Consider the following 57,671-nt stretch of genomic DNA (forward strand, 5'->3'; position numbering starts at 1 on the left):
CTAGTGGGCTAAGTAAAAACCGAGCAACAAAGAGTTTATCGCCCCTAGGCAGAACCCGAAGGGCAGCGCATGTTTGGCATTTATGCTGCGTTATCGCCTATTTATGGGGAGTAACCACACTTCATAGGCTCCGCCTTGCCTAAAAACCAAACATACTGCTGCAAATTCAACCATCAAAGATCAACACGCCCTAATTAAGTATTAAAAAAAGACCCATTCCTGCAAGGGTGGTGTAATAAATATTATGTGTTTTGTAAGCCACAATAACGGCCACAATAGCCGCGCTTAAATATGGGTTTTGCCAATTAAGGTTAATACCCTCTTCATTTAAAAATACAATAGGGACCCAAATAGCAGTCAGTACGGCTGGGGCACTAAAGCTTAAAAATTGCTGCATCTTGGGGCCCACCTTAAATGGTAAGGCGCGGTGCAAAAATAAGTAACGCGTAAAAAAAGTAATACACGCCATAAGTAATATTGTGATCATCATTAGTGCGCGTCCTTCTTTGTGGTTATTCTTGATGTGAAGTAGCCTGCGCACATAGCAAGTAAAGCCGAGCATACTAACCACAGCTCAAACCCTGTGCTTTTTAATAGAGTTGCGCTTGTACCCGCGACTATAACTGTGACTAAGGTGGCTAAGTTTTTAACCCCCGGAATAACTAACGCTATAAACGTAGCTGCAATTGCAAAGTCTAGCCCTAGATTGGTTAAGTCAGGCAGCATAGAGCCCGCCACAATACCAATGAGTGTCCACAAGTTCCAAGCTATATAAAAGCTAAACCCGGCACTAAGTGCGTATATTAATCTTATTTTTGTTCTATATGCTTTGCAATGATGCGAAAAAGCAAATAGCTCATCGGTTAATACAAAGCTGACCGGTAAGCGCCAGCGCATGGGTTTATCAATGACTTTATGACGAACAGCGAGGCCATACAAAAAATGACGAGAGCTGATAATAAACGTAGTAAATAAAATAGTGAGCAGCGGGGTATTACCCGCCATAAGCTCTATAGCGACTAATTGCGCAGAGCCTGCAAAAACTAAAAGTGACATAGCTTGGGTTTCTAAAGCGCTAAAGCCATTTTGAATAGCTAAAGAACCACACAAAATACCCCACGGAATAACCGCCAAACAAAGCGGCAGCATATCTAAAAAGCCCTTTAAAATAGCTTTTTTAGTTCCTTGCATGGTTTTTACTCATATGACTTGTAGAATGACTCATAAGGATACCTTAATATGATGATGTTAAAGTAGATAACATATTAAATAGTACTGTTTTATTTAGGGTGGGCGCAATGTCAAAAGTACAGGTTTGGGATAGCTTTATTAGAAGCTTTCATTGGTTATTAGTAATTAGTATTGCTGCGTTATATTTTAGTGCCGAAGAGGGCATGATCGAGCTGCATTTTGTAATGGGCTTTTTTACGCTTGCACTTATTGTTACGCGCTTTATTTGGGGAGTGTTTGGCAGTAAAACAGCTAAAATTAGTGCGCTAATACATTCACCAAAGTCGGTAATTAGCGCATTTAAAACACCTACAGATGCACCAGGGCACTCCGCGCAGGGCAGTTATATGGTCATTTTGTTTTTTATACTTATTAGTACTCAGCTTTTAACAGGGCTAATGAGCAGTGATGGCATTTTAACAGACGGTCCATTAGTTGAGTATGTATCGAGCGATACCGTAGATTTTGCTAATTGGCTACACCACCTTAATTTTGACATTTTATTATATGCTATCGGTTTGCATGTGCTGGCTCTTATTGTGTATAAATTTAAAGGCAAGCCACTTGTAAAAGCAATGATTACAGGCACAAAAGAGCTTAGTAATGAAAATGTACAAGCAAAGCTTACTAAATCATCTTGGCCTGCGTGGGTGATCTTTTTAGGACTATTAGCGGTGCTAGCATTTAGCTGGGCCAAAGAGCCGTTAAATTATTTATTTAGCTAATAAATACACTAAAACCAATCTTTAAGGGTTGGCTTTTCCCATCGGTTACATTCTTTTGTTTGATTGTTGTGCGGTTGCTAATTATAATCGCCGAATTGTTGGCAAACTAACCTAAAGGTTAGGACGCAAAGTTTCCGGTCTAAGGTTTTACTTGTTAAAACTACGATAGCGGGGCTGCTGCACTGTGTATTATCGTGCATCTCTTGCCCTCAATGTATTTATTGTGTATCCATATACCATGGATAAAATTTTGTGACTCTAAGGTGTTGCTGTGTTTATGCATATGTCGCTGGCCTGCGGAACATGGTCAGCAATAGGTTGCTTAAATCATCATACCCAATTATTTATTGGTGATGTGGTGAGTGTAACTTTTTATGACATGCAAGGAGTGCTCGTTGATTTATCGTTTGATTATAAAATTACCTCTCTTGAAGAAGGTGAACCCCATGCTTGGCCACGTTTAGTCGCCGAGTATATAAACGTGCATGTGCCTTTAGTAAGTGCAGGACGAATGACCGAACAAGGGTTGGTTGTGGCGTATCGGCATAATAAAATATTTGCTTTAGAAACAAGTGGTATTTGCAAAGCTGAAGTTAATTTTCATTGTATTGCTAAGTGCCATGAAAGCCCTGAAAAGTGCAGCCAGCAATACGATTATATATACCCAGAAAATATTAATAACTACAGCGCTGGTACAAAGGTACTACAACCTAAAACAGGGCATGTTTATCAATGCAAGCCATGGCCATTTAATGAGTTTTGCCGTGCAAGCGATGATGAAAAACCTATGTTTGAACCTGGTGTAGGCAAAAGCTGGGCTATGGCTTGGCAAAAAGTACCTAGTTAAGTAAGTGTATTAAAGAGACTATCTTCCCAAAGGTATAACGGTTTTAGTGATGAAGCGTGTACCGTTTTAGCTCACCTAAGTATTGGGTGGGCTTTTTTATTTTTATGATAAACTGACCACATTGTTATTTTTTATATTGGTTATTTTGTGCCTCGTCCTGATTATTCTTTAAGTTTATTGCCTGATTTCCCTGTTGCTAAAAAGCAAGCTTATACATTAACTACTCACAATAAAGCGCGAGTCGATAATTATTATTGGATGCGTGATGATGAGCGTCAAAACGAAGATGTATTAGCGCACCTAAAAGCAGAAAACACTTATTGCGGTGCACAACTGGCGCCAATGAAGCCACTGCAAGAGGCTATTTTTGAAGAGCTAAAAGGGCGCATTGTAAAAGATGACAATACGGTGCCTGTAAAAGATGGTACTTACTGGTATCACTCAGAAGTACGTGGCGATGATGAATACTCTCGCCATTACCGAAGTACTAGCATGAGCACAGACAATAAAAGTCTACTATTAGACGTAAATGAGCTTGCTACGGGTTATGAGTTTTTTGAATTAGGTGAAGTTGCCCTTAGCCCATGCGAGCAGCTGATGGCGTATTCTGAAGATACTGAAGGGCGTCGTATTTACACCGTACGTTTTAAGAGTCTTTTAACAGATGAAATGCTTGATGACGTACTTGAAAATACCGAAGGGCAAATTGTTTGGGCAAATGATAATAAAACTGTTTTTTATGTAAAAAAAGACCTGCAAACGCTATTAGGTTTTCAGGTGTTTAGACACGAACTGGGTACCAAGCAAAGTCAAGATGTGATGGTTTACGAAGAGCTCGACAGTAGCTTTTTTATAGGTCTTGGCAAAAGCCGCGATGAAAGCTTAATTATTATTGATTTAGCGAGTACAGAAACAAACGATACATGGGTACTTGATGCAGATAACCCAAAAGGTGAGTTTAAAGCATTAATGCCCCGCGAAGAGGGTCACGAGTTTGATGTAGACAAACTTGGCGATACTTTTTACATAGTGACTAACTGGCAAGCTCAAAACTTTAGATTAATGACTGCGACTAGCCAAACTATTGAAGATAAAGCGCTTTGGCAAGAACATACTGCGCATCGCGAAAATGTATTGTTAGAGGGCGTTGAATTATTTAACGACTTTTTAGTACTGAGCGAGCGAGAGCAGGGGCAGGCGCGTTTCGTAGTTGTGAATAAGCATAATGAGCGTATGACATTAGAGTTTGATGACCCTTGTTATTATGCCGCAGTAGCGATGAACCCAGAGCCTGAGTCTAAAAGCGCGCGTATTTATTATTCGAGCCTAACAACGCCAGGTTCTTTATATGATGTTGATTTAACAACTGGCGCTAAAACATTACTCAAACAGCAAAAAGTGCTAGGTAGCTTTAACGCCGATGACTATGAATCTGAACGATTAATGGTAACAGCACGCGACGGTATTAAAGTACCTGTATCAATAGTGTATAAAAAAGACAGCTTTAAAAAAGATGGAACAAATCCTTTGTTTCAATACGGCTATGGCGCGTATGGTTATACAATTGATCCAAGTTTTTCGAGTACATCACTAAGCTTGCTCGATCGTGGGTTTGTATACGTAATTACCCATGTTAGAGGCTCTGAAATGTTGGGGCGCCAATGGTATGAGCAAGGTAAAAAAGAGCACAAGCAAAATAGCTTCAATGACTTTATTGATGTAACTAAGGCATTAGTAGCGCAAGGTTATGGCGATAAAAATAAAATATTTGCATCGGGCGGTAGTGCTGGTGGCTTATTAATGGGAGCCGTTGTAAACCAAGCTCCAGAGCTATACTGCGGTATTGGTTGTCATGTTCCATTTTTAGATGTGCTTACCACAATGCTTGATGAGAGTATTCCACTTACCACCAACGAGTATGACGAGTGGGGTAACCCTAACGATCCTGCATTTTATAATGTAATTGAAGATTACTCACCGTACGATAATATTAGCGAGCAAAACTATCCGCATATGCTAATAACGACAGGCCTTCATGACTCACAAGTACAGTATTGGGAGCCAATGAAATGGGTAGCAAAAATGCGCGAGCTAAAAACTGATAGTAATATATTGGTGTTTAAAACTGACATGGATGCAGGGCATGGTGGTGCTTCAGGGCGATTTAAAAGCCTTGAAGAAAAAGCGCTTGAGATGGCCTTTTTTATTGCGCTTATAAATTAGCTGCAAAATTAAAAATTTGTATTAAGCTTTAATGAAGCACTGATATATAAAAGGTTATTTATGTTTGGAGCGCATGGAGAGTTTAATATTTGTACTCAGCTACCCACCATGTATTTAAAGCTGGTGGGAAGCTTTAATAATGAAGGAGTAACCTCATTAACTAATGGGGTTGTTCAGGAGTTAAGTACGCATCCTAAAGGGTCTATAAAGTTTGTTGTAGTTAACTTAGAAGAGTTTGAGCTACTAACAGTGGATAGCATGGATTCGTTAGAAACTTATTTTTCTAGCGTAAAAGAGCGCGGCTACCAGCGAGTTGATTATTTATATGCCAACATTATTGCTAAAAATATGTTTGAAAAGGTCTGGCATAACAGCGATGTAGAAGTAAACTTTTATAAAAATTCTGAAAGTTACCTACATCAACATCCAGATGATGAGTATATAAAAACATATTGGCTGTAATTTCACTATTATTAAGCCTCTAAACCATGGGGCTTATTATACTTTCTAAACAACCTTTATACCTTCTTGATAAATTCAAGTAAGTATCGTTTTTGAGTTTTACTTTGTAATCGCCACTATCAGTTGGCATTAGCTCTGTAATAGCGTGCCTTCTTACGAGCGTAGAGCGGTGTATGCGTATAAACCCTTCTGGCTCTAATTGTTGTTCAATGTTTTTCATAGTTTCGCGATGTAAAACTGGCGCACTCCCTTCAATAAAATGAAGCTCTACGTAATTTCCGGCACCATTAACCCAAACAATGTCTTTAATATCTATTAAGCGTACTTTACCTACATCTTTTACGACAATATGTGACGATGGTAATTTAGTATGTTCTTCATCAATATTTTGTTGGTATTTTTGCTCAGCAGCACTGGCGATTGGGCAAAGGTGAATAAGTTTTTCGAAGCACTTTTCTATTCTTGAGGTGGTTACATCGGTGGTTAAAAAGTCCACGGCTCCCACTTCAAAAGCAAAATTTGCAAAATGTCTTGACTGAGCAATAATCACTAACTTTAATTTTTTAGCAAGCTCAGTTAAATGAACTATTTGAGTCGGATCAGAGAGGTTAGTTAGCTCATAAAATAGCACATTATGTTGTAAAGTATCTATTTGATCTAAACGCTTATCAGGTATGTGAAGTTGAGAATTAAAATGCCTATGCGCTTGCACATGCTGAGTTAAAAATGTTGCAAATTTTGATGTGCTAATGTGAGTTAATGCGTGAAACGAAGCAATCATTATTGTATATCTCCTGCTGTCTATAATAATAAAGACCGTGTATTTGAGAAAATATGTGACCAAAAGTTATTTTTAATTAATAAAAATAAAACAATAAGTCTTTTACCCCACCAAACCTGCCCTTTACACCAAATAAAAAGCCGACTGAATAAACCTTATAGAGTCTTATATTTATTCCCCTTAATGTTGCAATTCTTGTAACCAACTAGTTACAAAAATAACAATTCAGGGGAATTAATATGAAAAAAATAAACAATACAGGTGCTCGGTCATTCAAAAAATCGTCACTAACCGTTGCTCTAAGTGGCGCAATACTGGCTGGCTTTTCGTTTCAAGGCTTTGCAGCGGAAGATGAAGAAATAGAAAAAATAGAGCGTGTACAAGTAACAGGCTCACGCATTCGCTCAGCAGAGGCTATGTCATCTGCACCTATTCAGGTTTTAAGCGGTGAGGCTATTGATGCCTCTGGTTCTTTAAATATTCAAGACTTACTATTGGAAAACCCTGCATTTGGTACTCCAGCTATAAGTCGAACTAACTCTAACTTTAATACTGCAAGCGCAGGGGTTGCAACGGTCGATTTACGTAACTTAGGCTCTAACCGTACACTTGTTTTGGTTAACGGTCGTCGTTATGTATCAGGTGTTCCTGGTAGCTCTGCGGTAGATTTAAACACCATCCCGAGTCAATTTATTGAACGTGTTGAAATTATGACGGGTGGTGCATCATCGGTTTACGGTTCTGATGCGGTGGCAGGTGTGGTTAACTTTGTACTTAAAGATGATTTTGAAGGGATAGAGTTCGAAGGGCAGTATGGCGAGTCGAGTGAAGGCGATGATGAATCTCGTCAATTCTCTTTTACCTCAGGCTTAACAAGTAGTGACGGCAAAGGCCAAGCTATGTTTCATTTAGGCTATTCTGATCAGGGAGCTGTGTTTTCACGTGACCGTGAGCGCTCTGCTGTAGACCAATTTTCAGGTATCTATTTTGAAGATGACCCAGTAGCAAATCCTGGTTCTATATTTGATGCAGTAAGCCCGTTTTTATCTTCATTCCCTCCTCAGGGTCGTTTTAGCGCTGGTGATGATACATTCACTTACGATGCTAATAATAACCTACAAGACAGCTTTAGCACCAATGGCGGTGATGGAGTAGACGCAAATGGCTTCAACCGTAGTGGTGTACGAACAATTGCAATACCTACCGAGCGCTACTTATTTGCATCAAATGGTAGCTATGAGTTAAACGACAAACATAGTTTTTTCTATGAAGGTACTTACGCGGCAACAACAACAGTGTCTGAGTTAGAGCCATTCCCATTCGCTTCTGATGATATTTATGCAAATGGTCAAGTACCTATTGAATTTAATGTAAACGGTGAAATACTGCGTAACGCCTTTGTACCAGATGATATTTATAACGCAGCAACTGACACCGATGGTGATGGTTTACGTGATATCTTTTTTGCAAAACGTTTGAGTGATATTGGTAACCGTGGCGCGCGAGCTGAGCGTGATACTTTTCGTTTAGCGCTTGGTTTCCAGGGGGAAATAGCGGACGGATGGTTTTACGATACTTACTACGTATACGGTAAAACAAAAGAGCAACAAGTTTCTGGTGGTCTAGTTAATGTACAAAGCTTCCGTCAAGGCTTAGAAGCCGTTATTGATAGCCAAGATTTAGATGGTGATGGTATTACTAATGAGGCTATTTGTATTGATGCAACAGCACGTGGATTTAATTGTGCGCCAGTAGATATTTATGGCTTTAATTCGTTATCACAAGGTGCGATTGATTTTGTAAGTGCGCCTAGCTCGCTTGCAACATCGGTCGAGCAAGAAATCATTGGTGGTAATATTTCTGGTGATTTATTTGAATTACCAGCTGGTGTAGTCGGTATTGCTGCTGGTTTTGAATACCGTGAAGAATTTTCTCGCAGCGAATTTGATGCGCTACAGCAAGCAGGTTTAAATGCGGGTAATGCGATTCCAGCAACTGAGGGTTCATTTGATGTAACTGAGTACTATGTTGAGGCAAATATTCCAGTACTTGATTCTGTAACGATGAATGCAGCCGTGCGTTTATCTGACTACTCAACCGTAGGTAACACAGAAAGTTGGAACGTAGGTGTTGATTGGAAAGTAATGGATAGTTTACGTGTACGAGCTACGCGAGCTCGTTCTACACGTGCCCCAAATATTGATGAGCTATTTTCTCCACCTTCGCAAACTTTCCCTAGTGGTTTAAATGATCCATGTTTAGGTGTTACCAATAGTGGCGGCGGTGCTTTAGGTGACGCCTGTCGTACAGATGTTGGCGTTGCAGCTAACATAGCAACAAATGGTGAATTTGCACTTAATCAATCCGACTTACAAGGCATTAGTGGCTTTAACCGTGGTAATCAAGACTTAAAAGAAGAAGTGGGTGACTCTGTTACTGTTGGTGTGGTATTTACACCAGAAGAGTTAATTTCAGGCCTTGATATAACACTTGATTACTTTGATATTGAAATTACAGATGCAATTGTATCAACACCTCGTCAATTTATACTTGATCAATGTTACGGTGGTGGCGATACAAGCTTTTGTGATTTTATAACTCGTCGTAGTGGTCCTTCAGGTAACAATAGCGCTGGTTCACTTGAGTTTATCGACAGCGGTGTATCTAATAGTGGTGGTTTAGGAACTGAAGGTGTTGATTTAACATTAACATACGCTACAGACATTGGTCCTGGCGCGTTTAGAACCCGCCTTGCATATACCTACTTAATAGATGGTTACAGCATTCCACTTCCGGGGGCAGACAAAGATGAATTTGCAGGTGAAATTGGTGCATCAGAGCACAAAGCTAACTGGAACTTTGGTTATAAACTTAATGATTTTGATTTTAACTGGAGCCTAACTTACATTGGTGCTGCTGACTTTGATGATCAATTTTTAAGTGGTTTTGGTATAGCTCCAGGTGGTATAGGAATAGGCTCAGTAACGTATCATGATGTACAAGCTAGCTATCATATAAACGATTCAATGGAGTTATACGCAGGCGCTAATAACTTATTTGATAAAGAGCCGCCGCGTATTTTATCTGGCGTAAGTGGCTCAAGCACTGGTACTGAAACCGATGCAGGCACATATGACCCAATTGGCCAGTCATTTTACATAGGCTTTAGAAGCAAGTTCTAACCAATAGAGCGACTTTAATAGCATTGTTTAATTAATTACGTTCGCAAAGCCCCAGCAACTACTGGGGCTTTTTTATTGCAAAAAACAAGTAAAGCAAATGCTTATATTTTGTTTGTCCCAAAATAAAGGGTTTTTGCCCACTTAAACCAAAAACAACGCCACTGGTAACAGTGGCGTTGTTTAGTACTGGGAGGTGGCTAATATAGTAACCGAATCGCTTAGTTATTTAACGATTTATCCCTATTTGTGCCCTCATTATTGAGGGCTTTTTTTTGCTTAAATCTAATCTAAGTAAGCCTTGAGCATCCATACAAGTTTTTCTTGCTCAGAAATATAGTCACTCATTAATGACGCAGTACCTTCATCGTCAGCATCACCAGCTTGGTTTAATACATCGCGCTGCATTTTTATTAGTGTGCTGTAACCCGCTAATAGGTTTTCTACCGCTGCAGTGCCATCACTAATGTTTTTGGCTTCTTTAATTTGACTTACTTCTAGATAGTCAGAAAATGCGTGTAGTGGTGCTCCATCTAGCGTTAAAATACGCTCTGCAATCTCATCTACTTTTTCTAGTAGTAAGTTATAAATTTCTTCAAACTTAATGTGTAATTCAAAAAAATTACGGCCCTTAATATTCCAGTGAAAGCCACGTGCATTCATGTACTGAATTTGGTAGCTGCTCAATAAAGTATTGAGAGATTTTATAATGTCTTCACTTTTTTCGCTGTTTAAACCAATGGCATTTACATGTGACATAACTTGCTCCTTGAATAACGGTTTGTTTGTTAACTAGTGATAAGTATTACGGAATTTAACTATGTAGTAAAATTGTTTAAATTTATTGAGTTGATAGTTTTAATCTATCAAAATTCTATGCCGTAATTAGGTTTACTCTACTATTAGATATGGGTCTGGTTAAGTTAAATACTACCTTTTGAAAGTAAATAAATATAAAATCTGCGTAAATTATGATCTAAAACAAACTTTATTCAAGGTAGTATCTCGCGCTTTTTATTTATTGATTTAGGTCAAAAATCACTCTCTTTATTGGCGCATAATTAGGTCGTTGAAACAATTAGGAGAGACAATATGGACGCAAAAACAGTAAAACAAAATAAGGCAGAGTTAATTGTGGTCGGTATCGCAGTGGTTGCATTTTTACTGGGGGTAATAGCGCATTTAGCAGGAGCAAGTTTGGCAAACTCAGCTACGTTTGGCTATATTGCAGCCCCAATACCGCTAATTTTAGGTATCGTATTTTTAATTAGTTATAAAATAGCAGCCAATGCAGAGGACTAATCATTCTCACTTAAACATTTTAAAATATAATCGAGCACTTGGCGTGAATAAATCATACTGGTATGGCTTAAATGAAACACTTTATGTTCAGCCATACCTTTTAGTTTAGTCTCATCGAGTAATACGGTGCCATCTGATTGGCTGCCTTTAACGATTAATGGCATTAGCCCAATAGGTAAGTCGCCGGCAATACTATAAAGTTTGGCTTTAAAGGGCCAATTACCATTTTTAGTTAATAAAAATTCCACGCTATTTTTTAAAAATGATTCAAATCCTTTTTGCTTCATTTTTTGCGCAATATGACTACCTTTGTGCGGGGTACCTAAGGTAATAACTTTAGATACATAGTGGCTAGCTGCTGAACTTGCTTCTAAATAAGCGCGTGCAATTAATCCACCCATAGAGTGACATACAAGCGCGGCAGGTTCGTTAGCTATACATTCATCAATTTGAGCAAAAATAGTATCGCGATTTGGGTCAAGCGTATTGTAGGTAATATTGAGTACAGTCATCCCTGATTCTTCAAGGCGCGAGCAAAGAGGGCGCATAACAAAACCAGACATATACAAACCATGCAAAACAATAACGTGTTTAACTTTCATAGGCCCTCTAATTTATTGTTATTACATTAACTGCTGCGGCTTAATTTCAATATTAGTTGTATCGGTGCTTACCCATACTTCACCATCTTGTACGGTAATAGTGAGTTTTATATTTCGATCAACTAAATCGGCTAATGCTTGAGTAGCTGCATAATCGAGGCTAAAAATACTTAAGTTTTTAAATTCATATAACTTAGGCTGATGCTTTTGCCACCAAATTGTTTGATTATTTTCGCCGTAAGTATAAAGCACCACTTTTTTAGATTTATTGCAGGCTTTTTTAAGGCGTTTTTCATCAGGTAGCCCCAACTCAATCCATAGCTCTATTTCTTCACTGTAGTTTACATGCCAAAGCTCTGGTTCATCATCAGCACTTAATCCCTTAGTAAATTCTAAACCATCGCAACTATTTAGCGCAAAAGCGAGTAAGCGAATCATCAAGCGTTGATCCGTTTCTGATGGGTGCTGCGCTAATGTTAAATTAAAATCTTGGTACACGTAACGATCCATATCGCTTAGCGATAACTGCGCTTTAATAATGGTAGATTTAAGAGCCATAATGTCTAATCTGAAAAAATTTGCGCCAGTATAGCGCAATTAAATGAATTGCCAGTTAAAATAGCGTCAAATTATACGTTAGGAGTTAAAAATGGCTATCCAGTGGTTCCCTGGGCACATGAATAAAGCCCGAAATGAAATTAAAGAAATAATGCCACAAATGGATGTGATCATTGAAGTGCTAGATGCACGCATTCCTTATAGTAGCGAAAATCCAATGGTGACAACTTTGCGCGAAGGCAAACCGGTCATCAAAATATTAAATAAGGCTGATTTAGCCGATCCAAAAATGACCCAAGCGTGGAAAGATTACTTTGAGCAAGAAAGTGGCGTCAAAGCCATTGCTTTTGGGCATGATAAGGCCGCTGAAGTACACCGTATTAACGAGCTTTGTAAAAAATTAGTGCCACATAAAGTAGGTGCCGATAAGCAAATTAAAGCCATGATAATGGGTATTCCAAACGTCGGTAAATCTACATTAATAAATGTATTAGCTGGGCGTATAGTGGCAAAAACAGGTAATGAGCCTGCAGTTACTAAAGCGCAGCAACGCATTAAGCTTGAAGATGGCATTATGCTTTACGACACACCAGGAATGCTTTGGCCTAAAGTAGAGAACGAAAACTCAGGTTATCGTTTAGGTGCAACTGGTGCAATACGTGACACCGCACTGGAATACGAAGAAGTAGCAAGTTACACCGCTGAGTATTTACTACGTGCATACCCAGAGCTTTTAAAAGCTCGCTATAAAATTGCCGAACTGCCAGAAAGTGACTGGGAATTTGTAGAAATGGCCGGTAAAAAGCGCGGCTGTATCCGAGGTGGTAATCAAATAGACACGTATAAAATGTCTGAAATACTAATAAACGAACTTCGTGACGGCATTATTGGTCGCATCACCATGGAAACCCCTGCCATGCGTGAAGAGGAAGAAATTATGGTCGCAGGATTGCGCGCTGCTGCAGAAGCTAAAAAGGCAGCCAAAGAAGAAGAGAAAAAACAGCGCCGTGCACGCGCCAGAAAAAACCGCCGTTAATGGATTAATTTATGTGAGTATGCGACTCGCTAAATTACAGACATAAAAAAAGCCCGAAAGGGCTTTTTTAGTTTCATATCTACCGTCACCGATATGAGCAATGTAGCAAGTAAAATAGTAGGGCGGTTACTTATCATCAACATCAAGGGGCGTTGCGGTTCATAACAAGTAACCATAGCTGTTTACGTGCGCCACACGTTGTTTCAGGGTCGAGAAACAAATCAGTTCATTCCTTAACAAGGGGTATGCATTCCGTCTTGTTGATATTGATTATCAGTTAGATCTAATAAACTGTCAACACCTAAATGCAAATAATTCTTATTATTAAGCTTTGAGTTTTGTATGTTATGATAAAAATGGTTTTATAACTATTACATGATGTGCCATTAAATAAGAAATGTTTATTACTATTAGCCACTTAAGTCATTTTACTTAATCGTATTTTTAAGTGGCATTATAGTTAATTACTTTAAATATTTATTAGAGGCGATATTTTAATTAATTACTTTTTTAGATGTTATGCGTAAATTAATTTGCTCCACAAGCACTTTATCTTGTTCATTTAGGCGCCCTACAATAAGCAAAAAATCGCTACCGTCAGTTTTTATTACTTTAATAGTTGTGTTATCAAGTTTAGTTTTACCGTATGAAGCTTCTATCTCTTTTATATCTTTAAAGTGACTCAGGTCTGATTCAAGTTTACCGTCATCGTTTTTGTAGTAACTAAAAATATAGTTCTCGGTTATCCCATTTCCGTCTTCTCGATAATCAAATACTGCATCACTATAAAAATAAAGTATGTCTTCGTTTTCTGGTGTAAGGCGGTTTCGCTTTAAAAAGTGTATTTGGTAAGGCCATAAACTATCTCCTTTTACAATTGCGGCATTAGGTAAAATATTTACCTCTTGAAGTACACCTAAAAATAATAAAGGTGCAAACGCAAGCGAGATTAAATATTGTCTGATTCGCCAATGTGAATTGTAATGTAGGGCTTCTTTCCTTGTATCGGTTTGCTCAATGTAACTAACTAGAGGCAACCATAAAAATGGCATTATACAAATCACTATAGTTGCGTATTCATCCATACGATAAGCGAAAGTACTGGCAAGTACTATTAACCACAGTATTACAGCAACCCAACTAGGCATTATTTTATTTTTATTAAACTGTTTTTGGCTGTGCTGAGCTAGTGCTTTGTACAGAGGGTAGTACCATAAAAATGCAAATACGCCTCGAGCAATAGGCATTATGCTTGAGTTGTCACGCTCTTTAATGGCCTTAAAATTACGATAGCTCCAATAGTTAACAAATAGACCTAAACTCAAAATACTGTACATAATAAACTTACTCACAGATACGGCATAAAATGAACTACTTTCAAACTTTATATTTTTAGCAGACTCTAATCGCCAGTCAGCAATAAAAAATATGAGTACTAAAATATAGCCAGCTAGTATGTATTTTAGCCAGCTATAACCAAAGCTATCCAATACATCTGCTGCAGTTTGTGGCGTATCGCTAGCTTTAGCGTATTTTAAAATAGAGTAATGAGTTGCCAATATCAGCTTTTTACGCTGTGCTAAATAGTCATCTATTTGAGCAGCTTTTATATGATCTTGTTTTGCGTAATAGTCATAACTCAGTTTTAAAACGTTATCATTAAATTCAACGGCTGTTTTTAGATTAAAGTAAGCGTTATCAATTTCTTCTTTGTTGTTGTCAAATCCCCAACCTTTTTCTGAAAAATGCAGTTTTATTGTGGTGTTAATTATATTCGGGTAGTCAAAATAAAGTGGGTCGTTACGATTTATCTGCTTTGGTTCGTAAACGCTATTCTGTATTTCACTCGCATAAAAATCAGCTTCGTAGCCTTCATCTGTTTTTTCCCAGAATTCACTAATTAAATATGATTCTCTGGTTACTAGTTTACCTGTTTTTTCTTGCTCACTAGTTAACATGACTTCATTAATTGATAAGCCGTTTAAAAAGCCTTGATAATACTCAAAGTAAGATTTAGCAACGCTGTTTAAACCACTGCTGGCTATATTGCTTCTGCGATTAATTGCTTCAAATTCAGCATACGTGTATTTGGTTTCAAAACGTGATGGCTCAGATGCTTTCTCTGCAATAAAAAAGTTATCCTCTACAGATATATTAGTATGTACAGGCTTTTGCGACATGGAGGTTAGTATCGCTTCATTTTGATCGTCAATTATTAGGGCATACCCATAATCGGGTTGTGCTAAATATTCGAGAGTTCCTCGTTGGTAGCTAACCGTAGGGTCGAGCCAGTAGCGTTTGCCATTTTGTTTAAGCGTAACAATTACGTGATTAAATACACTTGCCGAGGGAGGAAGTTCTTTTAAACGTTTGGTTTCTTCTGTATCAACTAGCGCAGGGAAGGCCTCTATATCCATCGCTTTTAATAGCGAAATAAGCAGTACAGTTTTATCTTTGCAATCACCGTATCGTAGCGATAGCGTTTCTGAGGCTGGTGTTGGTTGATGTGAATTAGTGCCCATCTCAAGCCCTAAGTAACGAATTTCGTCTTGACTAAATCGCAGCGCTGCTGCAATTTTATCTGAAGTTTTTGTGTAATTTGATTTTATGCCTTCAGCTATGTCTACAATACTGTTGGGAGTTTCTATGGCTGATTGATAAAGTGGATGTGCCCAGTTAACTACCTCTCCCCAATCGTCAAACTCAGAAAAATATACTTGTGTATATGGGTCGTACCACGTAGGAGTTTGAGAGTTTTGCTCTAGTAGGGGGGCTTCAAATAGAGATATAGAATAATCTGTACCATATTTATTAGACGCTTCTCTAATATCGGTTGCGCCGTTGATTGTATTTATATGTAAAGGCGTTTTCTTACCCCAAAGCACGCGCATTTTTTGTTGTACTACCGGTACAGACCAGTTAAGGGTTTTCCTTGTACTAAATTTATTAGCATATACAGGGTTGCTCCCCGTAATTGTGTAGCTGTAATCGAGTGTGTCACCACTGCGCATATCATCAATAATGATATTTAGTGAAAGGCTACCGTTATAAATACGATTTGCTAATTCAGGTTCACCTTGTATAACCGACATTTTCGCACTACTAAGCTTATCTATACGCTCATTATTTCTAATAATTGTTAAGCTATTTAATATTAGCGATTCGTAGCTCGGATCAAAATCAAGGCTAAGCTGACTAATATAATCAACACCACTTTGATTTATAGCTTTCATAGCTAGGCGGGTATAACGTTGTTGCTTTTGTCTATTTGGAACATATATTTGGTTATCAAGTAATAGGTATAAAGTACCATCTCGCACTTTTTCCAAGTCACTTTTTTGAGGTTGCTTGACATTATGATGAATAACCCACTCGTTAGGCTTATCTATTTCATATTGCTTAGCAAATGCTGATGTGTTGTAAAACAAAAAGCTGAAGGTAAGTAGCCAACTGGCAAAGTACAGAGAAGTCCTTTTCATTATTAATTCTTATTATTTATTATCAAAGGTTCTACCACGTTATTTTATTAATAAAGTGACGTATTTTAATTTAGCTTATCACACTAAATGAATTGTACAGAGCCCTACTGCCCCGTTATTTTTACGTGCTCAATGAAACATATATTTTAATAATTTTAGCGATTTATTCAGTGTATTTATCTGGACGTTTGTTAATGAACTTTGATTTTTATGGGGATAGGCTATGACAAAAATTAGCCAAATTATCAACATTATTGATAGTCATAACCATCTCAAGGTAATCAATACAAAATTAATAAGTACTGTACTAAATACCCTGATTATTAAATAAAACATAATAGTTTTAATGGTTTATATAATAATCAGTGTCATTTAATTGGTACTTCATTCAAATCTAAAAAAATTTTATTGAATTGATTGCATTTTAAGCGACTTGTATGGTGATGTTCGCTTGAAGTAATGCTATACTCCCGCCGAATAATTTATCGACTTTATTAAGAGTAAAATAATGGCAGATTTATCGAAGTACAGAAACATTGGTATTTTCGCGCACGTTGATGCGGGTAAAACCACTACTACTGAGCGTATCCTGAAGCTTACAGGTACTATCCACAAAACTGGTGAGGTTCATGATGGTGAATCTACTACAGATTTCATGGATCAAGAAGCTGAGCGCGGTATTACTATCCAGTCTGCGGCAGTAAGCTGTTTCTGGAAAGATCACCGTTTCAACGTTATCGATACTCCTGGACACGTTGACTTCACAGTTGAAGTTTACCGTTCACTTAAAGTATTAGATGGCGGTGTTGGTGTATTCTGTGGTTCTGGTGGTGTTGAGCCACAATCAGAAACTAACTGGCGTTACGCTAACGAATCAGAAGTTGCACGTATTATCTTCGTAAACAAATTAGACCGTATGGGTGCTGATTTTTACCGTGTAACTGAGCAAGTACGTAAAGTACTTGGTGCTACTCCACTAATCATGACTTTACCAATTGGTATTGAAGATGATTTCGTTGGTGTTGTAGACGTGCTAACTAAAAAAGCATACATCTGGGACGAAACTGGTCTTCCAGAAAACTACGAAATCACAGACGTTCCTGCAGACATGGTAGAAAAAACTGAAGAATACCATGAGATGCTTATCGAAACTGCTGTAGAGCAAGACGATGACCTAATGGAAGCGTACATGGAAGGTGAAGTACCTTCTTTAGAAGATATCAAGCGTTGTATCCGTAAAGGTACTCGTGACCTTGCTTTCTTCCCTACATTCTGTGGTTCTGCATTCAAAAACAAAGGTATGCAACTAGTACTTGATGCTGTTGTTGATTACTTACCAGCACCTACAGAAGTTGATCCTCAACCTCTTATGGATGAAGATGGTAACGAAAACGGCGAGCATGCAATTGTATCTGCTGATGAACCTTTCAAAGCGCTTGCATTCAAAATCATGGATGACCGTTTTGGTGCATTAACTTTCGTACGTATCTACTCTGGTAAGCTTAACAAGGGTGACACTATCCTTAACGCGTTTACTGGTAAAACTGAGCGTGTTGGCCGTATGGTTGAGATGCAAGCTGATGAGCGAAAAGAATTAACTAGCGCACAAGCTGGTGACATCATCGCTATCGTTGGTATGAAAAACGTGCAAACTGGTCACACTCTATGTGATCCTAAGCACCCAGTAACACTTGAGCCAATGGTATTCCCAACTCCAGTAATCTCGATTGCTGTACAGCCTAAAGATAAAGGCGGTAATGAGAAAATGGGTGTTGCTATCGGTAAAATGGTTGCAGAAGATCCATCTTTCCAAGTTGAGACTGATGAAGATTCAGGCGAAACTATCCTTAAAGGTATGGGTGAGCTTCACTTAGATATCAAAGTTGATATCCTTAAGCGTACTTACGGTGTAGACCTTATCGTTGGTCAACCACAGGTTGCTTACCGTGAAACTATCACTCGTGAAATCGAAGATAGCTACACGCACAAGAAACAATCTGGTGGTTCTGGTCAGTTTGGTAAAATCGACTACCGCATCAAGCCAGGCGAAGTTGCTTCAGGCTTTACGTTTAAATCATCAGTTGTTGGTGGTAACGTACCTAAAGAATTCTGGCCTGCAGTTGAGAAAGGCTTTAAGTCAATGATGGGCGAAGGTGTTCTAGCTGGCTTCCCAGTACTAGACGTTGAAGTAGAACTTTTTGACGGTGGCTTCCACGCAGTGGATTCATCAGCAATCGCGTTCGAAATCGCTGCTAAAGGTGCTTTCCGTCAATCGATCCCTAAAGCGGGCGCACAACTTCTTGAGCCAATCATGAAAGTTGACGTGTTCACTCCAGAAGATCACGTTGGTGACGTAATCGGTGACCTTAACCGTCGTCGTGGTATGTTAAGCGACCAAGAAGCTGGTTTAACTGGCGTTCGTATTAAAGCTGACGTTCCGTTATCAGAAATGTTCGGTTACATCGGTTCACTACGCACAATGACATCAGGTCGTGGTCAGTTCTCTATGGAGTTCTCACACTACGCAGCATGTCCACAAAACGTAGCTGATACTGTAATCGCTGCAGAAAAAGAGAAAAAAGCTGCTAAGTAATTAGCACTTTAACTCTTTAAAAAAACCCGCACATGTTGCGGGTTTTTTATTGCCAAAAATTTATATTAGTTATTTTTGTGGTAATAACCCTTTTAAATATCCTTCACCTTCGCTTTCTCAATTGTTATAAAGCAGGAATAAACTACACACGCTTTTTGAACGAGTGCTATATCAATAGCGAAGAAATAATACCAACCTGCATAAATCTTTGATCAATTTAACGAATTAAATTGCACTATAACGTCGTTAAAAATTTTTTATTTAGAACAACTAGATACAAAAATTTATGCCTAGTTCTAGCGTAATTTTCTTAACGTTAAATAGGCCTCATATATAAGCAGATTGGTATAAAATGTGTTTCATTTAAACCATTGTTTATTTGTACTGTTTTTAGGGTTGAGCTAGAAAATGGTAAGTCTGTTAATTTCTATAATTGGCGACTCACTGAACAAACGCAAGCTGATATAGCTAAGCTTTATAAAAGTAAAATATGTGATAAAGCCAATTTTTCAAATAATTCGCAATGTAATGCTTAACTGCATTATTGATGGTAATAAAAAAGGAGCAACTTATTGCTCCTTTTTTGATTTTTATGGCTTTTTATTTAGCGCTAATTAAACTTTTTTATCGCTTTAGCTTTTAGCGCTTTCATCTTTAGCTTGCGTGACTTACTAAAGCTTTGGATAGGCATTGTAACCATATGCTCTTGAGGAAGAGGTGGGGTAGTTTGTGGATAAGCACCTTCCTTTGGTACTGAAATCTCTTTCAGGTGCGTTTTAAGCGCCTCTAATGTTGTGTCGTTATCAACTTCACTAGGGCAAATAAATATTCCCATTTTTCTTAGTTGTACACCAAGCTTGATACTACTTGTGTAGCGAATAATTGGAGCTCCCAAAATCAAGCCGAGTAAAATAGGAGATAACCACCAAAAGAATACAGGCGTAAAGTAATACGAAACACTACCCCAAGCTATGGCCACTAAAGTTGAAAATAATGTATAACCAAATGCTTCTTTCCATGGGACCATTCGCCCTTCGCGAGGTTGAGCATCCCATTTTACTTTTTTACCTAAAAATACACACAGTACAAAATAAGCATGAAAGACCATCATTAATGGCGCAACAATAATTGCAAATACGGTCTCGATAATTGAGCCCATTATAAGTCTAATTGAGCCACCAAAGCGTTTGTTTCTGTGGATAAGAGTAACAATTACGCCCATCAATTTAGGCATTAATAAAATAACAATGGTTAAGTAAAGTAACGAATCAATTAGATCTGTTTTAGCTATTTGCCAAGTAGGGAATAACTGATAAACACGGTTAAAGTAAACGTCACTGTTGAGCGCGCGAGTAACTGCATCTATAGTGCTAAGTGCAAGCATAGAGAGCCAAATTAATGATGAGATATACGCTGTTGCACCTAATAAAAAGTGCAGTTTACTCATTAGTTTTAATTTTGACGAAGATAATAGCCCTAAGTGCTGAATATTACCTTGTACCCAACGTCTGTCGCGTACAGCGTAATCTAGAATATTACTTGGTACTTCTTCATAACTACCTTCAATTTCAGATAGTAGTAGTACATCCCAACCAGCACTATGAAGTAACGATGCTTCAACAAAGTCATGACTTAAAATTTCGCCGCCAAAAGGTGCGTTACCTTCAAGTGTTGGTAAACCACAATAATTAATGAATGCTTCAACACGAATAATTGCATTGTGGCCCCAGTAGTTGGCTTTATCTGTTTGCCAAAAAGCAGAGCCAGTAGCGAGCATTGGGCTATAAAGCACCGAGGCAAACTGTAAAAAACGGCCAAAAAAGGTGTCTTGGCGCACAGGAATAGGGATTGTTTGAATTAAGCCAGCTTGTGGGTTATTAATCATGCTAGTTGTTAGTTCTAACATACATTTACCTGTCATTACGCTATCGGCATCAAGTACAATCATGTGATCGTACTGGCTACCCCAACGTTCGCAGAAGTCGGTAAGGTTACCTACTTTACGGTGTTTGTTGTCTTCGCGGCGACGATAAAATACGTGTTTGGCAGTATCACCAAGACGTTCACATAATGCATGCCAAGCACTTAACTCATTTTTAGCTATTTCTGAGTCTTGTGTGTCACTTAATAAATAAAAATCAAAATTATCAAGCTGACCAGTTTCTTTTAAAGATTGCAGGCTAACTTCAAAGCCCGCAATAACTCGGTGAGTATCTTCGTTATAAATAGGCATAACTACAGCTGTTTTTTGCTGAGCAAGGGCTGTATTATCAAACTTAATAGGTTTAATACGTTTTAATGTTAATGGGTCGATACGAAATAATTGCAGCACAAAACCAATTGTACCACTGCAAAAAGCCGTTACTATCCATGCAAAGGTAATAGAGAATAAAACCAAAAGGGCATATTCAAGCAAGGTCATACCGTTTGAGCTTAAAATCTCAAACATAATAGATATGCCGTACCCCGATGTGCCTAAGGCAGCAATGGCAAATAACCATACTCTGAGTGTTTTGAATGGCATGGGTGTGCCTTTTCCTTTATTACTTGATGTCATTTGGGTACCAAACATAACTCCATACCTCGCTAATTTCTTTGTCACGTAACTTTAACGATAAACGCATATCAACGGGTTGATCGTCCTGTGGTGCAATTTTAAAGGCTACACGCCATCCTTGTGAATTTGGAAGTTTTTGCACATTTACATCGGTTACTTCACCCGTTGTAAGTTGAATGTCTGCGTCTAGTTTTAGTTGCTCAGAAAGGTGATTTATATCTGAGCCTGTAAAGTCTACGGTAAATTGGCGGTGACTTGGTGGTGGCGGATTATCTTCACCTGGCAGGGCTGCGCTACCAATTCTTGTTCGTAGTACACGCGCTTTTTCGTGCTGAGTTAAAAAAGCATTAAAGGTAGTCATTTTGTAGCTTAGTTTTAATGAATCCCCAGCTTTCATTGGCTTTTCAGGTACCCAGTAACTTACAATATTGTCGTTAGTTTCTGTATCGGTTGGTATTTCTACTAGTTCTACACGGCCATTTCCCCAATCGCCTTTCGGTTCAATCCATAGGCTAGGGCGGTTATGATAATGTGCTTCTGTATCAAGGTAATTATTAAACTCACGGTCACGCTGCGCTAAACCAAACCCTTTTGGATTATTGTATGAGAACGATGTAACACTTAACTGAGAAGGGTTGTTAAGTGGGCGCCATACCCATTTATCATCGGCTGATTGAGTTAGTAAGCCGTCTGAGTCATGAACCTCAGGGCGGTAATCATCAAAAAACTTAGTGCTGTTTTCGCCGTGATAAAACATACTTGTTAGCGGTGCTACACCCAGCTTTTTAATATCTTTACGCGCAAAAATTTGCATATCAACATCAACAAGCATGTTTGTTGTAGGGTCTACATTAAACTTATATGCGCCAGACACTGACGGGCTATCTAGCAGAGCAAAAATAGTAATATTAGTTTGATCTGGTTTTGGTTTAGCCAACCAAAACTCTTTAAACATCGGAAACTCTTCACCTGAGTTTTCAGCGGTATCTATTGCTAAGCCGCGAGCAGATAAACCATACACTTGGTTTGGTCCAACAACTCTAAAATACGATGCTCCCTGAAATACCATCACTTCGTCTTTATACTCATTGGTATTTAATGGGTAATGCACACGAAAGCCCGCATGGCCTAACTGAGTGCCGGCAACACTCTTTGCTATTTCTTCTTGTAAAGGGGCTGCTGTTCCATCGTATTGGTAAAAGTCAGTGCTAAAAGGTAAGCGGCTACGGTTAGAGTCGCCATCAACAGTATTTATTGTAACGGGTGTTTTATATAAAAATCCTGGATGGAAGAGTTGCAATTCGTAAAGGCCTTCGTCTTTCCAAACTGACTTATCTTTTTTAAATCGAATTGAACGGTAGTCTTGGTAATCAATATTATTTAGCGCTTCAAGTTCAATATTTTTAGGTGGTACATATTCTTCGCTTGCGAGCTTTTTAGCGCGAGCGCTAATTACATCAAATAAGCTACTTTGCGGGATTGCTACGTCACCTGTTGCGGCTATTGCTTGGTTGCTATTGCCCCAAGTTGAAAAAATAATAAGTAGACCCAGTAATGGCGCTGACTTCTTTGGCCACTGTGGCAGTTTTTGGGTTAATTGTTTCATTCTCATTCCTTAATAAAAACACACTTATTTTTACGTATTAGGGTAAATATTGATTTTTGTTTTAGTTTGTAAATATCGGCTTACCACTTACAGCAAAATCTGAGCCCGTTTAAAAAGTTCAGCTTTTTCAATGAGTAATTAAACCTAAAAAATAAAAATTAGTTAAGTTGTGTAAAAATCACTCAAGGTTGTGTAGTTGTTACTGATTAATTACTAGAGTATTTACAGATAGTATGACCATATTACGGGGGCTTTAATGAAGCTTGTCTGAATTACATTTGTATAAAAATAAAAAAGCCGCTAAACAAAGCGGCTTTTTAGCTAACTAGTTTAAGTTATTTCTTTTTAAATCTGCGAAGTACAGAAAGTGGTGCTAAAAGAAGCGTTAACCAAAGTAGTGAACCGGCATCATTGTCATCATCTGAGCGTAGGTTATTTACTTTTACAGCAACTGTTTCAGCACTTGATACATTACCAGCACTGTCTTGCGCTTGGACTGTTAAAGTAATGCGGTTTTCAAATTCATAATCAATATCTTTGGCAACGATTAGCTGGCCTTGATTATTAATTGAAACGCTATCGTTACCTGAAACAATAAACTTAACTACAGGAGACTCGTCTGCATTTGGGTCGCTAAAATCTAGCGTGCCAATAACTGTACCTATAGGGCTATTTTCATCAATTGCAAAAACCTGATCAGGCGCTATTACAGGAGTTTGTTCTTCTGGAGTTAGTACAACTTCAGACTTAATATCGATGATTACAGGATCGTGATCTGACGCGCGGTATGCACTTTCTGAGTAAAGCGTTGATTGGTGACCTTCACTTTTATATTCAAGGTTGTAATCAAGCACAATTGGCTCGTCAGCGTTAATATGCCAATCATTTGCTGCAACAACTTTACTAAGTAACGAGTCGGTTGCTAAAGCGTGGTCAAGGCTACCTGCACGGCCAGAGAAGCTGTAAGAGTAGCTAAGTGTATCGCCATCCAACTCAGCCACTACGTTTTTATAGCCTTTTTCGTCAAACTTACGGATTGGATCTTCCATTGCGTAAGCGTTCATATCACCAACAAGAATGATATCTTCGTCTTCTACACCGGTTGGTTTTCCATCAAGCCAGTTGCTAAATGCGGTCGCAGCTTCGGTACGAATTTCATTCCAACAGCCTTGGCCATCACCTAGGTCGTCGTTATTGTCATCGCCACAGCTACCTTTAGATTTAAGGTGCGCCACAGACACAGTGAATACTTCATCTGTTGAAAGTGATTTGAAGCTTTGCGCAATAGGGGCGCGGTTGCTGTAATCAAATGGGTAATCAGTAGTGATTGCCGCAGTGCCTACTTCTTCTACTTTATCTGCGCGGTAAATAAGGGCAGTAGTAATTGCATCGGTACCAATTTGGCTTACATTAAAGTCAACATAAGCATAATTGTTAGCTGTATCAGCATCGTTTAGTGCATTTACTAAACTTGCAATAGCGCTAAATTCACCAAAGCCATCGTTTTCAATTTCCATTAGGCCAACAACATCTGCCTGCATGGCGCTAATAGCGCTAACAAGCTTAGCTTCTTGGCGAACAAGCTCTTCTTCTGAATCAGCACCGCGGCTAGTTGGGAAACCACCGCCTTGGCCATCACCATTAAAGTAGTTAAGCACGTTAAAGCTAGCGATTCGTAAATCGGCCTCTTCACTTTGCTCCGGCGCATCTTCACGCGCATTGGTTGCTATAAACTGCGGTGTAACCGTTGGATGAATACGGTACGTGCTAAAGCTGTATGTAACTACCCCTGTTACTGCATTTACAGTATCGCCAGTACGTAGTGTGTTTTCTGCAGATAAACCTGCAGCTGGGTAAGCCGTTGGATCTGAGTTTTGCGCTGTGGAGCCATCGTCTAATAATATTTTTTTAGTTAGGTTAGCCGCTTCAACAGCATTTGCTGCATCACCTGGCAATGCAATTTGAGTACCTTGGTACAAACGCTCAGTGGCAAGTTCTACTTCACCATAACGACCTAAGCCGTAATTATTAGTAACAACCAATGTTTGATCTAGGCTTACGAGCATACCTTCGTAGGCTTCTAGATCAGCTTGGCTGTCTAATGGTAGGCTTATTGTAGTTGCAGAGGCGACTTCGCCAGTACCACATACTGCAATTTGTGTTACATCTGCTAGTTGTGTTGAGTCGTAGTATTCATCAACGGTACCCTGTACGCGTACGTGGTCACCTACATTTACATCGGTATCGGTAAAGTATACAAATAGACCTTCTGAGGTCATTGGGTCGCTATCTACATCTGCTGCTAATGAGGTAACAAAGAAGCCATCTAAGCCATCTTCACCTTGAAAATCAGCGGTTACAATACCTTCAATTTCAACAACAGTATCCACTAATGGGCTTGCATCGCCTGCGCCTTGTACAGCGCTAATAAGCGTTTTATCTGCGTCACATACAAGCGGTTCTAGTGGCTCCGGCTCAGGAGTTGGTTCCGGTGTTGTTCCACCATTACCTGCGTGTGAACCTAAACCGTCAAATGTATCTTTATCGTATTCTATCCACTCATCACCAGGAGAAAATTCAGCAGTTGAAGCTGTGCGCCCAGTTGTAATACTGTTTTTACGACGTAAGGTTCTATCTTGAGTTTGTGCTGTATCATCTGACCAAAATGTACCTGGGTCTACGCCTACCTGGCCAAAGCTATCAATAACTGTATCGCCTTGCATTAGTACAATCGCGTCATCGCCATTAAAGCCAACACCGCCACTTTGTAAGTCTGCAAAAGCAGCAAGAGTATCATTCGCACTTGTATGGGTAATTACATAAGTTGTTTCGGCAGCTAAGGTGCCTTCAAGTGAAATGACTTGGCTAGCTTCTGTTTTACCATTAAAAAATAGGTTGAGTGTTACACCATCTAAAGCAATTTCTGAAGCGCTATTATTATAAAGCTCAATCGCTTTGTTATTACTGCTTCCTTCAATATATTCAGAAATGATTAGATCGGCGGAGGCTGGCGCACTGAGACTTGCTATAACAAGTGCTAGTGGTGTTATTTTTGTTTTAAACATTTTTTATTATTCCCGTGTATTAATCCCAAAATGGGACAACCAGTGTAGAGAATATAAATGACAAAAATAATACAGAAATGTTAACAAATGTAAATGAGAAGGCAGAAGTGCCTTCTCGAAAAATTATTTACTTATTATATAGGTACAGTGCGGCTTGCTTTGCAAAGTAGGTTAAAATACCGTCAGCACCAGCACGTTTAAATGCGAGTAAAGATTCCATTATGGTGGCCTCTTCTGCTAACCAACCGTTATCGATTGCAGCTTTATGCATTGCATATTCACCGCTTACCTGATATGCGAAAGTAGGTACACCAAACTCATCTTTTACACGGCGTACTACATCAAGGTATGGCATTCCTGGCTTCACCATCACCATGTCTGCGCCTTCTTGTAAGTCCAGAGCCACTTCACGTATAGCTTCGTCTGAGTTAGCTGGATCCATTTGATAGGTTTTTTTATCGGCACCTTTTAAATTACCGGCTGAACCTACAGCATCTCTAAATGGTCCGTAATAGCTAGATGCATACTTAGCTGAGTAAGCCATTATGCGAGTATGAATGTGACCATCCGCTTCAAGAGCCTCACGAATAGCGCCAATACGACCATCCATCATATCCGAAGGAGCAACTACATCTGCGCCAGCTTGCGCATGTGAAAGCGCCTGCTTAACCAAAATTTCGGTTGTTACATCGTTAATTACATAACCTTCGTCATCAATAATGCCGTCTTGCCCGTGAGTGGTAAATGGGTCAAGTGCTACATCAGTTATTACACCTAGCTCAGGGAAAGCTTCTTTTAGTGCACGCACGGTACGCTGTGCAAGCCCATCATCGTTATATGCTTCTTCAGCAAAAAGAGATTTTTTATCAGAAGGTGTAACCGGAAAAATAGCTATTGCCGGTATACCTAATTTAACAAGTTCTTTTGCTTCATCTAAAAGTAAATCAATTGATAAGCGCTCAATACCAGGCATAGACTCAATCGTTTCGCGTCGGTTTTTACCTTCAAGTACAAACACCGGAAATATTAAATCGTTAACTGTTAATTGGTTTTCAGCCATTAAGCGGCGAGAGAAATCACTACGGCGCATTCTGCGCATGCGGGTATATGGAAAAAGGTCGAGTCCTGATTGGGCCATAATCTATGCTCCTACTGTGGTATTGGAAAACTAATTACTTGGTTACGACCGTTTTGCTTGGCGTAATAAAGTGCTTTATCGGCATTATGAGTAAAAAGCTCAGGGTTGTTTATATCATCTGTAACCGCGGTGTATGCTCCCGCGCTCACGGTGACATTAATAAATGTGCCTGCTACATTTATTTGATTAGTTTCAATTGCTTTACGGATCCTATCTGCAATTTCTAGTGTGCCATCGTGAGGTGTATTTGGTAATAAAATTACAAACTCTTCCCCACCATAGCGTGCAACTTCATCAAGTGGACGCTTCAAATGTTGCTTAATGGTATCAGCAACTGCACGAATAACTTGATCGCCGGTCAAGTGCCCGTAGTTATCGTTTACACTTTTAAATCGGTCTATGTCGAGCATAATAATACTCAATGGTGTTTGCTCACGTCGAGAGCGACGAAGTTCCATAATGAGTTTTTTATCAAAAAAGCGTCGGTTTTTAACACCTGTAAGTGCATCTTCCATATTAAGCTGCTCAAGCTCGTGATTTTTATCTTCGAGTTCACGAAGTGTTACTTGCAACTCAAAAGTACGCTCATCAACTTGTGACTCTAGTTCCTTTTGAGTTTGTTCTTGCAACATTAAACGCTCTTTTAGAAGTGTATCTTGGGCTGCATTTTCAGCAATCAAGGTTTGTTGTGTAATTACTTGCTCATCTCGCTCTAAAATAAATAACTTCATTACTGAGTAACACAAACAAAAAGTACTACTAAAAAAGCAAACAAATACAAATCCTAAGCTACTTCTACTAAGCGGGTACAATCCAAAAACAGCAATAATGAGATAAATCAGAACAAGTAAAAAGAATGTCAGTGCAACTATCAGCGCTTGTATAGGTTTTGATGGTGTATTGCGCATGCATATTATTGTTGTAATTAGGTAATAGCAAACAACAATAGGTGTGGCGATTAAGCAATAAATAGTTAGTAAAGCGTTAGGCAAAGCCCAAATAAAGAGTAAAGTAACAGCAAATATGCTGGTTACTATGCTTTGCCCTGTAATTAATTTAGATGTTTTTGTTTGGCATAATTGTTTTTGTAGTGGTAAAAAAATTAGCGTTGTGAGCATTAATAATACTGGGATCATAAACTGCTGTGCAGCAGGTAGATTAGGGTGAAAGTAGCGAACCCCAAAGCCACATAAATACGCAAGTAGTACGCCTAGAGTGAGGGTTATCACACCAGCGTAAGCAAAGTATAATTTGCGTGAAAAGCCGTATAAAACTAAGCAGCTCATAGCAAGCGAAAATAAAAAGCCAATAAGTAACCCAAAAACTAAATTAAGTTTTGTTTTATGGATTAGATAGGCGTCTTGCTGCCAAAGCGTAATAGGCACGCGTAGCCCCGCAGCATTATTTACTTTAATAATTACAGTACTCACACTATTTGCAGGTAGAGTTAGCTTTGCTAGTAGAGATTCGCTCTTAAGCGTTCGCTGTGAAAGCGAAAATGAATCACCAAGCTGAGTATGCGATAGTAATTTGGAGTTATAGAAGTGATAAATCTGTGCTTCATTTAAAAGCGGGTTATCTAAGGACAGCAAAGAAAAGGTATTCACTGTTAACGTATTTTTAATTGTAAATACTAGCCATACAGGGCGCTGCTCAAAACCTAAGTTTAAAGGCTCATTAGTTATTGCTCGCCAATCAGACTTATTATTTATATAGGCATCTTGTGCAGAGGTAGGTGAGAAAGAATAACTTAATGTATCTACTTTTATAGATTTAAAGTTTTTAGTTACAACAGGATTAGCAAAAGAGCAAAAAGAACAAAGAAGCAATAACAGGCCTAAAAATACCTTTGCGCACGTCATTAACGATTCTCTAAACCAAAAACACGGTAAAAGTTTTTTGTCGTTTGATTTGCGACTACGCTTTCATCAATTTGATAAAGCTGAGCAATTGTTTGGCAAATATAAGGCAGTAACGCGGGCTCATTTTTACGTGATTTCGGCTTTGGCTTTACTGTTCGTGGAATTAAAAAAGGTGAATCTGTTTCTATTAACAGTCGTTCTAAAGGAATACTTGGAACTAATTTTTGCAGTTCTTGGCCGCGCCTTTCATCACATACCCAGCCAGTTATGCCAATATACAAACCTAATTCTAAATAGCTTTTAAGTGCTTGCGCATTACCCGTAAAGCAATGAAGTACACCCCGTACGTTATATTCTCGCAGAATACTCAGCATATCATCACTTGCATCGCGTTCATGCAAATATACTGGTAAATCTAGCTTTTCAGCCAAGGCGAGTTGGCGCTTAAAAACATTACGCTGTACATCTCGAGGTGAAAAATCACGATTATAATCTAGGCCACATTCACCAATCGCTATAACTTGCTTGTTGTTTGCAAGCATAGTTAATTGCTCTTCTAATTCATTTGTAGCTAATTTAGCGTCGTGTGGATGAATGCCTGCCGTTGCGTATTGATGGTGCTTTATAGCAAGCTCAAGTGATTGCTTACTACTTACTAGATCACAACCTATAACGAGCATTTTTTTAACGCCCGCAGCATTAGCGCGGGCAATTACGTCATCATGAACTTGATCAAATTGATGATTAGTTAAATTAACGCCTGCATCAATTAAATTATCGATCATTACTGAGTGCGCTTCACACGAATAGAGCGGTTTTGCCCATCTTTGCGCAATAGGAATGAATTAAATACTCCACGACTAATAACAACAGTGTCAGACTCTTTTAGTTTAAGACTATCTGAACCAATTTGACGCCACTCTTGGCTATTATCAAGGCTAATAATAAGTTCGCCATATGGTGCTTTTTTTACTGATGATACGAGAGCTGTAATATTTTCATCTTTATCTTTGGTAATTTCTTTATGCTCTAATCCAAAGTCATCGCCTTTAGCTGCAGGAGCAGAAGCTGTTACCGCAGCAACGGGAGCGCTTACGTTAGGCGTTATATTAGCGACTGGCTTTGGCGGCGTAAGTGTTTTTTTCTCGCTTGGTTTTGTTAGCGGTTTGCCTGCAACTGTGTTGTCGTAGCAAAGTAAGCGATTAAAATCATTTTCAATAAAGCTGCATGCTTGTAATGCTTGAACGTTAATTTCTTGCGCTGTAACGGTAGGAGCGCTTAGTAAAACCAGTAGTGAGAGTAGTTGTTTTTTCATTTTATTCCTCAGATTCCTGTTGTTCTTTAGCGCTATAAAATCTCGCTAAAATTAAACCTAGCTCAAATAAAAGCAGCATAGGAAATGCTAATAATGTTTGTGATAGCACATCCGGTGGCGTTAAAAACATAGCCACTACAAATACGCCAACCACAATATATGGGCGCTTTTCTTTTAAACTTTTGGTCGTTGTTGCACCACTCCAACATAGCAGCATTATGGCTACGGGAATTTCAAACGCTACACCAAAAGCAAAAAATAGCTTAAGTACAAACCCTAAGTAGCTACTAATATCCGGCGCTAGGGTCATCATTTGTGGCCCTACACTGGTAAAAAAGCCCAATATAATAGGCAGCACTACAAAGTAACAAAAGGCAATCCCACCATAAAACAATAAAATGCTTGAAGCCAAAATTGGCATTAGCATGCGTTTTTCATGTTGGTATAAACCAGGCGCTATAAACCCCCAAATTTGGTGCAATATCCACGGAATAGCGCCAAATAAAGCAATAAACAGCGTTAATTTAAAGGGGGCAAAAAAGGGCGCAGTGACATCTGTGGCAATCATAGTCGCTGTACTTGGTAAGTGTGCCACTAAAGGTGCTGCTACAAACTCATATATATCATTAGCAAAATACACTAAGCCAATAAATATTACGAAAATGCTTAAAAGCGCTTTAATAAGCCGATCACGAAGCTCAATTAAATGAGCCACAAACCCTGATTTAGCTTGCTCAGTCATTATTTTTTATACCATGTAATAAGTTGACCACAAATAGAGGAATTAATTTCACTTTTTTTCATCAGGTTGTTCGTTAGCTGGTGTGCTTGAGGGGATTTTATAGCTATGGGTAACCGACTGAGCTGCCTTTTGCAGCTCGTCTACCGATTGTTGTAGCTCTGGGCTTAAATCTTTGAGTTCTTGTTGCTCTGCTTTTTTAAGGTTTTCGTGCAGCTCATGAATACGTAGCTCTTCACTTACTTCTGCCTTGACCGAATTAGCCATCGACTTTACCGTTTTTACCCAGCGCATTACGGTACGAATAGCTACCGGTAAACGCTCAGGGCCAAGAACAACTAAGCCTACGATAAAAACTATAACAAGCTCCCACATTCCCATACTCGTTAAACCTTAGTATCGTCTTTGGTTTTTTCAGTACTTTGCGTATCTGTTGGGGTGGCTTTTTGAGATTCTTGGATCTGCTCTGCTTTTTCGCTGTCCGAATCTTTATTTTGATCATCAGACATTGCTTTTTTAAAGCCTTTTACTGCGCCGCCTAAGTCTCCGCCCATACCGCGTAGTTTTTTAGTGCCAAAAAGAAGTACGATAATTGCTAAAACAATTAATAATTGCCAAATGCTAATGCCACCAAGACCCATGGTTATCTCCAACTTATAAATGCTTAAATGTTTATTTTAAGTACTAATTATACGCCCTGTGGCATAAATAGCACTTAGTTTATGTGTTGCGCCACGCCGCTATAAAACTAATTGCCGAAGCTGCTATTACCACACCCGACGCGATGTAGTCGTGCTGCAGATAACATAGCGCTGAAACAATAAGTGTAGCGCTACCAAAAAGGCTAAGCACTAATGCTTTATGTGACACTTTATTAGGCTGTGAATGCTGTACTTGCGGACTACGCTTTAAATTTTGATAAATTAAATCAGGTAGTTCTGGCATTTTTTCAGCCCAAAATGGCAAGTTAGCATACATTTGTTTCATTACTGATAACGGGCCAACTTGCTGTTTTACCCATTCTTCTAAAAATGGTTTAGCTGTTTTCCATAAATCCAGTTGCGGGTATAGCTGTCGCCCAAGGCCTTCAACATATAATAACGTTTTTTGTAATAAGACTAACTGCGGCTGTACCTGCATATTAAAACGGCGTGCAGTATTAAATAAGTTAACCAGTACATGGCCAAATGAAATTTCAGCCAGTGGCTTATTAAAAATAGGTTCGCACACGGTACGTATTGCAAATTCAAACTCTTCGATGCTGGTATCGGGTGGTACCCAGCCAGAGTCAACATGAAGCTGTGCAACTTGACGGTAATCGCGATTAAAAAAGGCAATAAAATTTTCAGCGAGGTAGCGCTTATCTTCTTTGTTTAGCGTGCCAACAATGCCACAGTCGATACCAATATACATCGGGTTTTCAGGGTGCTCGCGAGAAACAAATATATTGCCTGGGTGCATATCTGCATGAAAAAAACTGTCTCTAAACACTTGTGTAAAAAATACCTCTACACCGCGCTCAGCTAGCAATTTCATGTTCGTGTTTTGCGCAATTAATGATTCGGTATCTGATACTGGTATCCCGTAAATACGCTCCATTACGAGCACATTGCTTCGGCTATAATCACTATAAATTGCAGGTATATATAATGATTCTGAGCCTTCAAAATTACGCTTTAATTGAATGCCATTGGCCCCTTCGCGCATTAAGTCGAGTTCATCGAGTAGTGTTTTTTTGTATTCTTTTACTACTTCAACAGGGCGAAGACGCTTAGCTTCGTTAAGTATTTTAGCCAGTACTTTAGCGAGCTTTTCCATTAGCGCTAAATCGGCATTAATTTGTTCGTGAATGTTTGGCCTAATAACTTTTATTACTACATCTTGCTCAATGTTTTGAGTATCAATCAATTTCGCTGTGTGCACTTGCGCAATAGAAGCTGATGCGAGTGGTGTTTGTGAAAATTCACTAAATAGCTCGCTTATATCGTTAATTTCGAGTGCTTTTTCTATTATTTGTTGTGCAAGTTCACCTTCAAATGGCTCAACTTGGTCTTGTAAAAAGGCAAGCTCTAGTGCGATGTCGTGTGGGAGTAAATCTCGGCGGGTTGAGAGCATTTGGCCAAACTTGATCCACACAGGGCCAAGCTCTTGTAGAGCTAAGCGCAGGCGTAAGCCAGCCGGTTTTTCTTTATGCTTGTTGCGTAACCAAAACAAGCTGCCTCGAGCCAATTTACCAAACCAAGGAATTTTGTGTTTAGGTACTAACTCGTCTAACCCGTAGCTAAGTAGTGTTTTAGTGATGTAATACAAACGTGCAGTCGACACAAAAAATCCTTAGCGAGGTTTCGAAGATGAAAAAGAGTTTAATAAAGCATTTATACGTTGCTCAACAGCTGCCACTTTACTTTTTAGCGCTCTATTTTGCTGTTTAAATTGCTCAAGCTCTAATGGGTGAATAGTAACTGCGAGCTCATCTTGGCATAAACTTGTGAGCATACTACTTATTTTTGAGTGAGCTTTAGCGCCTTGATGTTTAAGCATCGTTAGATTTTGAAATAACAGTTGAGCAGGAGCATCACCAATATAGTTAGATAGTTGCTCAGGCCAATCAATATCTAGGCTTGAAAACGCATTGCTATATGTCTGTGCAATGTTTAAGTCGCCTTGTAAATCGAGCTTATCTTGGCGAATTAATTGGGTTAGCATTGCCGGGTTTTTAAGTGCTAACAGTGTATTTATATCGGCGCTTATCATGCAATCTGCATTTTCGTTATTTAGTGCGCTGTATAAATGCAATTGCTCATCACTGTAAATTAGCTGAATACTTTGCTGCCAGTCTCTTACTTCAACTACTAAGCGCTGATGTTTAACTGCGCTTAGCTTTTGTGACAATTGCGGGTCAAGTTTAAGTGCTTGATTTAGTACTCGCTCAATAAGCGATAGTACAAAATTAGGTAACATAAAAAATTCAGCGGGTGTTACGCCACTATTATTGTTAGCTGTATTATCAAGCGCCATAAATGCCTGCCTTAATATTTAAAACCACGGTGTAGAGCAACAATTCCGCCAGTAAGATTTTGATATGTTGTTTGCTCAAAGCCGGCATCTTCCATCATCGCTTTTAAAGTATCTTGATCTGGATGCATACGAATGGATTCTGCTAAGTATTTGTACGATTCACTATCGTTAGCAACTACTTTGCCCATGGTTGGTAATAAATTAAACGAGTAAAAGTCGTAAGCTTTGCTAAGTAGTTCATGTTCAGGTTTTGAAAACTCTAAAACAAGTAAGCGACCACCTGGCTTTAAAATGCGGTACATAGAGCGTAGTGCTTTGTCTTTATCGGTTACATTACGTAACCCAAAGGCAATGGTGATCACATCAAAGCTATTATCTGGGAATGGTAGCATCTCGGCGTTCATTTGAACGTAATCAATATTGCCTACCAAGCCAAGGTTATGTAGTTTTTCGCGGCCAACTTTAAGCATAGATGAGTTAATGTCGCCCAATACCACTTGACCGGTTTCGCCAACCAATTGACTAAATTTTGCCGTTAAATCGCCAGTACCACCGGCTAAATCAAGAACGTGGTGACCTTTTCTAACACCTGAACTTGCAATGGTTTGACGCTTCCATAAACGATGCACACCAAAAGACATTAAATCATTCATTACATCGTATTTTGCAGCAACTGAGTGAAATACATCAGCAACCATCGAAGCTTTGTCGTTCTCGGCTACGGTTTTATATCCAAAATGCGTGGTCTTTTGTTCGGTTTCGTTCATGATTAATCTCTATCGTGACAATAGAGGTTAGTGTACTTGATTGTACGCGGTAGGTGCAATTTGAATATGATTTATCAGGTAATTTATTGTCCAGCGGTGTAGCTGCTTAGCCCTAAAGAGCGAGCTTTAAATGCCGCATGAGAGGCTTTTTTTGCTAACTTATTAAAATCATCTTCGTGTTGATGCTGGGCAATTCCTAATGATAGGTCAATACTAGGCAATTTAACCCCAGTTTTTGAGCTGACAAAGCGAAGTTTTTCCACACCATTACGTACCTTTTCGGCAATGACATTCGCTGTTTCAGGGTCAATATTAGCAAGTAAAACAGTAAATTGATCTTTAGCTGTGCGCCCAGGTAATCCACTTTGAAAAACATATTTTTGCACTTGCTTTGCGACCTTGTTCAATATTACCTCACCAATAATGTCTCCATAATTATGTGTAAAGTGATCAAGGTTATCTATTTGAATTGCTATGGCACAAATAGACTTTTGTTGATTGCTCCAAATTTGGGCTTGCTGCGTTAAATAATGGCGCTTATAGAGCCCTGTTTGGGTATCGACTATATGTTGCTTTCTAAGTTGGGTTAGTTGTTTTTGTGTTTTTTGATGCAGCTGTTTAGCTTTACTTAATTCTTGTTTAAATAGCTTATGCTGATTTAACAGTTCTGCTGTTTGGTTGTTGAGCACTTTAAGTGCTTGGCGGCTTTGCTCTATATTCTTTTCGTCAAGTGTATGCACGCATTCACTTACTTGACCCGCAAAACGGATTATTTGTTTTTCTGTAGTTTGCGCATTATTTGAAAGTGAGTTTATAACACCATCCACATTTTGAATCATGCTCACTTGCGTTGTATGGCCTGTATTTAAAAACTCGCTATAGAGCTGTTCTATTAAAACACTATCAATATTATCATTTGCAGAAATTGCACGGTCTAAAGCGGTATTAAGCTTGTTATTTACTTGGCTAGTATAAGTGTAAATAACTTGATAGTTCAGCGGTGTAGGAGGAAGCGAAAAGCGCTCTAAAAAAATACACACTTTAGTCATTTTTTCTTGAGCAATAGCCATGGAATCATGGAACATCATTATTTAATACCAACTAAGTACGCATAAGTGCAAATTTGAAATATCTCATTCCATGAGGCGGTTATGCGTCCCAGCTTTTTATTGTTTTTTACTACAGTAATCGTTATATCGGCTATTTAAAAGCAAAAATGAGGGTTAGGGAACATAAATTTAACTTTAACAGCTCAATAGCTGTTTTTCTCATCAATTGAGCTGATTTTTATATACTTTAATGTATAAAACCTTAAAGCTTGGGAGGCCAATACGGTAAAGCTCATCTCATTTACTTGCTATTTATTTACCCTACGATAGCTTAAAGCAATCTGTTGTATTACTAAGCTAAATTATAATGAATTATTTATTACCAAAAACGTTTCGCCAGTCTCTTTTTAGTATGGCTGTTTTATGTTCATTAAGTGCATGTCAAATAACAACCCCAAATGCAAATGAGCAATTTACTAAAGTTGCACAATCTATTGTGCAATATAGAGAAAGTACAAGCCCTTATAGCAGCCCTCAGGGTGTTGATGGTTATTTATTAGCTAATTTGTCGCCCGAGTATTTAGAGCAAGAATATAAAAATAAAATACAACTCTTAGCTGATTTAGATGCAGTTGATACCGCTAAATTGAGTGATGAAAACCAGATTAACTTTAGTATTATTCGTGCACAGGTACAAAACAGTGTTGATGAATATGTATTTCATGCGCACTACATGCCGCTTACTTCTGAATATGGCTTTCATTCTGGATTATCTTACATGATAAACAGCTCTCAATATAAACAAGAGCAAGATTTAGAGGTATATCTAGCACGTTTGTCACAAGTTCCACGCTTTTTTGAGCAAAATATCTATTGGATGAAAAAAGGCCTGGAAACAGGGCTCACTCAGCCAAAGGCGGTACTTAAAGGTTACGAAGACTCTATAACAACTTATATTGTTGACGATGTAACTAAGTCAGAATTTTATAAACCATTTTTAACTAATACTGCAGGTTTAAGTGATAGCGACTTTTATGCTGTTCAGCAACAAGCTAAGGCAGTTTTAAAAAATAAAGTTATCCCTGCTTATAAAGATTATTTAACGTTCTTCACCCAGCAATACCAACCTGGGGCTCGTACAAGTATTGGTATTTCAGATACGCCTAATGGCGAGGCACTTTATAAAAATAGAGCTAAATACTACACCACCACGGATATGACACCTAAAGAGATCCACGAGTTAGGCTTAAAGGAGGTGGCTCGTATTCGTAGTGAAATGGAAACGGTCATAGCAGAGGTAGGTTTTAAAGGCACGTTTGCTGAATTTGTTCACTTTTTACGAACCGATCCACAATTTTATGCAACAACACCAGAGCAGCTTTTAAAGGAAGCGGCTTATATCGCAAAAAAAATGGATGCGCAGCTACCTAAGTTATTTCATACATTACCGCGTATGCCTTATGGTGTAGCGCCGGTGCCTGCAGCTATAGCGCCAAAATACACAACAGGGCGCTATTCAGGCTCAAGCCGTGACGATCAGGCCGGGTTTTATTGGGTAAACACGTATGCGCTTGATAAGCGCCCACTTTACGTTTTAGAAGCGCTTACGTTACATGAGGCTGTACCTGGGCATCATTTACAAATATCGCTAAATGCTGAGCTTGAAGATTTACCGAGCTATCGTCGAAATGCGTACCTTTCTGCCTTTGGTGAAGGGTGGGGGCTTTATTCTGAATACTTAGGAATAGAAGCTGGCTTTTATCAAGACCCATATAGCCGCTTTGGACGTTTAACGTATGAAATGTGGCGAGCTGCTCGCTTAGTGGTTGATACTGGCATGCATATGTATGGCTGGAGTCGTGAGCGTGCTATGAACTTTATGAGCGAGAACACGGCGCTTTCACTTCATAATGTAAAAACCGAAACCGACCGTTATATATCGTGGCCTGCGCAGGCACTTTCATACAAAATTGGTGAGCTAACAATTAAACGTTTACGCACTGAAGCCGAGCAAGCACTAGGGCAAAACTTTGATATACGTGAGTTCCATCATCAAGTATTGCGACATGGCTCTGTGCCATTATCGGTGTTAGAAACACAGGTTCGTTTATACATTAAAAATGAGCTAGAAAAATCGCAAAATTAACGCTCAAGGCGTATAAACCTTGAACAAATAAAGGTGTTGTGTCATTTTGGCGCAACACCTTTTTTATTTTTTAAAACAGCCATCAAGGGGCCTTGGATGAGCAATTTTATAATTTTTAGCATTGATGTATTTGCGAGTATTTTTATTGTCGCACTTGGGTTAATTGTTCTTACTGTTATTATTTTTTATTTTCGTGATATTACACAAACAAAACATGCAATTAGGCGTAACTACCCGGTTATTGGTCGCTTTAGGTATTTTTTTGAACGCCAAGGTGAATTTTTTAGGCAATACTTTTTTGCCCAAGACAGAGAAGAAATGCCATTTAACCGCGCAGAGCGAAGTTGGGTTTATCGTGCGGCAAAAGATGTAGATCGCACAGCGGCATTTGGTTCAACGCAAAGTTTGGAAGTAACTGGTACGGTCATGTTTATGAACTGTGCTTTTCCTACTTTAGATGAAGAAGCGCTCGACCCAAGTAATGTTACCCTTGGGCCGCATTGCAAAACACCTTACACCACAAATTCATTATTTAATGTGTCAGGTATGAGCTTTGGTGCACTTTCAAAACCGGCGGTACGTGCTTTATCAAAAGGGGCAAAGCTTGCTGGATGTTGGATGAACACGGGTGAAGGGGGTTTGAGCCCTTACCATTTAGAAGGTGGGGCCGATTTAGTATTTCAAATTGGGACAGCAAAATATGGCGTGCGTGATGAGCATGGAAACTTAAGTACCGATAAGCTAAAAGAAATTGCAGCTCATGATCAAGTTAAAATGTTTGAGCTTAAAATGAGCCAAGGTGCAAAGCCAGGTAAAGGAGGCATGCTACCTGGGCGCAAAGTAAATGCTGAAATAGCAAAAATTAGAGGAATACCCGAGGGGCAAGATTCAATTAGTCCAAATGGTCACCCTGAAATTAAAAAGCCTAGCGATATTTTAGATATGATTGCCACGGTGCGAAACGCGACAGGTAAGCCGACTGGCTTTAAAGCCGTAATTGGTGATTATACTTGGCTTGAAACACTCTTTGCTGAAATAAATCATCGTGGTATAGAGTCAGCTCCTGATTTTATTACTATTGATAGTGCCGATGGTGGCACGGGCGCTGCGCCACAGCCGCTATTAGATTCGGTTGGTTTACCACTGCGCGAAAGCTTACCGCTTGTAGTTAATATGCTTGAAAAGCATGGTCTTAGAGAGCGTATTAAAGTTATTGCATCGGGTAAACTTATTGTTCCTTCAAAAGTGGCGTGGGCACTTGCGCTTGGCGCCGATTTTGTTGTGTCTGCTCGCGGACATATGTTTGCACTAGGGTGTATTCAGGCCATGCAATGTAATAAAGATACCTGCCCAACGGGTATTACCACTCATAATGAACGATTGCAAAAGGGCTTAAATGTTGCAGATAAAGCGCAGCGGGTTGCTAACTATAATAGGTATATTCATTATGGCGCTGGATTAATTGCTCACTCATGTGGTGTAACAAGTGCGCGCGAATTAGGGCGTAAACATGTGCGAATAGTGCAAGAGAGCGGGCTTTCTGAGCCGTTAGATAAAATTTATGAGAACTATCAATAAAAAACATCATTAAGAACTATCAACAAAAGCTTGAATTAAAAGGCGCAAAAGCGCCTTTTAATTCAGTTGGCTTATTAACAAGCTAAAAAAAGCGTCTTTAGTATCGCAACTGCAAGCGTTAATAATGAGTTGCTCACCCAGAGCAAGAGTTTGCTTTTGTACGTCAAGGCGTGTGCTCTCATCGCTAATGCTATCAATATCAATCACATGCGCTAACCCTATGGTGCGCCTAATAAGCTCAGCGCCACAGTAACCAATGGCATCTTGCAATACGTTTTTTATAAAGTATTGCGCATAAGCGTCGCTATTAAGTGTCTGATCTACTGTTTTGGTATTGATTAAATTAAGCCAGTGTTGTTCAAACAAAGTGTAAGTTTCGACAATACAGCTAAGTAAATGTGTTTGATAGTTACGGCGCGTGACAAACTCTTCTATATGCCCTGCTTGCGCGCAGTAGTTTAGTAATAAATTACCAATAAAAGAGCCAATATCAAATCCTATAGGGCCAAAAAAACCAAACTCAGGGTCAATCATCTTAGTTGTGTTCGTATCAACAAAAATGCTGCCGCTGTGCATATCGCCGTGTAGTAATGTTTGCGGGTTAGATAAAAAATTAGCTTTTAATTTAGCTATTTCTAACTTAAGTACTGGGTTATCGCGAAGAGCCTGCACTTGCGCAGCTAGCTGCGCAGGGAAGTTATTGCGCTCGTGATCTATGTACGGATCGCTAAAAAATAAATCTTCGGTTATTTGGCAAAGCTCAGGGTTAGTGAATTGCTTAACTAATGCTTTTTTGTGTTGAGCGGCTAAGTAAAAATCTGAGTTGTAAAAACCGGTGTGGCTTAAGTAAGTAGCCACATGCTGGGCTAATTTAGGAAACTGCTGTGCGTTATTTTGTGCAGCGCGCAATATTTGTAAGCTGCCTAAATCTTCTAAAATAGTGAGTGCATAATCATGATTGTAATGCAGCACTTTTGCGGTGTATTTGGGGCAAATAGCACCATGATTAAGTAATACTTGCGCTTCAATGCGGGCTCTTTCAAGCGTTAATGGCCACGACTCACCCACGCAGCGGGCATAAGGTAGTGCCTGCTTTAAAATAATACTGTTGTTTTGCTCATCACTAACTCTAAAAACTAAATTAAGGTTGCCGTCACCAAACTCATACGCAGATAAGTTTTGCCCTGCGATAAAAAAATCACATTGCTTAGAATCAATTAACGAATTTACGTATTCGATTGCGCGCTGCGCATTAAAAGCGACATAGTTAGCCATAGTCAAATCTCACATTACCTTTTTAGGCATTCTATACCTTTAAATGTTTAGATGTCTATAAGTCTAACTTGAGAGTTATTCAAACTGATGTAAAATACCTTTACGCATTTAAATTAAGCAAAGTCACCATGCAAAACTTAGTAGCAAGCAGTTTAAAATATGAAAACGGTACATTGAGTGTACTAAACCAATATTTACTCCCGCATCAGCAAGTGTGGCACGAGTGCAATAGCGTTGAAGCCATGAAAGAGCTGATCATTAGCCTAAAAATTCGTGGAGCGCCCTTAATTGGTTTAGGTGCTAGCTTGCTTGTTGCTCATTTAGCAGAGCAAGGCGCTACAAAAGCAGCACTTGCTGATGCAATTAATGAACTGGAAGCCACACGCCCAACGGCGGTTAATTTAATGCATTGCATGGCCGCATTACGAAAAGTGCTTAAGCAAAGTGATTTTGTAATAGCTGTAGTAGCCACTGCCGAGCGCCTATTTATTGAAGACATTGAGTTGTGTGAACGTATGGCAACCTTTGGCGCTGAACTTATAAACAGCGGCGATAACATTTTAACGCATTGTAATACCGGCGCATTGGCCACCGCAGGGATAGGCACTGCTTTAGGTGTTATTTATAAAGCGCAGCAGCAACATGGCAATGTACATGTATGGGTTGATGAAACCCGTCCATTATTACAAGGCGGGCGTTTAACTGCGTTTGAACTTGAGCGCTGGAAAATACCATACACACTCATTTGCGATAATATGGCAGCAAGTTTAATGGCGGCAGGCAAGGTTGATAAAATAGTTGTAGGGGCAGACCGTATTGCCGCTAATGGCGACTTTGCTAATAAAGTGGGCACGTATAATTTAGCTGTGTTAGCGCATTTTCATAATATTCCTTTTCATGTTGTAGCCCCCGTGACCACACTTGATACACACACCATTTGCGGAAGTGATATAGAAATAGAGCAGCGAAATAGCGCAGAAGTACGTGGTGTAAGTGGCAGTTTTGGTGAAGCGTTATGGGCGCCAACTAATGCCAATGTTTACAACCCCGCGTTTGATGTAACACCTGCAAAATTAGTAACAGGTTGGGTATTAGATACCGGTGTTTACGATAAAAGTGATGTAGAAAGTGGGGCATTAGTGGCGCTTAAGTAGTCTTAAATACCGCTCCACTTTCCCCTTTGTGGAGCGTATTACCTTACCTATGGAAGCAACGGAAATTGCTTCGCAATCTCAGATTCAGTGCTTTTTGCAACCCAGCCCTCAGTGTTATTAAATAGTCTAATAGCGGTAAATTCTGGATCGCTACCCATATCAAACCAATGCGGGGTAAGGGTTGGTACTGAGATTAAATCGCCTTTTTGGCATAACACTTGGTAAATTTTAGTGCCAATATGTAGACAAAATAGCCCTTGGCCTTTTACAAAAAAGCGTACTTCGTCTTCACTGTGAGTGTGCTCAAATAAAAATTTTTCACGCATTTGTGGCGCAGTTGGGTTCCCTTTAGCAAGCGAAATAACATCTACAGTTTGGTAACCGTTTTGTTCTTTTAAGCGTGCTATATCATTTTTATACGCATCAATGATCTGCTCATTTGTAGTGCTTTCGTTAATTTGAGCATTTGCTTGCCACTGCTCAAAGCGCACATTTACTAAAGCTAATTGCGCTGCAATTTCATCTGCATTTTCTGTACTGGTAAGTACGTTTTTAGGGTTGTTGTCAGCATAAATTGTTAATTGGCTCATATAAATTGCTCTAATTTAACATTGGTAAAATCATGCACATAAGGATGCTCGCTTTGCGTTTGTCCATCACGTATTAAATGAAGTGTTTTAAGGCCTGCAGCTTTTGCGGCATCGAGTTCTGCGGCTACATCACTTAAAAATAATACCTCGCTTGCATCAAATGGCAGCTGTTCAATAATGGTGTTATATGCTGCTTGCTCTTGCTTTGCGCCTACTTTTGTATCAAAAAAGTCGTTAAAAAGAGCGCGAATATCACCGTAGTCGCTGTATTTAAATAGTAACTGCTGCGCTCTTACTGATCCTGACGAATACACATAAAGCGCAATATTTTGTGCATGTTGAGCTTGTAAAAAGTCGAATGCATCTGGGTATAAGTGACCTTTAAAATCACCATGTTCGTAACCAGTTTGCCAAATAAGCCCCTGTAATTGCTTTAAAGGCGTTATTTTTTTATCTTCTTCAATCCAAGTGAGTAAAACGCTAATGACTCGTTCTAAATCGGCGTTAGGCTCATCAATAATCGTTTTTACAGCCGCTATTTGCTCTGCAACATGGGCTTTTTTAGCGTTTAATCGTAAAAAGGTGGCCAATTGCTTTGCTGCATACGGAAATAGCACGTCTTTTACAAAAGAAATACGTGTAATGGTGCCTTCAATGTCGGTTAAAATTGCTTTTATCATTATAAGTTTGCCTCAATGCCTTCTATTTTTATGCGCTCTAGTTCACAGCTAAATAAAAACTCTAGGCCTTCTAAGTGGCGAAGTGCTTCTTTGTAATTGCGTCCAACTACGTACACGCCATGCCCACGAATTAATACAGCATGCTCAATAGGGGTATGTAAGTGATGATCGCTTAACAGCAAACCTAAGCGTTCTATATCTTGGTCGTTTTCAAAAATAGGGATGCTCAGGGTATCTAAGTGTGAGGTAACACCACTGAGCGACTTTTGCATTTCGTAACCTGATAAATTTAACGTATGGCTTTTTATAACTCGCGATAATACGGTGGCTGCAACCGAGTGCGTATGCAGCACTACGTTAGCGTGCGGTATAAGTTTGTACATACCTAAATGCAGTTGCGTTTCGGCCGATGGGTTGCCAGCACCTTTAATGCGGTTTCCTTCATGGTCAAGCTCAATGAAGGTGTGTGTACCTAGTTGGCCTTTATCAAAGCCGCTAGCGGTAACTACAAACCCTGATGCAGTGCGCGATGAAAAATTTCCACCAGTTGCAGGTACCCAGCCTTTTTGGCTTACCCACTTTCCAGCTTCAATAAGTTGTGAAATAGCGGTATTGTTTTGCATACGTTCCTCACTAATGAGTATTAAGTTTGTTATTTTAGACGGCTATACTTCTGTTTTAAGCAATGATAGCATCGCTTTGAGCGCAAAACCATCATTAAGGGCATCACGTGTTTGAAAGTAAATTACCAAATTTAGGTGTTAGTATATTTAGCCAAATGAGTGGCTTAGCTAATCAGTTTTCAGCAATTAACTTATCGCAGGGCTTTCCTGAATTCGACGCTCCCGCACTTTTAAAAACACAGCTAAATTACTATGTTCAGCAAGGTGTAAATCAGTATTCGCCCTCAAGCGGTGTACCACGATTACAGCAGCAAATAGCCAATTTAGTAGAACGAAAATACGCTGCAAAAATTAATGCGGCAGAGCAAGTTACGGTTACATCGGGTGCTACTGAGGCGCTATTTGTTGCTATTCAAACTATAGTACGCCCTGATGATGAAGTCATCGTATTCGACCCCGCTTATGACTCTTACCAACCCGCTATTGAGTTAGCAGGTGGTAAGGCAGTACATGTTGCGTTAAATGCGCCAAATTATACAATTGATTGGCAAATAGTGAGCCAAGCAATTACTAAAAACACCCGCGCTATCATTATTAATACGCCACATAACCCAAGTGGTAAAATACTACAGCCGCAAGACATAAAAGAACTTAAAGAGTTGGTAAGTGCTCACAACATCTTTGTAATTAGCGATGAAGTTTATGAGCACATCACTTTTGACGGCCAGCAACATTTAAGTATGCTGCGTGATGAGCAACTAAGAGAAAAAAGCTTTGTTATATCAAGCTTTGGTAAAACATTTCATAGTACAGGTTGGAAAATGGGTTACTGTATTGCACCTGCACACCTAGCTACTGAGTTTAGAAAAATCCATCAATACGTTACATTTTCAAGCTTTACGCCAGCGCAGCATGCACTCGCCGATATGCTAGAGCAACAGGGTGAGCATGTAGATGAGTTAAGTGGTTTTTATCAGCAAAAACGCGATTTATTAATAAAGTACTTGAGTGATAGCCGCTTTAACATTTTACCAAGCCAAGGCACTTACTTTTTATTACTCGATTATAGTGATGTGTCTGACTTAAACGATGTTGATTTTTGTCACTGGCTTGTAGAGCAGGCAGGTGTTGCGGCAATTCCGCTTAGTGTGTTTTATAAGCAGCCCTCAAATGATAAAGTGATTAGGCTATGTTTTGCTAAAAACGATGAAACCTTAATAGAGGCTGCGCAAATATTATGTCAACTTTAACGCTTACCTTAGTGCAAAGTGAGCTGCACTGGCTCGATAAAGACGCCAATTTAGCCATGTTCGATAAAAAATTAGCAGAGATAACCGCTAACCCCGATTTAATTTTATTACCCGAAACCTTTGCCACTGGTTTTGCTATTAACCTTGATTGTGCAGAACCTGAAAACGGCAAAGTACTCACTTGGCTAAAAGCGCAAGCACATAAGCATAACGCAGTTATCGCAGGGTCGGTATTAGTTGCACAAGGCGACAAAAAAGCTAATCGGTTTTATTGGGTAACCCCTAAAGGTGAAGTGAATTATTACGATAAGCGCCATTTATTTAGATTAGGAAGTGAGGGCGACTATGTTGTAGCAGGACAAGCGCGTAAAACATTTGAAATTAATGGCTTTAAGCTACTTCCACAGGTGTGTTACGACCTTCGCTTTCCGGTGTTTCAGCGTAATAACAACGACTACGATGTAATGATCAACGTAGCCAATTGGCCTGCCGTTCGTCGCCACATTTGGGATACATTACTTATGGCCCGCGCAATGGAAAACCTATGCTATGTAGTGGCCGTAAACCGTGTTGGCGATGACGGTAACGGCGTAGCGCACAATGGCGGTACAGCCGTATACGACTTTAAAGGTGATACGCTCGCTAAAGCAAAAGATAATACGCAAGAGTTACTCACTGTAACGCTCGAAAAAGCACCGCTGGAAGATTTTAAAACCGCGTTTCCCGCTTATTTAGATGCCGATCCGTTTACGCTAACTTAAATTATCTTCACGTAGCACTAAAAATATTAAGTGCTAAAATAGCCGCTGATATTTTTATTGGCGGCTTTATGAATACATCCCTTATTACACCGGTAATTTTAGCAGGCGGCATTGGCACTCGGTTATGGCCGCTTTCTCGCCAAGCTATGCCTAAGCAATTTTTACCCTTGCTTGATAACACACACTCGTTATTACAAAGCACTTTAGCGCGTGTATCAGATAGTCAGTTTGCAAAGCCAATACTTGTTTGTAACGAACAACACCGTTTTATTGCCGCCGAGCAAAGCACAACAGCTAACCCGCAAGGGCTTTTACTAGAGCCGCAGGGTAAAAATACGGCGCCTGCAATTGCGTTAGCTGCGCATTACGCACTACAGCAGGGTATTGAAGGGCCAATGATGGTGATGCCAGCCGATCATTATATTGAAAATTTTGCTGAGCTAACACTTCAGTTAAATGATGCTGTTAAGTTAGCTGAGCAAGGTATGCTAGTTACATTTTCAATTACACCCACCAAGGCGCACACCGGGTTTGGCTATATAAAACAAGGCAGTAAAATATCAGGCTCAAACTGTTTTGAAGTTGCTGAATTTAAAGAAAAGCCAAACCTAGCTACGGCGCAAAAATACTTAGCTGAAGGCGGTTATAGTTGGAATAGCGGCATGTTTTTATTTACGCCACGTGCTTATTTAAATGAGCTTGAACGTTTTGCGCCAAAAATAGCGCACAGTGTAAAAGCGGCATCTCAGTTTTCACACGACTTAGGCTTTACAAGGCCAAACATAGAGCCACTTAAAAGCTGCCCAAGTGACTCTATTGATTACGCTATTTTAGAGCGCAGCAATAATGTAGCGGTTATGCCCGTTGCGCTTAAATGGAGTGATGTAGGTAGCTTTAGTGCTCTTGCAAGTCTTACTAAGCAAGATGCGCACGGTAATAATGAAAACCAAAATCATATAGCGCAAAACAGTACTAATAATTTTGTTATTAGCGAACATGACCATAGTATCGCAACGCTTGGGGTAAGTGACTTAGCCATTATTCACACTCACGACGCCACACTTGTTGCCGATAAAAATAAGCTCGATGGCTTACCTTTATTACTAAAACAATTAGCAATGGGCCAAAGCGATAAACTTAATCACCATCAGGTTGTGTATCGTCCATGGGGTAACTACCGCACTTTGGTTGAAGGTAGTGGTTTTAAAGTTAAAAAAATAACCGTTAATAGCGGTGCTAAACTTTCGACGCAGCGCCATCAGCATCGTGCAGAGCATTGGGTAGTGGTATCGGGTATTGCCGATGTTCGTATTGATGATCAGTTGCTAACACTAAACCACGACCAATCTTGCTATATTGCCGCTAAGCAAATACACAGTTTAGCTAACACTCAACAAGCGCCCTTAATAGTCATTGAAGTACAAACCGGCGCTGTATTAGATGAAAGCGATATAGAGCGATTTGATGATAAGTATGGAAGAGGCAAGTAAGAGCCTAGCGCTTAAATTCAAAATGGATAATTATGAACCATGTAAATAAAGCAAGTAGCTCAAGAAGCAAAAGATTGCGTAAAAAGTTATACCTCGATGAATATGCTATGTTGGGTTTTTCATTTCAGTGTAATTTAACGTTAAAAGATCAAATACAGTTTGATATTTTCTTAGATGATCTCTTAGGACTTATTGCAGCGAGAGATCTTGTTCTTGGGGGCGGCGGTAATGCAAAGTACTTCAATGCTTTTATAACATCTTCGAAGCGATATGCATCACCTAAGAATGAAGATGTTAGTTTCATTGAGGCTTGGCTATTAGCAAACAATAAAGTTTCAAATATATCGGTAGGAAAGTTAGTGGATGTAAATTGCGGCTTCTAAAAACGGGCTTACCCCAACTGCCCACGTACAAACTTTAAATATTGCTCTAAGCTGCGCTGCCAAAGATCTAACGCTTCATCAAGCAGGTTGTTATGGGGTTTATTATCAAGCAATCGGCGCTCTATCTTTTTCAGTTCAATGCCGTAGCGGTTAAATCCTAATTGCAAAGCAGTGCTTGCTTGGCGGTGCAATAACTTAATGCATTGCTCGGGTTGATGGTCTATTAAACCTTGGCAACGTATTAGTTTGTTACGCGCAGAGAGGACAAACTCATTATAAATAGACGACACTTCGTCTTCACTAAACGAACTCGTTAGCGTTTCTGCGGCGGTTTCATCATATAAGGTATCAACAAGCTCTACGGCAATATTTGCTGTCTGATTTGATTGAGAATCACTAAGCGCTTGTCTTAGTTTTTCGTGTTTTATTGGCTTACCCACAATGTCTTTTATTCCTAAAGATAAATATTCCTTTACTTCATCAGGGCTTAGGCTTGCCGTAAAAGCAAGTACAGGGGTGCGCTGGTTTTTATGATCTATGCGTTTTAGCTGCTTGAGTACTTCTTGCCCTGTGAAGTCAGGTAAGTTCATATCAAGTAATACAACATCGAAATGATGGGCTTGCATCAGCTCAATAGCGCTTTTACCATCTTTGGCAAGCTTAATTTTATGCTCATCATCGGCCATAAACTCGATGGCAATTTTTTGGTTTAAATCTAAATCTTCAACAAGTAAAACATCCAGGCCCGTTAGGTAATCCTTTGTTTGGTGGCGCTGCTCTACAAGGCTCAATTCGCCTATGGCAAAGGTTACAGAAAAGCTAAATACACTGCCTGTGCCTAATTGGCTGGCTATTTCCAAGCGGCTGCCTAGCTTTTCTAAAAGTCGACTAGTAATAGCGAGGCCAAGGCCTGTGCCGCCTTTTTCTTTACCGGCACTACTTTGTACATAGGGCTCTGTGAGATAGGCTATTTCGTCGTTTTCGATGCCGGGGCCTGAGTCTTTTACACTAATTTTTATGGTGTGCTCAAGCTGCTTTTCGAGGACTAAGTCGACCTGAATTTTAACACTTCCGTAATCAGTAAACTTAATGGCATTACCCACTAAGTTAATAATTATTTGCCTAAGTTTTTGCTGGTCGCAGTAATAACATGCTTGCTCAGGAATATTACAAATAAGCTCAAATTTAAGCTGTTTTTGCTCTGCAAGCGGGCTCAATAACAAGCATAAGTTATTAAGCCATGTCTTAAATTCTATATCCTCTTCGTAAAGGGCTTCATCGCTTTGATCAAGACTTGCGTAATCGAGTACTTTATCGACTAACAAATTGAGTGACTCTGTGGAGTTAATAATTGCTTCGCAGTAGGCTTTATTACGTGTGTCACTTGTTTGGTTCATGACCAGTTGTGCACTGCCTAGTATGCCATTAAGTGGAGTGCGTATTTCGTGGCTAATAGTTGATAAAAACAAGCCACGTATTTCTAAATCTTTTTGTGCTTTGTCGGCTAATTGATTTAGGTTTTGCTCTCTGCGTTCATTACATAAAAGTGCCATGCCCGCGGCATAAAACATAGGAGCAATAACACCATTCAAAAAGAGTAATAAACTAAACCAACCGCTTTCTGATAACGTTGCTTGGTTAATAGTGCCCATAAAAAAGGAGCGGCCAATAAAGCTAAAGGCAACCAGAGTTAAAATGGTTATATAAACAATACTGCCATTAGGGTAGGGCTTACGTGCATATTTTATAAAAATATAAAGTAAAAATATTGCTTCGGCTATGTGTTGTAAATCGGAGGCTAGTATTCGCTCTTCTAAGGAAGGGTTTATAAATGAGTAGTAAATGAGCATTACAGCGCTAAAAAGAGTAAATGAGCACAGTAATTTAAAGCTTACGCCCCGGTAATTTAAAAATTGGCTCAACGATAAGCAATGTACAAGTGACGCTGAAAACATCATTAAAGTAGCAATACTAATAATAACAAGGTTGTGGCTTTCTACTACTGTGGTAAAGCCTATTGCGGCGCCCAACAATAAAACGGGGTAAAAAATATAAAGCAACGTGCCGGGAGTATTTTTATTTGTTCGCCATGTTAAAAAGTTAAGAAAAGTCATGACGATCATAATCGCAATGCTGGCAAAAAACAGAGTAAAAGAGTCGAGCATTAATATTCCAGCAAAGGGGGTTTAATTGAGAATAATAAAAAGTGTGATATTAAACAAGTTTACAACACATACAAAAACAGACACTTAAGTGTCTGTTTTTAAAGTTATCAACAAATATTTAGATTAACGGATTTCGTCTGGAATATTTTGTTGTGCCCACGAGAGTAGCTCAATACGGTTACGACATTTAGTTTTTCTAAATGCGCTGTATAAGTGAGTTTTAACTGTGTGCGGGCTAATACTTAAATCTTCTGCAATCTCTTTATTTTTAGAACCTTTACTCATTAGTGAGATTATTGCTTTTTCTCGCTTAGTAAGTTTAACAGGCTCTATATCACCTTCGGTTAGTTTATGTAGTGCATCTTTATTAAACTGAAGCATACGATTTAATGCATTACACATTATGTCGCGGCGATACCAAAGTTGATCCTCAAGTAGTAAGCGAATACCTTTCATTAATACATCGGCGTTATCTGTTGTGTAAAACACACCGCGAATACCGCTTAAAAGCGCACGATTAGCGAGCTCTGGGTTTTCGTCTAGATTAAATAATATGATATCGCATTTAGTACGTAAATTTACTAATTGTTCTTTTAGTTTACCCCACGCATCTTTACTTGATGTTTCAATAAACAGAAGTCGAGTTCCTTCAGGTACATCTAAAATATTTGTACCAGTGGTTACGTCAAGGCCTTGCGTTTTTAACAAAGGTTCTAAAACGTTAATACCAATAGTGTTAATTGGCTCTTGATCTAATAACAAAAAGGCTGAACTGCTCATGTTTTTATACTCTTTTATAAAGCTGACTGATTAAGTTTATCACGACTTCCAGACCTTTTGTATTAGAAAGTCGCCGATGTACTCAAGAACAAATACGATTTTACGATTATTTAAACATAAAATGTTGCAAATAAGTAACTATTTTTTACTTTATGATCATGAAAAGCCATAACATTTGTAACTAAATATTTGAGCAGAATATTTTCATAAAAAACTTTAAATTAATTTACTTTTTTGATGTTTTGATACGGTGGCCAGCCCATTTCTTTACCGCCAAGCATATGTAAATGTATGTGATAAACAGTTTGTCCTCCATGCTCATTACAGTTCATTACTACGCGGTAGCCATCATCGCTAAAGTTATATTGCTTTGCCAGTTTAGCGGCAACAACATATAGATTGCCCACTAAATGAGAGTTTTCAGGCGTGATATCATTAATTGTTGAAATTGCTTTTTTTGGGATAATAAGGGCGTGAAAAGGGGCTTGCGGGTTTATATCTTTAAATGCAAGTGTGTCTTCGTCCTCATAAATAATATCTGCTGGGATTTCTTTATTAATTATTTTAGTAAAAATAGTTTCTTGGCTCATGCTGTGTCCCTAATTAAGTGGTACGAAATTTAAGCTCACTAATGACAAACTTTCAAAGCGGTGTCAAACTGAAATCAAATAAAGGAGTTAATATGCTTAAACCAATTTTAATAGGTAGTGCTGTTGCATTACTACTTAGTTTTTCTGCTAATGCTGAAAATATTCACTTTCCTGAAGAGTTTGTACCACTGCAAGTGGGTGATCGTATGCTAGAAAGCTCTTTGTTTAGCCGTATTGATGATGTAGAGCTTGCACCGGGTACTTATCAACTAAAACTCAAATATACAGACTTATACGAAGATGATTACGATACACACGAAGTTGTAGAGTCAGAACCGTTCTGGGTGAATGTAACCATTGAAGCAGGTAAAGATTATACCTTAGTATTTAATCGTGCTGAAAATGCAGTGTCTGCAAAAGTGTTCGCTGAAGCACCACAAGTGAGTTTAAAAGCAAAAAGTAGCGCGGTGGCGAAACCTTTAAGTGTTATTCCTAATACCCAGCTTGCAAGTAATAAACCTGCTATGCAAAACACAGTTCCAGCCGGACCTTCACGCCCTAGTCAGCCAATAAAGCCTATTGCGCCTATAAATGGAAAAGGAATGCCAAGTGCACCCCAGATGCTCGACTTTTGGTGGCAGCAAGCCACGACATCAGAGCGAAAAGCATTTTTAGAAAAAGTAACGAAGTAAAATAATACAAAAACAAAAGGGCCAAATTCAATTTGGCCCTTTTTAGTTAACGCTATTATTTATTTAAATAATGCGTCAATAGTACCTTGTGCAAGTGGGTGGTAACCCGGACGTGCTTTTAAGTACACGCTTTGTGCCCACTCTTTTTTGCCGTTAGTGATGAGTGATTTATATAACGGAACAATTAATTTACGGCGACCAATACCTGATAAGTGCTTATCAAGCGCAGGGTAAATTGGCTGATAACCATTACCTACAGCAAGCATAAACCACGCAAAAGCTCGCTCAGCGTTAGTTGATTGCGTTAAGTTAAATTGATTATCTAGCTCGCTCATTTTATCTAGGCTTAAATCACGTGGCAGATTATTTAAAAAATGCAGCCATTCGTGAACAGTCCATTGGGTTGTTGGTAATTGTGCTGCTGTAGTCTCACCTTTTAACCAAGCTGCGCTTACTGTATCTACTTTATCAAACGCATCTGATGTTGGGTTTGGCGCATCACTAGGTAAACCTGGTTCAAAAATCCACTCATTTACTTTATCCATGCTTACAACGCCAGGGTATTTTTCAATTAAGTTAGCTTTAATGTATGTAACAAATTGTGCAGTGGTCAGCGATTTAAACGAAAACTCTTTAAAGTACGCTTTTACAAATGGGTCAAACTTATCACGGCCGTATTTTTCCTCTAGGTAGATTAAAAATAACTGTCCTTTAGTGTAAGGCACTGAGCTAAACGCATCATCCGGATCGCGGCCATTAAGTTTTAAGTTAAGGCGGGTATCTGGCGCATCAATCGTTTTAAGCTGAGCACGAAGACCTGCAGAATCTAATGCTTGTTCCATAACAGCGCGGTCACGGCCAAACACTTCTTCCATAATGCGGTTTTCAACGTACGAGGTAAAACCTTCGTTTAACCATAAATCTTCCCACGTTGCGTTAGTAACTAAGTTTCCAGACCAAGAATGAGCAAGCTCATGTGCGATTAGGTTAACTAAGCTTTTATCGCCTGCCACTACAGTAGGTGTAATGAACGATAGACGCGGATTTTCCATACCACCAAATGGGAAGCTAGGCGGTAGCATGAGTAAGTCGTAACGGCCCCATGCGTACTCACCATACATTTCGTTGGTTTTGTCGATCATGGCTTGTGTGTCGTTAAACTCAGCAACCGACGCATCTAAAATTTCAGGTTCAGCAAAAATACCTGTTTGGCGCGACATGGCTTTGAATTCTAAGTTACCCGCACCAATAGCAATTAGGTAAGGTGAAATAGCTTGTGGCATGTCAAAGATGTAGTCGCCATCTTTATAAAGTGCGTCTTTATTGTCGGCGCTCATAACCGCACGTATATCTTTTGGTGTATGAATACGCGCAGAATACGTTACACGCATTGCAGGGGTATCTTGCACTGGGATCCAGCTACGAGCATGAATAGCTTGCGATTGGCTGTACATAAAAGGGTGTGTTTTACTGGCTGTTTGCTCTGGTGTTAGCCATTGTAAGCCTGATGCTTCTGGGCGACTGTTATAGTAAATACGTGCTTTGGCTGCTTGATCTTTAAACTTAATTGTTAATTTAGAGCCTTTTACATCGTCACGCTTAGCAAGTGTGTAGTCTGCTTTATGCCAGCTACCATCGTCGTCTTGATACATTACTTTATCAATGTCTAAATCGCGGGTATCAAGTACCAGTGTTTTACTTTTAGAATTATTCCACTTTAGCGTGTGCTCAACAAAACCTTCTAACTGCTTGTCGGCAAAATCGACATCTAAATCAAGGCTTAAGTGAGTAGTCACAACATCATCGAGGTTAGCATACGAGTTTTGGTCTATCGCGCTAGCCATTGCTTGCGAACACATACCTGCCATAGCGAGGCTTAAAAAAAGAGGTTTAATTTTCATAATTACCCTGAACACAAATAAAAAAGTGCTGGTTTTATATCACGATTGCCACAGTGGGTTGAGTGATTTTTACAATCTAGTGCCACATTTGCGACGATGAGGTAAACTATTGCGATTAGTTACCGGTAACTTTAGAGAGCTTTGTGGCGTATTCATTACACTCCTTACATACATTTGCATTAAACAGCCAATGCCAGCATTTTGTTGAAATTACTCAGCTTGAGCAACTTAAAGCACAAAGCTTTAGCCCCCCATTTTGCTTATTAGGTGAGGGCAGCAATACCGTTTTTTTAAATGATTACACAGGTACAGTAATAAAAATGGCTACCAAAGGCATTAAAGTTACTGAACGAGAAGATGACTTTTTAATAAGTGTTGCCGCAGGCGAAAATTGGCACGCATTAGTAAGTTATTTGCTTGATAGAGACATCCCAGGGCTTGAAAACCTAGCACTTATACCAGGTACTGTTGGCGCATCACCTGTACAAAACATTGGTGCTTATGGTGTTGAAATTGCAAAATTTGTAGAGTCGGTAGAGTACTTTGATATAACCACCAAGGCTATGCACACACTTAATAATGAACAATGTGAATTTGCCTACAGAGACTCCATATTTAAGCATTCACTTAAAAATAAAGCGGTGATCACTCGCGTTTATTTGGCATTGCCTAAAAAGTGGCAACCCGTGTTAAGTTATGGACCATTACAGCACCTTAGTCGTGTTACGCCAACGGCTGTGTTTGAGCAAGTTATACAAACGCGTAATAGTAAATTACCTAACCCATATACATTGCCTAATGCTGGGAGCTTTTTTAAAAATCCTATTATCACCAATCAGCACTTAGCTGAGCTATTAACGCAATTTGTGGATTTACCTCATTATGAATACGGGCAAAGCCACCATAAAGTGGCGGCTGGCTGGCTAATTGATCAAGTAGGTTTAAAAGGGCATAGAGTCGCGGGTATTGAAGTGCATAAGCAGCAGGCCTTGGTATTAGTTAATCATGGAAATAGTGAAGGAAGCGACCTCATAACAATGATTAAACATATTCAGCAAGCGGTAAATGTCCGTTATAACATTATGCTAGAGCATGAAGTGCGTTTAATAGATACACACAGCGAATGCCATATTAAAATGGAGCCCATACAATGAAAGCGCCTGATGGAAACAAGCTCGCTATTTTAAATGCACTCAACCTAGGTGGCTTTGTATCTGGGCAAGTGCTAGGTGAAGAGCTAGGGATTAGCCGTGCGGCAGTAAGTAAACATATTAAAACGTTACAAGAAATGGGTTTGGACATTTTTAAAGTAACCGGCAAAGGCTATTGCTTGAATAGCCAAGTGGGCCTTTTAAATAAAACACAAATTGATCAGCATTACAAAGCACTAGGTGCGAGCACGGCCAATGTTGAAGTGCACCCCATTATCGATTCGACCAATAGCGAGCTTATGCGCCGCATACAAAGTAAAGCGGAGCTTGAATCGGGCAAGGTCGTTGTGGCTGAAATGCAGCAAGCAGGGCGTGGCCGACGTGGCCGTGTTTGGCAATCGCCATTCGGTGCTAATTTGTATTACAGTTACTTTTGGCGTTTAGATGATGGGCTTCAAGCTGCTATGGGTGTATCAATTGCGGTAGGTCTTGCTGTTTATGATGCAATTAAAGCGTTATACCAAATTGACGTAGAGCTGAAATGGCCAAACGATATATATATAAATAAGCAAAAGCTTGCTGGCGTATTAGTTGAACTAGACGGGCAACCACAAGGACCTTGCCAGCTAGTTATTGGTATAGGTATAAACCTACAAATGCCTGAAAGCTTTAGCCAACATATAGATCAGGCATGGACAGATTTAAATCAACACACCCAACAGCTAGATAAAAATGAGCTGGTGGCTTCACTAACGTATTATTTAGAAAAGCGTTTATTACAGTACAGCCAAAGTGGTTTACAAGAAATGTACGAACAATGGAATGCGTTAAATGCTTTTGCAGGAGAGCAGGTAGAGCTCAACACAGGTCATAGAAGTTGGCGTGGTATCTGTGAAGGTATAGACCCACAAGGTGGTATTCGTATTCGCCAAGACGGCGAAGTAAAAAGTTACTACGGCGGAGAAGTTTCGCTAAGAAAGGCACAACCATGAGATTACTCATCGACGTAGGCAATACGTCATTAAAAGCGGTGCTTTGGCAAAACCAGCAAGCACAGCCTGCAAATATAAACAATTTACCTTGGCAGCACATAACTGAAGTTGTTTATGCCTGCGTAGGCAAAAGCGAATTAATGGCAGAGTTACTTGCACAAGCAAGCACACATGGCGTTCCTAGTTTTGAAGCCAACGTAACAAAACAATTAGGCAAGCTTAGCTGTGCATACGATCAAGTTGGCAATTTAGGTATAGATAGATGGCTTGCACTTATAGCAGGCTTTACACTTTACCCAGATACGCCGTGCATTATTGTTGATGCAGGTACCGCCACCACTATTGATGTGCTAGCTGATAATGGTGTTCACTTAGGCGGGTGGATTTTACCGGGCCTTGATTTGATGACCACCTCTTTAACGCAAAATACTCAACGCGTATTTGATGATGGCACTACACCATTTGAAGATAAGCTAGGGAAAAACACTCCTAACGGATTAAAAAATGGCGCTTTAGTAGCAACAATTGGAGCAATAGAGCGAGCAAAACATCATTTGGTACAGAATAATTGCTCTCAAATGCCTAAAATAATCTTTGCTGGTGGCTATGGCGCGTTATTACAGCAACAATTTACGGGTAGTATTTTTGATTCACTACTTGTAATGAAAGGCTTAAATTATTGGCGCGACCTGAGTAAACATGGCCAAAAAGTATAAAAAACCACTATTTTGCATGAATTGTGAGCATTTGAGGTAAAAAATTACATTTTTTTTAATTTTATTGTTGCATCCCAATAAACCTTACTCTAATATCTCGCCCCGTACTAAAGCAGTGCCGACTTAGCTCAGCTGGTAGAGCAACTGACTTGTAATCAGTAGGTCAACCGTTCGACTCGGTTAGTCGGCACCACTTTCCTTTTACCGGAAGTGAATTAGTAGAGAATTATCGTGGAGGGGTTCCCGAGCGGCCAAAGGGATCAGACTGTAAATCTGACGGCTCAGCCTTCGCTGGTTCGAATCCAGCTCCCTCCACCACTTTATTCTTGACGGTTAGAGGTAGTTTAAGAACAGATTTTTATGCGGGCATCGTATAATGGCTATTACCTCAGCCTTCCAAGCTGATGATGCGGGTTCGATTCCCGCTGCCCGCTCCAGTTCTTGTGTTGCTGATATAGCTCAGTTGGTAGAGCGCACCCTTGGTAAGGGTGAGGTCGGCAGTTCGACTCTGCCTATCAGCACCAGTCCTAAGAATCTCCTTGATTACTTCCTTTATCTGTCAGAAAATACTATTTGAAAAAATTTACTTAATCTACCTTTGGTGGATTATTTTCATATGTA

General features: G+C 39.4%; 48 protein-coding genes, 4 tRNA genes and 1 riboswitch. Of the genes, 23 read left to right on the plus strand and 29 right to left on the minus strand.

The window, feature by feature from the left end:
• Window positions 1-190: 190 nt before the first annotated feature.
• The gene (locus CWC11_RS16955) at window positions 191-490 is read right to left on the minus strand and encodes an AzlD domain-containing protein (protein ID WP_058548804.1); all 300 of its coding nucleotides are present in this window, start codon (window positions 488-490) and stop codon (window positions 191-193) included.
• Window positions 490-1,191 carry an AzlC family ABC transporter permease gene (locus tag CWC11_RS16960; protein WP_138683624.1) on the minus strand — a complete coding sequence of 234 codons (702 nt, stop codon included), beginning with the start codon at window positions 1,189-1,191 and terminating at the stop codon, window positions 490-492. The genes CWC11_RS16955 and CWC11_RS16960 overlap by 1 nt, the downstream gene beginning before the upstream one ends.
• A 107-nt stretch (window positions 1,192-1,298) precedes the next feature.
• Here CWC11_RS16960 and CWC11_RS16965 point away from each other — a divergent pair, with 107 nt between their 5' ends.
• From CWC11_RS16965 to CWC11_RS16980, 4 genes are all read left to right on the plus strand, one after another.
• The gene (locus CWC11_RS16965; RefSeq protein ID WP_138683625.1) at window positions 1,299-1,955 is read left to right on the plus strand and encodes a cytochrome b/b6 domain-containing protein; all 657 of its coding nucleotides are present in this window, start codon (window positions 1,299-1,301) and stop codon (window positions 1,953-1,955) included.
• A gap of 90 nt (window positions 1,956-2,045) precedes the next feature.
• Window positions 2,046-2,137, plus strand: a riboswitch (cyclic di-GMP riboswitch).
• 95 nt (window positions 2,138-2,232) lie between these two features.
• Window positions 2,233-2,802 carry a chitin-binding protein gene (locus CWC11_RS16970; protein ID WP_138683626.1) on the plus strand — a complete coding sequence of 190 codons (570 nt, stop codon included), beginning with the start codon at window positions 2,233-2,235 and terminating at the stop codon, window positions 2,800-2,802.
• 147 nt (window positions 2,803-2,949) lie between these two features.
• The gene (locus tag CWC11_RS16975) at window positions 2,950-5,025 is read left to right on the plus strand and encodes a S9 family peptidase (protein ID WP_138683627.1); all 2,076 of its coding nucleotides are present in this window, start codon (window positions 2,950-2,952) and stop codon (window positions 5,023-5,025) included.
• A gap of 60 nt (window positions 5,026-5,085) precedes the next feature.
• A complete protein-coding gene (locus tag CWC11_RS16980) occupies window positions 5,086-5,487 on the plus strand; it encodes a Rossmann-fold NAD(P)-binding domain-containing protein (RefSeq protein WP_138683628.1) in 402 nt (133 codons plus the stop codon).
• A gap of 19 nt (window positions 5,488-5,506) precedes the next feature.
• Here CWC11_RS16980 and CWC11_RS16985 read toward each other — a convergent pair whose 3' ends face one another.
• Window positions 5,507-6,268, minus strand: a complete 762-nt coding sequence (locus CWC11_RS16985) for a response regulator transcription factor (protein ID WP_138683629.1) — start codon at window positions 6,266-6,268, stop codon at window positions 5,507-5,509.
• 239 nt (window positions 6,269-6,507) lie between these two features.
• Here CWC11_RS16985 and CWC11_RS16990 point away from each other — a divergent pair, with 239 nt between their 5' ends.
• Window positions 6,508-9,450 carry a TonB-dependent receptor domain-containing protein gene (locus tag CWC11_RS16990; protein WP_138683630.1) on the plus strand — a complete coding sequence of 981 codons (2,943 nt, stop codon included), beginning with the start codon at window positions 6,508-6,510 and terminating at the stop codon, window positions 9,448-9,450.
• Between the two features lie 282 nt (window positions 9,451-9,732).
• Here CWC11_RS16990 and CWC11_RS16995 read toward each other — a convergent pair whose 3' ends face one another.
• Window positions 9,733-10,206 (minus strand): Dps family protein, encoded by a 474-nt coding sequence (locus CWC11_RS16995; protein ID WP_138683631.1) that lies wholly within the window; start codon window positions 10,204-10,206, stop codon window positions 9,733-9,735.
• Between the two features lie 333 nt (window positions 10,207-10,539).
• On the opposite strand from CWC11_RS16995, the gene CWC11_RS17000 reads away from it, so the two are divergent.
• On the plus strand, window positions 10,540-10,749 hold the full coding sequence (locus tag CWC11_RS17000; protein WP_138683632.1) for a hypothetical protein: 210 nt from the start codon (window positions 10,540-10,542) through the stop codon (window positions 10,747-10,749).
• Here CWC11_RS17000 and CWC11_RS17005 read toward each other — a convergent pair.
• Together CWC11_RS17005 and CWC11_RS17010 are read right to left on the minus strand one after the other, a co-directional pair.
• The gene (locus CWC11_RS17005) at window positions 10,746-11,351 is read right to left on the minus strand and encodes a PGAP1-like alpha/beta domain-containing protein (protein ID WP_138683633.1); all 606 of its coding nucleotides are present in this window, start codon (window positions 11,349-11,351) and stop codon (window positions 10,746-10,748) included. The two genes, CWC11_RS17000 and CWC11_RS17005, sit on opposite strands and share 4 nt — an antisense overlap.
• Before the next feature lie 21 nt (window positions 11,352-11,372).
• The gene (locus CWC11_RS17010; protein ID WP_138683634.1) at window positions 11,373-11,909 is read right to left on the minus strand and encodes a YaeQ family protein; all 537 of its coding nucleotides are present in this window, start codon (window positions 11,907-11,909) and stop codon (window positions 11,373-11,375) included.
• A gap of 91 nt (window positions 11,910-12,000) precedes the next feature.
• Here CWC11_RS17010 and ylqF point away from each other — a divergent pair, with 91 nt between their 5' ends.
• Entirely contained in the window at window positions 12,001-12,945 is a 945-nt protein-coding gene (ylqF, locus tag CWC11_RS17015) for a ribosome biogenesis GTPase YlqF (protein WP_058548793.1), read from the plus strand.
• Between the two features lie 494 nt (window positions 12,946-13,439).
• Here ylqF and CWC11_RS17020 read toward each other — a convergent pair whose 3' ends face one another.
• Complete coding sequence (locus CWC11_RS17020) at window positions 13,440-16,424, minus strand: DUF3857 domain-containing transglutaminase family protein (RefSeq protein ID WP_138683635.1); 2,985 nt, start codon at window positions 16,422-16,424, stop codon at window positions 13,440-13,442.
• A 508-nt stretch (window positions 16,425-16,932) separates the two neighbouring features.
• On the opposite strand from CWC11_RS17020, the gene fusA reads away from it, so the two are divergent.
• Entirely contained in the window at window positions 16,933-19,017 is a 2,085-nt protein-coding gene (gene fusA, locus CWC11_RS17025; protein WP_058548791.1) for an elongation factor G, read from the plus strand.
• Between the two features lie 610 nt (window positions 19,018-19,627).
• Here the strand turns inward: fusA and mdoH are convergent.
• The 14 genes from mdoH to CWC11_RS17095 form a co-directional block, all read right to left on the minus strand.
• Entirely contained in the window at window positions 19,628-21,589 is a 1,962-nt protein-coding gene (gene mdoH / locus CWC11_RS17030; protein ID WP_138683636.1) for a glucans biosynthesis glucosyltransferase MdoH, read from the minus strand.
• Window positions 21,561-23,180 (minus strand): OpgD/OpgG family glucan biosynthesis protein, encoded by a 1,620-nt coding sequence (locus CWC11_RS17035; RefSeq protein WP_138683637.1) that lies wholly within the window; start codon window positions 23,178-23,180, stop codon window positions 21,561-21,563. Before CWC11_RS17035 ends, mdoH begins: the two co-directional genes overlap by 29 nt.
• Window positions 23,181-23,515: 335 nt before the next feature.
• Window positions 23,516-26,245 carry an ExeM/NucH family extracellular endonuclease gene (locus CWC11_RS17040; protein WP_138683638.1) on the minus strand — a complete coding sequence of 910 codons (2,730 nt, stop codon included), beginning with the start codon at window positions 26,243-26,245 and terminating at the stop codon, window positions 23,516-23,518.
• 127 nt (window positions 26,246-26,372) lie between these two features.
• The gene (gene hemB / locus CWC11_RS17045) at window positions 26,373-27,383 is read right to left on the minus strand and encodes a porphobilinogen synthase (RefSeq protein ID WP_138683639.1); all 1,011 of its coding nucleotides are present in this window, start codon (window positions 27,381-27,383) and stop codon (window positions 26,373-26,375) included.
• A gap of 11 nt (window positions 27,384-27,394) precedes the next feature.
• Window positions 27,395-29,245, minus strand: a complete 1,851-nt coding sequence (locus tag CWC11_RS17050) for a sensor domain-containing diguanylate cyclase (RefSeq protein ID WP_138683640.1) — start codon at window positions 29,243-29,245, stop codon at window positions 27,395-27,397.
• Window positions 29,245-30,030, minus strand: a complete 786-nt coding sequence (locus tag CWC11_RS17055; protein ID WP_138683641.1) for a TatD family hydrolase — start codon at window positions 30,028-30,030, stop codon at window positions 29,245-29,247. Before CWC11_RS17055 ends, CWC11_RS17050 begins: the two co-directional genes overlap by 1 nt.
• Window positions 30,030-30,560 carry a hypothetical protein gene (locus CWC11_RS17060; protein WP_138683642.1) on the minus strand — a complete coding sequence of 177 codons (531 nt, stop codon included), beginning with the start codon at window positions 30,558-30,560 and terminating at the stop codon, window positions 30,030-30,032. Before CWC11_RS17060 ends, CWC11_RS17055 begins: the two co-directional genes overlap by 1 nt.
• A 1-nt stretch (window position 30,561) precedes the next feature.
• The gene (gene tatC, locus CWC11_RS17065) at window positions 30,562-31,302 is read right to left on the minus strand and encodes a twin-arginine translocase subunit TatC (protein ID WP_138683643.1); all 741 of its coding nucleotides are present in this window, start codon (window positions 31,300-31,302) and stop codon (window positions 30,562-30,564) included.
• Window positions 31,303-31,350: 48 nt separating this feature from the next.
• Window positions 31,351-31,674, minus strand: coding sequence for a Sec-independent protein translocase protein TatB (gene tatB, locus CWC11_RS17070; RefSeq protein WP_249330760.1), 324 nt, complete (start codon window positions 31,672-31,674; stop codon window positions 31,351-31,353).
• Between the two features lie 11 nt (window positions 31,675-31,685).
• Window positions 31,686-31,940 carry a Sec-independent protein translocase subunit TatA gene (gene tatA, locus CWC11_RS17075; RefSeq protein ID WP_089348958.1) on the minus strand — a complete coding sequence of 85 codons (255 nt, stop codon included), beginning with the start codon at window positions 31,938-31,940 and terminating at the stop codon, window positions 31,686-31,688.
• Window positions 31,941-32,019: 79 nt separating this feature from the next.
• Window positions 32,020-33,624 (minus strand): ubiquinone biosynthesis regulatory protein kinase UbiB, encoded by a 1,605-nt coding sequence (ubiB, locus tag CWC11_RS17080; RefSeq protein ID WP_138683645.1) that lies wholly within the window; start codon window positions 33,622-33,624, stop codon window positions 32,020-32,022.
• 9 nt (window positions 33,625-33,633) lie between these two features.
• Window positions 33,634-34,317 (minus strand): ubiquinone biosynthesis accessory factor UbiJ, encoded by a 684-nt coding sequence (locus CWC11_RS17085; protein WP_138683646.1) that lies wholly within the window; start codon window positions 34,315-34,317, stop codon window positions 33,634-33,636.
• 11 nt (window positions 34,318-34,328) lie between these two features.
• Window positions 34,329-35,084: a bifunctional demethylmenaquinone methyltransferase/2-methoxy-6-polyprenyl-1,4-benzoquinol methylase UbiE gene (gene ubiE, locus CWC11_RS17090; RefSeq protein ID WP_058548777.1), complete on the minus strand. Its 756-nt coding sequence runs from the start codon at window positions 35,082-35,084 to the stop codon at window positions 34,329-34,331.
• Between the two features lie 83 nt (window positions 35,085-35,167).
• A complete protein-coding gene (locus tag CWC11_RS17095) occupies window positions 35,168-36,154 on the minus strand; it encodes a GGDEF domain-containing protein (RefSeq protein WP_138683663.1) in 987 nt (328 codons plus the stop codon).
• Between the two features lie 346 nt (window positions 36,155-36,500).
• On the opposite strand from CWC11_RS17095, the gene CWC11_RS17100 reads away from it, so the two are divergent.
• The gene (locus tag CWC11_RS17100; RefSeq protein WP_138683647.1) at window positions 36,501-38,279 is read left to right on the plus strand and encodes a DUF885 domain-containing protein; all 1,779 of its coding nucleotides are present in this window, start codon (window positions 36,501-36,503) and stop codon (window positions 38,277-38,279) included.
• A gap of 96 nt (window positions 38,280-38,375) precedes the next feature.
• Window positions 38,376-39,857, plus strand: coding sequence for an FMN-binding glutamate synthase family protein (locus CWC11_RS17105; protein ID WP_138683648.1), 1,482 nt, complete (start codon window positions 38,376-38,378; stop codon window positions 39,855-39,857).
• A gap of 57 nt (window positions 39,858-39,914) precedes the next feature.
• On the opposite strand, the gene mtnK is transcribed toward CWC11_RS17105, so the two are convergent.
• The gene (gene mtnK / locus CWC11_RS17110) at window positions 39,915-41,132 is read right to left on the minus strand and encodes an S-methyl-5-thioribose kinase (protein WP_138683649.1); all 1,218 of its coding nucleotides are present in this window, start codon (window positions 41,130-41,132) and stop codon (window positions 39,915-39,917) included.
• Between the two features lie 128 nt (window positions 41,133-41,260).
• Between mtnK and mtnA the strand changes: the two genes are divergently transcribed.
• On the plus strand, window positions 41,261-42,286 hold the full coding sequence (gene mtnA / locus CWC11_RS17115; RefSeq protein ID WP_138683650.1) for an S-methyl-5-thioribose-1-phosphate isomerase: 1,026 nt from the start codon (window positions 41,261-41,263) through the stop codon (window positions 42,284-42,286).
• A gap of 47 nt (window positions 42,287-42,333) precedes the next feature.
• Here the strand turns inward: mtnA and CWC11_RS17120 are convergent, their stop codons facing one another.
• The 3 genes from CWC11_RS17120 to CWC11_RS17130 are packed head-to-tail and all read right to left on the minus strand — an operon-like array spanning window position 42,334 to window position 44,179.
• Window positions 42,334-42,876, minus strand: a complete 543-nt coding sequence (locus CWC11_RS17120) for a 1,2-dihydroxy-3-keto-5-methylthiopentene dioxygenase (protein ID WP_138683651.1) — start codon at window positions 42,874-42,876, stop codon at window positions 42,334-42,336.
• Window positions 42,873-43,556: an acireductone synthase gene (gene mtnC, locus CWC11_RS17125; RefSeq protein WP_138683652.1), complete on the minus strand. Its 684-nt coding sequence runs from the start codon at window positions 43,554-43,556 to the stop codon at window positions 42,873-42,875. The genes CWC11_RS17120 and mtnC overlap by 4 nt, the downstream gene beginning before the upstream one ends.
• A complete protein-coding gene (locus CWC11_RS17130; RefSeq protein ID WP_058548769.1) occupies window positions 43,556-44,179 on the minus strand; it encodes a methylthioribulose 1-phosphate dehydratase in 624 nt (207 codons plus the stop codon). The genes mtnC and CWC11_RS17130 overlap by 1 nt, the downstream gene beginning before the upstream one ends.
• 107 nt (window positions 44,180-44,286) lie before the next feature.
• On the opposite strand from CWC11_RS17130, the gene CWC11_RS17135 reads away from it, so the two are divergent.
• From CWC11_RS17135 to CWC11_RS17150, 4 genes are all read left to right on the plus strand, one after another.
• Window positions 44,287-45,429: a methionine aminotransferase gene (locus tag CWC11_RS17135; RefSeq protein ID WP_138683653.1), complete on the plus strand. Its 1,143-nt coding sequence runs from the start codon at window positions 44,287-44,289 to the stop codon at window positions 45,427-45,429.
• On the plus strand, window positions 45,417-46,190 hold the full coding sequence (locus CWC11_RS17140; protein WP_138683654.1) for an amidohydrolase: 774 nt from the start codon (window positions 45,417-45,419) through the stop codon (window positions 46,188-46,190). The genes CWC11_RS17135 and CWC11_RS17140 overlap by 13 nt, the downstream gene beginning before the upstream one ends.
• A gap of 68 nt (window positions 46,191-46,258) precedes the next feature.
• On the plus strand, window positions 46,259-47,680 hold the full coding sequence (locus CWC11_RS17145; protein ID WP_138683655.1) for a mannose-1-phosphate guanylyltransferase/mannose-6-phosphate isomerase: 1,422 nt from the start codon (window positions 46,259-46,261) through the stop codon (window positions 47,678-47,680).
• Between the two features lie 32 nt (window positions 47,681-47,712).
• The gene (locus tag CWC11_RS17150; protein WP_138683656.1) at window positions 47,713-48,063 is read left to right on the plus strand and encodes a 50S ribosome-binding protein YggL; all 351 of its coding nucleotides are present in this window, start codon (window positions 47,713-47,715) and stop codon (window positions 48,061-48,063) included.
• 8 nt (window positions 48,064-48,071) lie between these two features.
• Here CWC11_RS17150 and CWC11_RS17155 read toward each other — a convergent pair whose 3' ends face one another.
• From CWC11_RS17155 to CWC11_RS17165, 3 genes are all read right to left on the minus strand, one after another.
• Complete coding sequence (locus CWC11_RS17155) at window positions 48,072-50,228, minus strand: response regulator (RefSeq protein WP_138683657.1); 2,157 nt, start codon at window positions 50,226-50,228, stop codon at window positions 48,072-48,074.
• 123 nt (window positions 50,229-50,351) lie between these two features.
• On the minus strand, window positions 50,352-51,008 hold the full coding sequence (locus tag CWC11_RS17160) for a helix-turn-helix transcriptional regulator (protein WP_058548763.1): 657 nt from the start codon (window positions 51,006-51,008) through the stop codon (window positions 50,352-50,354).
• Between the two features lie 221 nt (window positions 51,009-51,229).
• The gene (locus tag CWC11_RS17165) at window positions 51,230-51,598 is read right to left on the minus strand and encodes a histidine triad nucleotide-binding protein (protein ID WP_104641737.1); all 369 of its coding nucleotides are present in this window, start codon (window positions 51,596-51,598) and stop codon (window positions 51,230-51,232) included.
• Between the two features lie 92 nt (window positions 51,599-51,690).
• Here CWC11_RS17165 and CWC11_RS17170 point away from each other — a divergent pair, with 92 nt between their 5' ends.
• Window positions 51,691-52,290 carry a DUF2057 domain-containing protein gene (locus tag CWC11_RS17170; RefSeq protein WP_138683658.1) on the plus strand — a complete coding sequence of 200 codons (600 nt, stop codon included), beginning with the start codon at window positions 51,691-51,693 and terminating at the stop codon, window positions 52,288-52,290.
• A 59-nt stretch (window positions 52,291-52,349) separates the two neighbouring features.
• Here CWC11_RS17170 and CWC11_RS17175 read toward each other — a convergent pair whose 3' ends face one another.
• Complete coding sequence (locus tag CWC11_RS17175) at window positions 52,350-54,191, minus strand: M1 family metallopeptidase (RefSeq protein WP_138683659.1); 1,842 nt, start codon at window positions 54,189-54,191, stop codon at window positions 52,350-52,352.
• A gap of 143 nt (window positions 54,192-54,334) precedes the next feature.
• Here CWC11_RS17175 and murB point away from each other — a divergent pair, with 143 nt between their 5' ends.
• The 7 genes from murB to CWC11_RS17210 all read left to right on the plus strand — a co-directional run bounded on the left by murB (window position 54,335) and on the right by CWC11_RS17210 (window position 57,574).
• Window positions 54,335-55,345, plus strand: a complete 1,011-nt coding sequence (gene murB, locus CWC11_RS17180) for a UDP-N-acetylmuramate dehydrogenase (RefSeq protein ID WP_138683660.1) — start codon at window positions 54,335-54,337, stop codon at window positions 55,343-55,345.
• The gene (gene birA, locus CWC11_RS17185) at window positions 55,342-56,334 is read left to right on the plus strand and encodes a bifunctional biotin--[acetyl-CoA-carboxylase] ligase/biotin operon repressor BirA (protein WP_138683661.1); all 993 of its coding nucleotides are present in this window, start codon (window positions 55,342-55,344) and stop codon (window positions 56,332-56,334) included. The genes murB and birA overlap by 4 nt, the downstream gene beginning before the upstream one ends.
• Window positions 56,331-57,050, plus strand: coding sequence for a type III pantothenate kinase (locus CWC11_RS17190; protein WP_138683662.1), 720 nt, complete (start codon window positions 56,331-56,333; stop codon window positions 57,048-57,050). Before birA ends, CWC11_RS17190 begins: the two co-directional genes overlap by 4 nt.
• Before the next feature lie 117 nt (window positions 57,051-57,167).
• Window positions 57,168-57,243, plus strand: a tRNA-Thr gene (locus CWC11_RS17195).
• A gap of 40 nt (window positions 57,244-57,283) precedes the next feature.
• Window positions 57,284-57,368: transfer RNA gene (locus CWC11_RS17200), tRNA-Tyr, on the plus strand.
• Between the two features lie 44 nt (window positions 57,369-57,412).
• A tRNA-Gly gene (locus CWC11_RS17205) sits at window positions 57,413-57,487 on the plus strand.
• An 11-nt stretch (window positions 57,488-57,498) separates the two neighbouring features.
• A tRNA-Thr gene (locus CWC11_RS17210) sits at window positions 57,499-57,574 on the plus strand.
• The last annotated feature ends 97 nt before the right edge of the window (window positions 57,575-57,671 follow it).

This window comes from Pseudoalteromonas sp. S3178 (assembly GCF_005886985.1).
GTDB classification, from domain to species: domain Bacteria; phylum Pseudomonadota; class Gammaproteobacteria; order Enterobacterales; family Alteromonadaceae; genus Pseudoalteromonas; species Pseudoalteromonas carrageenovora.

What these genes read in the sequence shown, in the direction of transcription:
- CWC11_RS16955 (WP_058548804.1), bottom strand. Translation starts at nt 490, where the DNA reads ATGATGATCACAATATTACTTATGGCGTGTATTACTTTTTTTACGCGT.
- CWC11_RS16960 (WP_138683624.1), bottom strand. Translation starts at nt 1,191, where the DNA reads ATGCAAGGAACTAAAAAAGCTATTTTAAAGGGCTTTTTAGATATGCTG.
- CWC11_RS16965 (WP_138683625.1), top strand. Translation starts at nt 1,299, where the DNA reads ATGTCAAAAGTACAGGTTTGGGATAGCTTTATTAGAAGCTTTCATTGG.
- CWC11_RS16970 (WP_138683626.1), top strand. Translation starts at nt 2,233, where the DNA reads ATGCATATGTCGCTGGCCTGCGGAACATGGTCAGCAATAGGTTGCTTA.
- CWC11_RS16980 (WP_138683628.1), top strand. Translation starts at nt 5,086, where the DNA reads ATGTTTGGAGCGCATGGAGAGTTTAATATTTGTACTCAGCTACCCACC.
- CWC11_RS16985 (WP_138683629.1), bottom strand. Translation starts at nt 6,268, where the DNA reads ATGATTGCTTCGTTTCACGCATTAACTCACATTAGCACATCAAAATTT.
- CWC11_RS16990 (WP_138683630.1), top strand. Translation starts at nt 6,508, where the DNA reads ATGAAAAAAATAAACAATACAGGTGCTCGGTCATTCAAAAAATCGTCA.
- CWC11_RS16995 (WP_138683631.1), bottom strand. Translation starts at nt 10,206, where the DNA reads ATGTCACATGTAAATGCCATTGGTTTAAACAGCGAAAAAAGTGAAGAC.
- CWC11_RS17000 (WP_138683632.1), top strand. Translation starts at nt 10,540, where the DNA reads ATGGACGCAAAAACAGTAAAACAAAATAAGGCAGAGTTAATTGTGGTC.
- CWC11_RS17005 (WP_138683633.1), bottom strand. Translation starts at nt 11,351, where the DNA reads ATGAAAGTTAAACACGTTATTGTTTTGCATGGTTTGTATATGTCTGGT.
- CWC11_RS17010 (WP_138683634.1), bottom strand. Translation starts at nt 11,909, where the DNA reads ATGGCTCTTAAATCTACCATTATTAAAGCGCAGTTATCGCTAAGCGAT.
- ylqF (WP_058548793.1), top strand. Translation starts at nt 12,001, where the DNA reads ATGGCTATCCAGTGGTTCCCTGGGCACATGAATAAAGCCCGAAATGAA.
- CWC11_RS17020 (WP_138683635.1), bottom strand. Translation starts at nt 16,424, where the DNA reads ATGAAAAGGACTTCTCTGTACTTTGCCAGTTGGCTACTTACCTTCAGC.
- fusA (WP_058548791.1), top strand. Translation starts at nt 16,933, where the DNA reads ATGGCAGATTTATCGAAGTACAGAAACATTGGTATTTTCGCGCACGTT.
- mdoH (WP_138683636.1), bottom strand. Translation starts at nt 21,589, where the DNA reads ATGTTTGGTACCCAAATGACATCAAGTAATAAAGGAAAAGGCACACCC.
- CWC11_RS17035 (WP_138683637.1), bottom strand. Translation starts at nt 23,180, where the DNA reads ATGAAACAATTAACCCAAAAACTGCCACAGTGGCCAAAGAAGTCAGCG.
- CWC11_RS17040 (WP_138683638.1), bottom strand. Translation starts at nt 26,245, where the DNA reads ATGTTTAAAACAAAAATAACACCACTAGCACTTGTTATAGCAAGTCTC.
- hemB (WP_138683639.1), bottom strand. Translation starts at nt 27,383, where the DNA reads ATGGCCCAATCAGGACTCGACCTTTTTCCATATACCCGCATGCGCAGA.
- CWC11_RS17050 (WP_138683640.1), bottom strand. Translation starts at nt 29,245, where the DNA reads ATGACGTGCGCAAAGGTATTTTTAGGCCTGTTATTGCTTCTTTGTTCT.
- CWC11_RS17055 (WP_138683641.1), bottom strand. Translation starts at nt 30,030, where the DNA reads ATGATCGATAATTTAATTGATGCAGGCGTTAATTTAACTAATCATCAA.
- CWC11_RS17060 (WP_138683642.1), bottom strand. Translation starts at nt 30,560, where the DNA reads ATGAAAAAACAACTACTCTCACTACTGGTTTTACTAAGCGCTCCTACC.
- tatC (WP_138683643.1), bottom strand. Translation starts at nt 31,302, where the DNA reads ATGACTGAGCAAGCTAAATCAGGGTTTGTGGCTCATTTAATTGAGCTT.
- tatB (WP_249330760.1), bottom strand. Translation starts at nt 31,674, where the DNA reads ATGTGGGAGCTTGTTATAGTTTTTATCGTAGGCTTAGTTGTTCTTGGC.
- tatA (WP_089348958.1), bottom strand. Translation starts at nt 31,940, where the DNA reads ATGGGTCTTGGTGGCATTAGCATTTGGCAATTATTAATTGTTTTAGCA.
- CWC11_RS17085 (WP_138683646.1), bottom strand. Translation starts at nt 34,317, where the DNA reads ATGGCGCTTGATAATACAGCTAACAATAATAGTGGCGTAACACCCGCT.
- ubiE (WP_058548777.1), bottom strand. Translation starts at nt 35,084, where the DNA reads ATGAACGAAACCGAACAAAAGACCACGCATTTTGGATATAAAACCGTA.
- CWC11_RS17095 (WP_138683663.1), bottom strand. Translation starts at nt 36,154, where the DNA reads ATGGCTATTGCTCAAGAAAAAATGACTAAAGTGTGTATTTTTTTAGAG.
- CWC11_RS17100 (WP_138683647.1), top strand. Translation starts at nt 36,501, where the DNA reads ATGAATTATTTATTACCAAAAACGTTTCGCCAGTCTCTTTTTAGTATG.
- CWC11_RS17105 (WP_138683648.1), top strand. Translation starts at nt 38,376, where the DNA reads ATGAGCAATTTTATAATTTTTAGCATTGATGTATTTGCGAGTATTTTT.
- mtnK (WP_138683649.1), bottom strand. Translation starts at nt 41,132, where the DNA reads ATGGCTAACTATGTCGCTTTTAATGCGCAGCGCGCAATCGAATACGTA.
- mtnA (WP_138683650.1), top strand. Translation starts at nt 41,261, where the DNA reads ATGCAAAACTTAGTAGCAAGCAGTTTAAAATATGAAAACGGTACATTG.
- CWC11_RS17120 (WP_138683651.1), bottom strand. Translation starts at nt 42,876, where the DNA reads ATGAGCCAATTAACAATTTATGCTGACAACAACCCTAAAAACGTACTT.
- mtnC (WP_138683652.1), bottom strand. Translation starts at nt 43,556, where the DNA reads ATGATAAAAGCAATTTTAACCGACATTGAAGGCACCATTACACGTATT.
- CWC11_RS17130 (WP_058548769.1), bottom strand. Translation starts at nt 44,179, where the DNA reads ATGCAAAACAATACCGCTATTTCACAACTTATTGAAGCTGGAAAGTGG.
- CWC11_RS17140 (WP_138683654.1), top strand. Translation starts at nt 45,417, where the DNA reads ATGTCAACTTTAACGCTTACCTTAGTGCAAAGTGAGCTGCACTGGCTC.
- CWC11_RS17145 (WP_138683655.1), top strand. Translation starts at nt 46,259, where the DNA reads ATGAATACATCCCTTATTACACCGGTAATTTTAGCAGGCGGCATTGGC.
- CWC11_RS17150 (WP_138683656.1), top strand. Translation starts at nt 47,713, where the DNA reads ATGAACCATGTAAATAAAGCAAGTAGCTCAAGAAGCAAAAGATTGCGT.
- CWC11_RS17155 (WP_138683657.1), bottom strand. Translation starts at nt 50,228, where the DNA reads ATGCTCGACTCTTTTACTCTGTTTTTTGCCAGCATTGCGATTATGATC.
- CWC11_RS17160 (WP_058548763.1), bottom strand. Translation starts at nt 51,008, where the DNA reads ATGAGCAGTTCAGCCTTTTTGTTATTAGATCAAGAGCCAATTAACACT.
- CWC11_RS17165 (WP_104641737.1), bottom strand. Translation starts at nt 51,598, where the DNA reads ATGAGCCAAGAAACTATTTTTACTAAAATAATTAATAAAGAAATCCCA.
- CWC11_RS17170 (WP_138683658.1), top strand. Translation starts at nt 51,691, where the DNA reads ATGCTTAAACCAATTTTAATAGGTAGTGCTGTTGCATTACTACTTAGT.
- CWC11_RS17175 (WP_138683659.1), bottom strand. Translation starts at nt 54,191, where the DNA reads ATGAAAATTAAACCTCTTTTTTTAAGCCTCGCTATGGCAGGTATGTGT.
- birA (WP_138683661.1), top strand. Translation starts at nt 55,342, where the DNA reads ATGAAAGCGCCTGATGGAAACAAGCTCGCTATTTTAAATGCACTCAAC.
- CWC11_RS17190 (WP_138683662.1), top strand. Translation starts at nt 56,331, where the DNA reads ATGAGATTACTCATCGACGTAGGCAATACGTCATTAAAAGCGGTGCTT.